57 protein-coding genes (2 of these 57 cut by a window edge) are annotated in these 55,631 nt (G+C 58.9%); 30 read left to right on the forward strand and 27 right to left on the reverse strand.

Annotation, left to right across the window (positions count from 1 at the left end; genetic code table 11):
- Positions 1–3,032, reverse strand: the 5' portion of a protein-coding gene (gene mfd, locus QLG03_RS02530; RefSeq protein ID WP_274578618.1) for a transcription-repair coupling factor. The gene continues 415 nt to the left of window position 1, outside the view; the window shows 3,032 of its 3,447 coding nt (coding positions 1–3,032); it begins with the start codon at positions 3,030–3,032; its stop codon lies off the left edge, out of view.
- A 39-nt stretch (positions 3,033–3,071) separates the two neighbouring features.
- On the opposite strand from mfd, the gene QLG03_RS02535 reads away from it, so the two are divergent.
- The 9 genes from QLG03_RS02535 (at position 3,072) to QLG03_RS02575 (ending at position 12,347) form a co-directional block, all read left to right on the forward strand.
- Positions 3,072–3,203: a hypothetical protein gene (locus QLG03_RS02535; protein WP_032428740.1), complete on the forward strand. Its 132-nt coding sequence runs from the start codon at positions 3,072–3,074 to the stop codon at positions 3,201–3,203.
- A 133-nt stretch (positions 3,204–3,336) separates the two neighbouring features.
- On the forward strand, positions 3,337–4,536 hold the full coding sequence (gene lolC / locus QLG03_RS02540; protein ID WP_023289151.1) for a lipoprotein-releasing ABC transporter permease subunit LolC: 1,200 nt from the start codon (positions 3,337–3,339) through the stop codon (positions 4,534–4,536).
- Positions 4,529–5,230: a lipoprotein-releasing ABC transporter ATP-binding protein LolD gene (lolD, locus tag QLG03_RS02545; RefSeq protein ID WP_032452447.1), complete on the forward strand. Its 702-nt coding sequence runs from the start codon at positions 4,529–4,531 to the stop codon at positions 5,228–5,230. Before lolC ends, lolD begins: the two co-directional genes overlap by 8 nt.
- Complete coding sequence (lolE, locus tag QLG03_RS02550) at positions 5,230–6,474, forward strand: lipoprotein-releasing ABC transporter permease subunit LolE (RefSeq protein ID WP_023289152.1); 1,245 nt, start codon at positions 5,230–5,232, stop codon at positions 6,472–6,474. The genes lolD and lolE overlap by 1 nt, the downstream gene beginning before the upstream one ends.
- A gap of 48 nt (positions 6,475–6,522) precedes the next feature.
- Positions 6,523–7,434 carry an N-acetylglucosamine kinase gene (nagK, locus tag QLG03_RS02555; protein WP_044522096.1) on the forward strand — a complete coding sequence of 304 codons (912 nt, stop codon included), beginning with the start codon at positions 6,523–6,525 and terminating at the stop codon, positions 7,432–7,434.
- Positions 7,435–7,448: 14 nt separating this feature from the next.
- The gene (gene cobB, locus QLG03_RS02560; protein WP_017898959.1) at positions 7,449–8,279 is read left to right on the forward strand and encodes a Sir2 family NAD+-dependent deacetylase; all 831 of its coding nucleotides are present in this window, start codon (positions 7,449–7,451) and stop codon (positions 8,277–8,279) included.
- Positions 8,280–8,369: 90 nt separating this feature from the next.
- Entirely contained in the window at positions 8,370–8,714 is a 345-nt protein-coding gene (locus QLG03_RS02565) for a hypothetical protein (protein ID WP_110237500.1), read from the forward strand.
- A 283-nt stretch (positions 8,715–8,997) separates the two neighbouring features.
- Positions 8,998–10,626, forward strand: a complete 1,629-nt coding sequence (locus tag QLG03_RS02570) for a long-chain fatty acid--CoA ligase (protein ID WP_110237501.1) — start codon at positions 8,998–9,000, stop codon at positions 10,624–10,626.
- A complete protein-coding gene (locus tag QLG03_RS02575; RefSeq protein WP_255987233.1) occupies positions 10,623–12,347 on the forward strand; it encodes an aldehyde dehydrogenase family protein in 1,725 nt (574 codons plus the stop codon). The genes QLG03_RS02570 and QLG03_RS02575 overlap by 4 nt, the downstream gene beginning before the upstream one ends.
- A 45-nt stretch (positions 12,348–12,392) precedes the next feature.
- On the opposite strand, the gene potD is transcribed toward QLG03_RS02575, so the two are convergent.
- The 4 genes from potD to potA are packed head-to-tail and all read right to left on the reverse strand — an operon-like array spanning position 12,393 to position 16,195.
- Entirely contained in the window at positions 12,393–13,439 is a 1,047-nt protein-coding gene (gene potD / locus QLG03_RS02580) for a spermidine/putrescine ABC transporter substrate-binding protein PotD (RefSeq protein ID WP_023289157.1), read from the reverse strand.
- On the reverse strand, positions 13,436–14,221 hold the full coding sequence (gene potC, locus QLG03_RS02585; RefSeq protein WP_004150813.1) for a spermidine/putrescine ABC transporter permease PotC: 786 nt from the start codon (positions 14,219–14,221) through the stop codon (positions 13,436–13,438). Before potC ends, potD begins: the two co-directional genes overlap by 4 nt.
- Entirely contained in the window at positions 14,218–15,075 is an 858-nt protein-coding gene (gene potB / locus QLG03_RS02590) for a spermidine/putrescine ABC transporter permease PotB (RefSeq protein WP_004150812.1), read from the reverse strand. The genes potC and potB overlap by 4 nt, the downstream gene beginning before the upstream one ends.
- On the reverse strand, positions 15,059–16,195 hold the full coding sequence (potA, locus tag QLG03_RS02595) for a spermidine/putrescine ABC transporter ATP-binding protein PotA (RefSeq protein WP_064154818.1): 1,137 nt from the start codon (positions 16,193–16,195) through the stop codon (positions 15,059–15,061). The genes potB and potA overlap by 17 nt, the downstream gene beginning before the upstream one ends.
- Positions 16,196–16,452: 257 nt before the next feature.
- On the opposite strand from potA, the gene pepT reads away from it, so the two are divergent.
- Positions 16,453–17,685 carry a peptidase T gene (gene pepT / locus QLG03_RS02600; RefSeq protein WP_130953054.1) on the forward strand — a complete coding sequence of 411 codons (1,233 nt, stop codon included), beginning with the start codon at positions 16,453–16,455 and terminating at the stop codon, positions 17,683–17,685.
- Positions 17,686–17,941: 256 nt separating this feature from the next.
- Here the strand turns inward: pepT and QLG03_RS02605 are convergent, their stop codons facing one another.
- From QLG03_RS02605 to QLG03_RS02620, 4 genes are all read right to left on the reverse strand, one after another.
- Positions 17,942–19,063, reverse strand: a complete 1,122-nt coding sequence (locus QLG03_RS02605; protein ID WP_004206634.1) for a cupin domain-containing protein — start codon at positions 19,061–19,063, stop codon at positions 17,942–17,944.
- Between the two features lie 85 nt (positions 19,064–19,148).
- On the reverse strand, positions 19,149–20,615 hold the full coding sequence (gene phoQ / locus QLG03_RS02610) for a two-component system sensor histidine kinase PhoQ (RefSeq protein ID WP_004206635.1): 1,467 nt from the start codon (positions 20,613–20,615) through the stop codon (positions 19,149–19,151).
- Positions 20,615–21,286 (reverse strand): two-component system response regulator PhoP, encoded by a 672-nt coding sequence (phoP, locus tag QLG03_RS02615; RefSeq protein ID WP_004206636.1) that lies wholly within the window; start codon positions 21,284–21,286, stop codon positions 20,615–20,617. The genes phoQ and phoP overlap by 1 nt, the downstream gene beginning before the upstream one ends.
- Positions 21,287–21,327: 41 nt before the next feature.
- Positions 21,328–21,546 (reverse strand): hypothetical protein, encoded by a 219-nt coding sequence (locus QLG03_RS02620; protein ID WP_123822730.1) that lies wholly within the window; start codon positions 21,544–21,546, stop codon positions 21,328–21,330.
- Between the two features lie 21 nt (positions 21,547–21,567).
- On the opposite strand from QLG03_RS02620, the gene QLG03_RS02625 reads away from it, so the two are divergent.
- Both QLG03_RS02625 and QLG03_RS02630 read left to right on the forward strand, forming a co-directional pair.
- A complete protein-coding gene (locus tag QLG03_RS02625; RefSeq protein ID WP_023289162.1) occupies positions 21,568–22,374 on the forward strand; it encodes an AraC family transcriptional regulator in 807 nt (268 codons plus the stop codon).
- An 83-nt stretch (positions 22,375–22,457) separates the two neighbouring features.
- A complete protein-coding gene (locus QLG03_RS02630; protein WP_060592455.1) occupies positions 22,458–22,820 on the forward strand; it encodes a cupin domain-containing protein in 363 nt (120 codons plus the stop codon).
- Positions 22,821–22,874: 54 nt separating this feature from the next.
- Here QLG03_RS02630 and purB read toward each other — a convergent pair whose 3' ends face one another.
- Genes purB through rluE form a run of 5 tightly spaced genes read right to left on the reverse strand, consistent with a single transcriptional unit; the run spans position 22,875 to position 27,233 of the window.
- A complete protein-coding gene (gene purB / locus QLG03_RS02635) occupies positions 22,875–24,245 on the reverse strand; it encodes an adenylosuccinate lyase (protein ID WP_004176557.1) in 1,371 nt (456 codons plus the stop codon).
- A gap of 3 nt (positions 24,246–24,248) precedes the next feature.
- Positions 24,249–24,890: a high frequency lysogenization protein HflD gene (gene hflD, locus QLG03_RS02640; protein ID WP_004140557.1), complete on the reverse strand. Its 642-nt coding sequence runs from the start codon at positions 24,888–24,890 to the stop codon at positions 24,249–24,251.
- Positions 24,891–24,944: 54 nt separating this feature from the next.
- Positions 24,945–26,051 (reverse strand): tRNA 2-thiouridine(34) synthase MnmA, encoded by a 1,107-nt coding sequence (gene mnmA / locus QLG03_RS02645; protein WP_012542211.1) that lies wholly within the window; start codon positions 26,049–26,051, stop codon positions 24,945–24,947.
- Between the two features lie 56 nt (positions 26,052–26,107).
- On the reverse strand, positions 26,108–26,566 hold the full coding sequence (locus QLG03_RS02650; protein ID WP_004150802.1) for an NUDIX hydrolase: 459 nt from the start codon (positions 26,564–26,566) through the stop codon (positions 26,108–26,110).
- Between the two features lie 16 nt (positions 26,567–26,582).
- On the reverse strand, positions 26,583–27,233 hold the full coding sequence (gene rluE / locus QLG03_RS02655; RefSeq protein ID WP_032452457.1) for a 23S rRNA pseudouridine(2457) synthase RluE: 651 nt from the start codon (positions 27,231–27,233) through the stop codon (positions 26,583–26,585).
- 240 nt (positions 27,234–27,473) lie between these two features.
- Between rluE and icd the strand changes: the two genes are divergently transcribed.
- Complete coding sequence (gene icd, locus QLG03_RS02660; RefSeq protein ID WP_023289166.1) at positions 27,474–28,724, forward strand: NADP-dependent isocitrate dehydrogenase; 1,251 nt, start codon at positions 27,474–27,476, stop codon at positions 28,722–28,724.
- A 273-nt stretch (positions 28,725–28,997) separates the two neighbouring features.
- Here icd and QLG03_RS02665 read toward each other — a convergent pair whose 3' ends face one another.
- The 4 genes from QLG03_RS02665 to QLG03_RS02680 form a co-directional block, all read right to left on the reverse strand.
- Complete coding sequence (locus tag QLG03_RS02665) at positions 28,998–29,711, reverse strand: winged helix-turn-helix domain-containing protein (RefSeq protein WP_087827276.1); 714 nt, start codon at positions 29,709–29,711, stop codon at positions 28,998–29,000.
- Positions 29,708–30,100, reverse strand: a complete 393-nt coding sequence (locus tag QLG03_RS02670; protein WP_255987234.1) for an amino acid-binding protein — start codon at positions 30,098–30,100, stop codon at positions 29,708–29,710. The genes QLG03_RS02665 and QLG03_RS02670 overlap by 4 nt, the downstream gene beginning before the upstream one ends.
- The gene (locus QLG03_RS02675) at positions 30,093–30,416 is read right to left on the reverse strand and encodes an antibiotic biosynthesis monooxygenase (RefSeq protein WP_004203706.1); all 324 of its coding nucleotides are present in this window, start codon (positions 30,414–30,416) and stop codon (positions 30,093–30,095) included. Before QLG03_RS02675 ends, QLG03_RS02670 begins: the two co-directional genes overlap by 8 nt.
- Positions 30,417–30,552: 136 nt before the next feature.
- Positions 30,553–31,026, reverse strand: a complete 474-nt coding sequence (locus tag QLG03_RS02680) for an OsmC family protein (RefSeq protein WP_228958918.1) — start codon at positions 31,024–31,026, stop codon at positions 30,553–30,555.
- A 157-nt stretch (positions 31,027–31,183) separates the two neighbouring features.
- Here QLG03_RS02680 and QLG03_RS02685 point away from each other — a divergent pair, with 157 nt between their 5' ends.
- A complete protein-coding gene (locus QLG03_RS02685) occupies positions 31,184–31,825 on the forward strand; it encodes a GntR family transcriptional regulator (protein ID WP_044522232.1) in 642 nt (213 codons plus the stop codon).
- Between the two features lie 290 nt (positions 31,826–32,115).
- Positions 32,116–32,661 (forward strand): cysteine hydrolase family protein, encoded by a 546-nt coding sequence (locus QLG03_RS02690; protein WP_023289210.1) that lies wholly within the window; start codon positions 32,116–32,118, stop codon positions 32,659–32,661.
- Positions 32,662–32,715: 54 nt separating this feature from the next.
- Here the strand turns inward: QLG03_RS02690 and QLG03_RS02695 are convergent, their stop codons facing one another.
- Together QLG03_RS02695 and QLG03_RS02700 are read right to left on the reverse strand one after the other, a co-directional pair.
- Positions 32,716–32,943 (reverse strand): DUF1272 domain-containing protein, encoded by a 228-nt coding sequence (locus QLG03_RS02695; protein WP_044522234.1) that lies wholly within the window; start codon positions 32,941–32,943, stop codon positions 32,716–32,718.
- Positions 32,944–33,054: 111 nt separating this feature from the next.
- Positions 33,055–34,248 carry a zinc-dependent alcohol dehydrogenase gene (locus QLG03_RS02700; RefSeq protein WP_023289212.1) on the reverse strand — a complete coding sequence of 398 codons (1,194 nt, stop codon included), beginning with the start codon at positions 34,246–34,248 and terminating at the stop codon, positions 33,055–33,057.
- Between the two features lie 610 nt (positions 34,249–34,858).
- Between QLG03_RS02700 and QLG03_RS02705 the strand changes: the two genes are divergently transcribed.
- The 6 genes from QLG03_RS02705 (at position 34,859) to cydB (ending at position 39,534) form a co-directional block, all read left to right on the forward strand.
- A complete protein-coding gene (locus QLG03_RS02705; protein ID WP_004150795.1) occupies positions 34,859–35,044 on the forward strand; it encodes a general stress protein in 186 nt (61 codons plus the stop codon).
- A gap of 90 nt (positions 35,045–35,134) precedes the next feature.
- Positions 35,135–35,629 (forward strand): ferritin-like domain-containing protein, encoded by a 495-nt coding sequence (locus QLG03_RS02710; protein ID WP_023289213.1) that lies wholly within the window; start codon positions 35,135–35,137, stop codon positions 35,627–35,629.
- Between the two features lie 26 nt (positions 35,630–35,655).
- Complete coding sequence (locus tag QLG03_RS02715; protein ID WP_023289214.1) at positions 35,656–36,162, forward strand: ferritin-like domain-containing protein; 507 nt, start codon at positions 35,656–35,658, stop codon at positions 36,160–36,162.
- A gap of 15 nt (positions 36,163–36,177) precedes the next feature.
- A complete protein-coding gene (locus QLG03_RS02720; RefSeq protein WP_023289215.1) occupies positions 36,178–37,065 on the forward strand; it encodes a manganese catalase family protein in 888 nt (295 codons plus the stop codon).
- A gap of 55 nt (positions 37,066–37,120) precedes the next feature.
- Positions 37,121–38,527, forward strand: a complete 1,407-nt coding sequence (locus QLG03_RS02725) for a cytochrome ubiquinol oxidase subunit I (RefSeq protein ID WP_023289216.1) — start codon at positions 37,121–37,123, stop codon at positions 38,525–38,527.
- Complete coding sequence (cydB, locus tag QLG03_RS02730) at positions 38,524–39,534, forward strand: cytochrome d ubiquinol oxidase subunit II (protein WP_023289217.1); 1,011 nt, start codon at positions 38,524–38,526, stop codon at positions 39,532–39,534. The genes QLG03_RS02725 and cydB overlap by 4 nt, the downstream gene beginning before the upstream one ends.
- On the opposite strand, the gene QLG03_RS02735 is transcribed toward cydB, so the two are convergent.
- The 3 genes from QLG03_RS02735 to QLG03_RS02745 are packed head-to-tail and all read right to left on the reverse strand — an operon-like array spanning position 39,528 to position 42,707.
- The gene (locus QLG03_RS02735) at positions 39,528–40,448 is read right to left on the reverse strand and encodes an HlyD family secretion protein (protein WP_255987236.1); all 921 of its coding nucleotides are present in this window, start codon (positions 40,446–40,448) and stop codon (positions 39,528–39,530) included. The genes cydB and QLG03_RS02735 overlap by 7 nt on opposite strands.
- Entirely contained in the window at positions 40,445–40,657 is a 213-nt protein-coding gene (locus QLG03_RS02740) for a DUF1656 domain-containing protein (RefSeq protein WP_049014926.1), read from the reverse strand. The genes QLG03_RS02735 and QLG03_RS02740 overlap by 4 nt, the downstream gene beginning before the upstream one ends.
- Positions 40,650–42,707, reverse strand: a complete 2,058-nt coding sequence (locus tag QLG03_RS02745; protein ID WP_255987237.1) for an FUSC family protein — start codon at positions 42,705–42,707, stop codon at positions 40,650–40,652. The genes QLG03_RS02740 and QLG03_RS02745 overlap by 8 nt, the downstream gene beginning before the upstream one ends.
- Before the next feature lie 77 nt (positions 42,708–42,784).
- Between QLG03_RS02745 and QLG03_RS02750 the strand changes: the two genes are divergently transcribed.
- Entirely contained in the window at positions 42,785–43,579 is a 795-nt protein-coding gene (locus tag QLG03_RS02750; RefSeq protein ID WP_032452468.1) for a helix-turn-helix transcriptional regulator, read from the forward strand.
- A 59-nt stretch (positions 43,580–43,638) separates the two neighbouring features.
- Here QLG03_RS02750 and QLG03_RS02755 read toward each other — a convergent pair whose 3' ends face one another.
- Entirely contained in the window at positions 43,639–43,836 is a 198-nt protein-coding gene (locus QLG03_RS02755) for a hypothetical protein (protein WP_023289222.1), read from the reverse strand.
- A 568-nt stretch (positions 43,837–44,404) separates the two neighbouring features.
- Between QLG03_RS02755 and QLG03_RS02760 the strand changes: the two genes are divergently transcribed.
- The 4 genes from QLG03_RS02760 to QLG03_RS02775 all read left to right on the forward strand — a co-directional run bounded on the left by QLG03_RS02760 (position 44,405) and on the right by QLG03_RS02775 (position 46,899).
- A complete protein-coding gene (locus QLG03_RS02760; protein ID WP_023289223.1) occupies positions 44,405–45,037 on the forward strand; it encodes a helix-turn-helix domain-containing protein in 633 nt (210 codons plus the stop codon).
- A 45-nt stretch (positions 45,038–45,082) separates the two neighbouring features.
- Positions 45,083–45,238, forward strand: coding sequence for a hypothetical protein (locus tag QLG03_RS02765; RefSeq protein WP_032429125.1), 156 nt, complete (start codon positions 45,083–45,085; stop codon positions 45,236–45,238).
- Between the two features lie 428 nt (positions 45,239–45,666).
- Positions 45,667–46,353 carry an EAL domain-containing protein gene (locus tag QLG03_RS02770; protein WP_050533960.1) on the forward strand — a complete coding sequence of 229 codons (687 nt, stop codon included), beginning with the start codon at positions 45,667–45,669 and terminating at the stop codon, positions 46,351–46,353.
- 135 nt (positions 46,354–46,488) lie between these two features.
- Complete coding sequence (locus tag QLG03_RS02775) at positions 46,489–46,899, forward strand: Spy/CpxP family protein refolding chaperone (protein ID WP_023289225.1); 411 nt, start codon at positions 46,489–46,491, stop codon at positions 46,897–46,899.
- Between the two features lie 84 nt (positions 46,900–46,983).
- On the opposite strand, the gene QLG03_RS02780 is transcribed toward QLG03_RS02775, so the two are convergent.
- Entirely contained in the window at positions 46,984–48,486 is a 1,503-nt protein-coding gene (locus QLG03_RS02780) for a UbiD family decarboxylase (protein ID WP_023289226.1), read from the reverse strand.
- 119 nt (positions 48,487–48,605) lie between these two features.
- On the opposite strand from QLG03_RS02780, the gene QLG03_RS02785 reads away from it, so the two are divergent.
- A complete protein-coding gene (locus tag QLG03_RS02785) occupies positions 48,606–49,505 on the forward strand; it encodes a LysR substrate-binding domain-containing protein (protein WP_023289227.1) in 900 nt (299 codons plus the stop codon).
- Here the strand turns inward: QLG03_RS02785 and QLG03_RS02790 are convergent.
- Both QLG03_RS02790 and QLG03_RS02795 read right to left on the reverse strand, forming a co-directional pair.
- Positions 49,502–51,286, reverse strand: a complete 1,785-nt coding sequence (locus tag QLG03_RS02790) for a diguanylate cyclase (RefSeq protein ID WP_023289228.1) — start codon at positions 51,284–51,286, stop codon at positions 49,502–49,504. The two genes, QLG03_RS02785 and QLG03_RS02790, sit on opposite strands and share 4 nt — an antisense overlap.
- 72 nt (positions 51,287–51,358) lie before the next feature.
- Positions 51,359–52,567: an HD domain-containing phosphohydrolase gene (locus tag QLG03_RS02795; protein ID WP_023289229.1), complete on the reverse strand. Its 1,209-nt coding sequence runs from the start codon at positions 52,565–52,567 to the stop codon at positions 51,359–51,361.
- A 303-nt stretch (positions 52,568–52,870) separates the two neighbouring features.
- Between QLG03_RS02795 and fraE the strand changes: the two genes are divergently transcribed.
- From fraE to leuE, 3 genes are all read left to right on the forward strand, one after another.
- Positions 52,871–53,914 carry a fructose-asparagine asparaginase gene (gene fraE / locus QLG03_RS02800; protein WP_044522254.1) on the forward strand — a complete coding sequence of 348 codons (1,044 nt, stop codon included), beginning with the start codon at positions 52,871–52,873 and terminating at the stop codon, positions 53,912–53,914.
- A gap of 673 nt (positions 53,915–54,587) precedes the next feature.
- Positions 54,588–55,502, forward strand: a complete 915-nt coding sequence (lpxP, locus tag QLG03_RS02805; protein ID WP_023289231.1) for a kdo(2)-lipid IV(A) palmitoleoyltransferase — start codon at positions 54,588–54,590, stop codon at positions 55,500–55,502.
- Positions 55,503–55,591: 89 nt separating this feature from the next.
- Positions 55,592–55,631, forward strand: the beginning of a protein-coding gene (leuE, locus tag QLG03_RS02810) for a leucine efflux protein LeuE (RefSeq protein ID WP_004203730.1). The gene runs 599 nt beyond the window's last position; 40 of the gene's 639 nt are visible here — the first part of the coding sequence; the start codon lies at positions 55,592–55,594; its stop codon lies beyond the right edge, outside the window.

The following is a 55,631-nucleotide window of genomic DNA, read 5'->3' on the forward strand; positions in this document are numbered from 1 at the left end:
AGGGAAGGCATGCGCAGTTCGACTTCTGTCTGCTGGCTGGTGAGATCTTCCAGCGACGGCTCGCGCCCGGCTTTCAGGGCATCTACCGCATTCTCCAGCAGCTCCATATACAGGGAGAAGCCGATGGTCTCCATCTGACCGCTCTGATCTTCGCCCAGCAGCTCCCCGGCGCCGCGGATCTCCAGATCGTGGGTCGCCAGCGCAAAGCCGGCGCCAAGATCTTCCAGCGAGGCAATGGCTTCGAGGCGCTTTTGCGCATCGGTGGTCATCGCCTTCGGATGCGGCGTCAGCAGCCAGGCATAGGCCTGGTGATGGGAGCGGCCAACGCGGCCGCGCAGCTGGTGCAGCTGGGCGAGGCCAAAGTGGTCGGCGCGTTCGATAATGATGGTGTTGGCGGTGGGAATGTCGATCCCGGTTTCGATGATGGTGGTGCACACCAGCACATTGAAGCGCTGGTGATGGAAGTCATTCATCACCCGCTCCAGCTCGCGCTCCCGCATCTGACCGTGGCCGATGGCGATCCGCGCCTCAGGCACCAGCTCCGCCAGCTTGTCGGCGGCTTTCTGGATGTTCTCGACGTCATTAAACAGGTAGTAAACCTGGCCGCCGCGCAGCGTTTCACGCAGGATCGCCTCGCGCACGACCAGCGCATCGTATTCGCGAACGAAGGTCTTTACCGCCAGGCGGCGCGCCGGCGGCGTGGCGATGATCGACAGATCCCGCATCCCGCTCATCGCCATGTTCAGCGTTCGCGGGATCGGCGTGGCGGTGAGGGTCAGGATATCGACATCGGCGCGCATCGCTTTGATGCGCTCTTTATGCCGCACGCCAAACCGGTGCTCTTCGTCGACGATCAGCAGCCCCAGATCGCGCAGCTTCACCTCGCTCTGCAGCAGCTTATGGGTGCCGATCAAGATATCAATTTTGCCTTCCGCGGCCTGCTCGAGGATCTGCGCCTGCTCTTTAGCGCTGCGGAAGCGGGAGAGCATTTCGATGCGTACCGGCCAGTTGGCGAAACGATCGCGGAAGTTGTCATAGTGCTGCTGAGCCAGCAGGGTGGTCGGCACCAGTACCGCCACCTGTTTGTGGTTCTCCACGGCGAGGAAGGCGGCGCGCATGGCCACTTCGGTCTTGCCGAAGCCCACATCGCCACACACCAGGCGGTCCATGGCTAGCGGCTGGCACATATCGCTGAGGACGGCGTTGATCGCCTGCGCCTGATCCGGCGTGGTTTCAAACGGGAAACCGTCGCAGAACAGCTGATACTGTTCGCGGTCGTGTTTAAAGGCAAACCCGGCTTTCGCCGCGCGCTGGGCGTAGATATCCAGCAGTTCGGCCGCTACGTCGCGTACCTTCTCGGCCGCTTTTTGCCGCGCCCGGGTCCAGGCATCGCCGCCCAGCTTGTGCAGGGGCGCGTTCTCTTCCGCTCCGCCGGCGTAGCGACTGATAAGATGCAGCGAGGAGACCGGAACGTATAATTTGGCATCGTTGGCGTAGGTCAGCATCAGGTATTCGCCGGTGATGCCGCCCGCCTCCAGGGTGGTCATCCCCGCATAGCGGCCCACGCCGTGTTCCAGGTGAACGACCGGCTGGCCGATATGCAGTTCGGCAAGGTTGCGAATTAGCGTGTCAGGGTTAATGGTGCGACGGGAATCCTGACGACGGCGCGCTACGCGCTCGCCGAGCAGGTCGCTCTCGCAAATCAGCGCCAGGCCGCGCTGGCTGTCGATAAACCCGTGCTCGGCGGCGCCAATCATCAGATAGCGCCCGTTGCCGGTGGCTTCCTCCAGGCGCAGCAGGTGTTTCGGCGCAATTTTGATCCGCGCCAGCATTTCGCTCAGCGCTTCCCGGCGACCCTCGCTTTCAACGGAGAAAATCACCGGGCCGGCAAACGCGTCGAGGAAGCGGCGCAGATTATCCAGCGGCGCTTTGTTTTGCGCCTGGACGGCGAGGTCCGGCAGCGTCTGGTAGCCCAGGTTGGTATTCGCTGCTTTTTCCGCCAGGCGCTCGGTTTTCAGCTGAACGCGCGGCCACTTTTTCAGTTCGCTGAATAGCTCATCGCTGCGCAGCCACAGCAGTTCCGGCGGCAGGAGCGGGCGCATCGGATCGACGCCGCGGTTTTCAAAGCGGGCGCGGGCTTCATTCTGGAAACGCTCCGCGCTGGCCTCGAGATCGCCGGTGTTGACGATCAGCGTGCTGGCCGGGAAATAGCTAAATAACGGCGGCAGCGGCTCGCTGAAGAACAGCGGCTGCCAGTATTCGATACCGGCAGGCAGCGTCCCTTTACTGACCTGCTGATAGATATGCTCGGCATCGCGTTTCACCTCAAAGCGGTCGCGCCACTGACTGCGGAACAGCTCGATGGCGGTCTGGTCGGTGGGGAATTCGTGCGCTGGCAGCAGGTTAATGGCCGCCACTTCCTCCAGCGTGCGCTGGCTGTCGACGTCGAACAGGCGCAGGCTGTCGATTTCATCGTCAAAGAAATCGAGGCGGTAGGGCTGGTCGCTGCCCATCGGGAACAGGTCGAGCAGCGCGCCGCGGGTGGCGTATTCGCCATGCTCCATCACCTGATCGACATGGCGGTAGCCGGCCCCCTCGAGCTGATCGCGCAGCGCATCGCGCGACAGGCGCTGACCCTTTTTCATCACCAACGCGTGGCCGTGAAGGAAGCTGTGCGGACAGACGCGCTGCATCAGCGTGCTGACCGGGACGATCAGCACGCCGCGCCGCATAGTGGGTAACTGGTAAAGGGTGGCAAGACGGGAGGAGATGATGTCCTGATGCGGCGAGAAGCTGTCGTAAGGGAGCGTTTCCCAGTCCGCCAGCCCCATCACCAGGCTGTCGGTGAACTGCCTGATCTCGTCGTTCAGACGCAGCGCGTTTTGCATGTCAGGCGCCACCAGCACCACCGGACCCTTGTGGCGTTCGGCCATCTCCGCCACCAGGGTGGCGCAGGCTGCGCCGGTCAACTCGCCAAGCTGGCGCTGGTCACCGGCTTTCACCGGCAATGAGTATCGATATTGTTCAGGCATAGACGGTTTCATGGTCTCTTAGGGATTCGCTCTGCCGATATGGAGGGCAACTCGCTGATATTCAATAGTGAGATTATCCGCGATTGGTCTGGATTCGCCAACCCGAATTGCCATCGCGTGTTGAGTGAAGAAAGGTCAGCGCTGTCGATAAGCGTAAAGATTAATAAGTAAGTACTTATCTATCCGTTTGTATTTGCTTGATTTTTAGGATTATTGCTAATAAAGTCGTCAGGTATCAGTCATTTACGCTGCCCCTAATCGCTTATATACTCGGGAATCGGCTATCAGCAACCAGATGGATGACATGTACCAACCTGCCGCACTCTTTATCGGCCTGCGCTATATGCGCGGGCGCGCAGCCGACCGCTTCGGTCGTTTCGTCTCCTGGCTTTCCACCATCGGTATTACCCTCGGCGTCATGGCGCTGGTGACGGTCCTGTCGGTGATGAACGGCTTTGAACGCGAACTGCAAAACAACATCCTGGGGCTGATGCCCCAGGCCATTCTTAGCGCCAAACAGGGTTCGGTGAATCCCCAACAGCTGCCGGAGCGCGAGGCGAAACTCCAGGGCGTCACCCGCGTGGCGCCGATCACCACCGGCGACGTGGTGCTGCAGAGCGCGCGCAGCGTGGCGGTCGGCGTGATGCTGGGCATCGACCCGGCGCAGAACGATCCCCTGACACCGTACCTGGTGAACGTCAAACAGAGCGATCTGCAGGCGGGCAAATATAACGTGATTCTCGGCGAGCAGCTGGCGGGCCAGCTGGGGGTGAATCGCGGCGATAAAATTCGCGTGATGGTCCCCTCCGCCAGCCAGTTTACGCCGATGGGGCGCGTGCCGAGCCAGCGTCTGTTTACAGTCATCGGCACCTTCGCCGCCAACAGCGAAGTCGATGGTTATCAGATGCTGACCAACATCGACGATGCTTCCCGTTTAATGCGCTACCCGCTGGGGAATATCACCGGCTGGCGCCTGTGGCTGGATAAACCGCTGCAAGTGGATACCCTCAGCCAGCAGACGCTGCCGTCGGGCACCCAGTGGCAGGACTGGCGCGAGCGCAAGGGCGAACTGTTCCAGGCGGTGCGTATGGAGAAAAATATGATGGGCCTGCTGCTCAGCCTGATCGTCGCCGTCGCGGCCTTCAATATTATTACCTCGCTGGGGATGATGGTGATGGAGAAGCAGGGCGAAGTGGCGATCCTGCAGACCCAGGGGCTGACGCCGCGACAGATTATGGCCGTCTTTATGGTGCAGGGCGCCAGCGCCGGGATCGTCGGCGCGCTGCTGGGAGCCGTGCTTGGCGCGCTGCTGGCCAGCCAGTTGAATAATTTAATGCCGATCATCGGCGCCTTCCTTGACGGCGCGGCGCTGCCGGTGGCGATTGAGCCGCTGCAGGTCGTCGTGATCGCCCTGGTGGCGATGGCGCTGGCATTGTTGTCTACGTTGTACCCTTCCTGGCGCGCTGCCGCCACTCAACCCGCTGAGGCTTTACGTTATGAATAAGATCCTGCTGCAATGCGACAACCTGTGCAAACGCTATCAGGAAGGCAATGTGCAAACCGATGTCCTGCACAATGTCAGCTTCAGCATTGATGAAGGCGAGATGATGGCCATCGTCGGCACCTCCGGCTCCGGTAAAAGTACCCTGCTGCATCTGCTGGGCGGCCTCGATACGCCCACCTCTGGCGACGTGATTTTCTCCGGCCAGCCGATGAGCAAGCTCTCTACCGCCGCGCGCGCCGACCTGCGCAACCGCGAGCTGGGCTTTATCTATCAGTTCCACCATCTGCTGCCGGACTTTAGCGCGCTGGAAAACGTGGCGATGCCGCTGCTGATTGGCAAAAAGAAGCCGGCGGACATTGAACGTCAGGCGAAAGCGATGCTGCATGCGGTCGGGCTTGAACACCGCAGCCATCACCGTCCGTCGGAGCTCTCCGGCGGCGAACGCCAGCGGGTGGCGATTGCCCGCGCGCTGGTGAACAAACCGCGGCTGGTATTGGCGGATGAGCCGACCGGTAACCTCGACGCCCGCAACGCGGACAGCATCTTCCAGCTGCTGGGCGAACTGAACCTCGCGCAGCGCACCGCGTTTCTGGTGGTGACCCACGACCTGCAGCTGGCGAAGCGGATGAGCCGCCAGCTGGAGATGCGCGATGGCCGCCTGACCGCCGACCTGACCCTGATGGGGGCCGAGTAATGGCCTCTCCGTTATCGTTATTAATTGCATTGCGTTTCAGCCGCGGCCGGCGGCGCGGCGGCATGGTGTCGCTGATCTCGGTGATCTCCACCATCGGCATTGCGCTGGGGGTGGCGGTGCTGATCGTCGGTCTCAGCGCGATGAACGGCTTTGAGCGCGAGCTGAACCACCGCGTGCTGGCGGTGGTGCCGCACGGTGAAATCGAACCCGTGAACCAGCCGTGGAATAACTGGCAGGAGGCGCTGGCAAAGGTGCAGAAGGTGAAGGGGATTGTCGCGGCGGCGCCCTATATTAACTTCACCGGCCTGGTGGAGAGCGGCAGCAATATGCGCGCCATCCAGGTGAAAGGGGTCGACCCGCAGCAGGAAACCCGGCTCAGCGCGCTGCCCACCTTTGTGCAGAATAACGCGTGGGCCGGCTTCAAGGCCGGCGAACAGCAGGTGATTCTGGGTAAAGGCGTCGCCGATGCCCTGCACGTGAAGCAGGGGGACTGGGTGTCGATCATGATCCCTAACGCCGACGCCGACCATCAACTGCTGCAGCCGAAACGCGTCAGGCTGCATGTGACCGGTATTTTACAGCTGAGCGGCCAGCTCGATCATAGTTTTGCCATGATCCCGATGCAGGATGCGCAGCAGTACCTGGAGATGGGCGGCAGCGTGACCGGCATCGCCATCAAGGTCACCGACGTTTTCCATGCTAACAAGCTGGTGCGCGACGCCGGCGAGGTGACCAACAGCTACGTCTACATCAAGAGCTGGATTGGCACCTACGGCTATATGTATCGCGATATCCAGATGATCCGCGCCATTATGTACCTGGCGATGGTGCTGGTGATCGGCGTGGCCTGCTTCAACATCGTCTCGACGCTGGTGATGGCGGTCAAAGACAAAAGCGGCGATATTGCGGTGCTGCGCACGCTTGGCGCAAAAGACGGCTTAATTCGCGCGATTTTCGTGTGGTATGGTTTATTAGCCGGATCGGTAGGCAGCCTGTTCGGGGTGGTGATCGGCGTGATCTGCGCGTTGAATCTGACGTCAATCATCAACGGCATCGAATACCTGATTGGGCATAAATTCCTCTCCGGCGACATCTATTTTATTGACTTCCTGCCGTCTGAACTGCACTGGCTGGACGTCTTTTATGTGCTGGTGACAGCACTGTTGCTGAGTTTGCTGGCCAGCTGGTATCCCGCCCGCCGCGCCAGCCGTATCGACCCGGCGAGGGTGCTGAGTGGCCAGTAATTTATCGTCATCGTCGGCCTGGCTGACGACACAAGAGGAATTGCTGAAATGTACTATGGATTTGACATTGGCGGCAGCAAGATAGCGCTGGGCGTATTTAATCAGGAGCGGCGGCTGCAGTGGGAAAAACGCGTCGCCACGCCGAAAAGCAGTTATGAGGATTTTCTCCAGGCGGTGGAGGCGCTGGTCCGCGAGGCCGATGCGCGCTTCGACCGGCAGGGGACGGTTGGGATCGGTATCCCGGGGATGCCGGAAACGGCGGACGGCACGCTGTATGCCGCTAACGTGCCTGCCGCCAGCGGCCGGCCGCTGCGCGCCGACCTCAGCGCGCGACTGGGGCGCGATGTGCGCCTCGATAATGACGCCAACTGCTTCGCGCTGTCGGAAGCGTGGGACGATGAGTTTACGCAATACCCGCTGGTGATGGGGCTGATCCTCGGCACCGGCGTGGGCGGCGGCCTGGTGTTGAACGGTAAATCGATTACCGGACATAGCTATATCACCGGCGAGTTTGGTCATATTCGTCTGCCGGTGGATGCCCTGGAGGTGGTCGGGCGTGATTTTCCGCTGCTTCGCTGCGGCTGCGGCCAGCTGGGCTGCATTGAAAATTATCTCTCCGGCCGCGGTTTCGCCTGGCTGTATGAACATTTTTATCAGCAACCGCTTACCTCGCCGGAGATTGTGGCGCAGTGGCAGCAGCACGATCCCCGCGCCCAGGCGCACGTCGAGCGCTATCTCGATCTGCTGGCGGTGTGTCTGGGAAATATACTGACCATTGTCGACCCGGATTTGCTGGTGCTCGGCGGTGGATTATCTAACTTTACGGCCATTAGCGAAGGGCTGGCGCAGCGATTGCCGCGCCATCTTCTGCCGGTCGCCAGGGTACCGCGCATTGAGCGCGCGCGCCACGGCGATGCCGGGGGAATGCGCGGTGCGGCCTTCCTTCATCTGAGCCATTAACCACAGAGGTAGCTATGCAGTCGCGCCGTTTACATCGATTGAGCCGTTTTCGTCGCAATAAACGTCAGTTGCGTGACCGTCTGCGTCAGCGGATTTTCTTTAGGGAGGACAGGATGAAGCCTGAAGCGATGGCCAAACCGAGAGTGGTGGTGTTAACCGGCGCGGGCATATCGGCGGAGTCGGGGATCAAAACTTTCCGCGCGGCCGATGGCCTGTGGGAAGAGCATCGGGTGGAAGATGTGGCGACGCCGGAAGGCTTCGCCCGCGACCCGGCGCTGGTGCAGGCGTTCTACAACGCCCGCCGTCGTCAGCTGCAGAGTCCGGAGATCGCGCCGAACGCGGCGCATCTGGCGCTGGCGCGTCTGGAGGATCTGCTGGGCGACCATTTTCTGCTGGTCACCCAGAATATCGATAATCTGCATGAACGCGCCGGCAACCGCCGGGTGATCCATATGCACGGCGAGCTGCTGAAGGTGCGCTGTTCGTGGAGCGGCCAGGTGCTGGAGTGGACCGGGGACGTCACCGCAGAGGACAAATGCCACTGCTGCCAGTTCCCGGCGGCGCTGCGTCCGCACGTGGTCTGGTTTGGCGAAATGCCGCTTGGGATGGACGAGATCTACAGCGCGCTGGCCGAAGCGGATATCTTTATCGCCATCGGCACCTCCGGCCACGTCTATCCGGCGGCCGGCTTTGTGCACGAGGCGCGACTGCACGGCGCCCATACTGTTGAACTGAACCTCGAGCCCAGCCAGGTGGGCAGCGAGTTTGCCGAAAAGCACTACGGGCTGGCAAGCGAAGTGGTACCCGCCTTTATCGATAAGCTGCTGCAGGAAAACGCGCTGTAAACTGAATCAGCCTGCCGGGGGTCAGGGCGACGCCCACCGCTTCCGGCAGCGCTGTTGACAAGGATGTCACGTCATGACAGGAGTCAGACCATGCATCATCCCCTGGTCATTGCATCGATCGCCTTGATCGCGGCCATTATCATTGGCGTCTGGAGCCAGCGTGCGCTACCTGAATACGCCGATAGCCGACCGATCCTCTTCCTGCTGTGCCTGTTGATCGGCACCGGCAGCGCGTTGTGCCTGCTGCTGGATGGCTTAGCCCTGCTGTTCACCGGTCAGGTCGCGACGGGCGGTGTGCGGGTATACGGCCCCATGCTGCTGCTGGTGGTGCTGTGGAAACCCCTCAACGGGCTCTTCGGCATCATTGAAGATTTTGTGCAACGGCGAGCCGAAAAAGGGAAGGACAAGGGCCAGCGCGACGGCGGGCGACGCTGAGCCGCTTTCCTCTGAGGCGCGCATCACGTACTCCAGGCTATCGTCAGTCCCCGGCGGTCGCTCTGGCGATATCGCCCGGACCGGCGCCGGGCAATGCCCTTCATCATATCATTCTCGGCTTCTCCTTTCTGAGCGATTACCCGCGATAATTTTGTGCGTGACCGCTGATTTCCGTACGTTTTTTTGTGCAGACCGGCAAATGTAGACCAGATTCAATAGGCGTCCGCACGTTCGCGCCGCGACCCTGTTCCCCCGCCCGGAAGTCTGTAAAGGAGACCCCGCCATGCCGTCACCGATGATTTATCAGGATCTCACTACCACCGCGCTGCTCAGCCATGCGGCGCAATACCACAGCGAGACGGAGATTGTCTCGGTGGGCGCCGGCAGTGAGAAGGAGCGCAGCAGCTGGGGGGAAGTGGCCAGCCGCGCTCAGCGGCTGGCATCGGCGCTGGCGTCGCTGGGGCTGCCGCCGGGCGCCCGCTGCGCCACCCTCGCATGGAACAATCGCCGCCACCTGGAGATCTATTTTGCCGTCGCCTCCGGCGGCTGGGTGACGCACACCGTCAATCCGCGGCTGTCGGTTGACCATCTGCGGTATATCCTCAACGACGCTGCCGACGAGGTGCTGTTCTTTGACCAGACCTTTTTGCCGCTGGTGGCGCAGCTCCTGCCGCAGCTGCCGACGGTGAAACACGTCGTGCTGATGGCGCCCCGCAGCGAAGCGGCGCTCAGCCAGCTGCCCTCGTTGCTGTTTTTTGACGAACTGTTGCAGCAGGGGATGGCAGACTATCGCTGGCCGCCGCTCAATGAACTGACGCCGGCCTCGCTCTGCTACACCTCGGGGACCACCGGCCGACCGAAAGGGGTGTTGAATACCCATCGTTCGCTGGTCCTGCATGCCCTGAGCGGCAATCAGCCGGACGCCGCCGGGATCTCGGCCAGGGATAGCCTGTTGCCGGTGGTGCCGATGTTCCATGTCAACGCGTGGGGGACGCCGTTTATCGCCGCCATGGTCGGCGCGCGGCTGGTGCTGCCGGGGCCGCACCTCGATGGCGACAGCCTGCTGCAGCTGCTGGCCGCCGAGAAGGTGACGGTGGCGTTCGGCGTGCCGGTGATCTGGGCCGGTCTGTTGGCGGCGATGCGACGGTCGGACATGCGGCTGCCTGATTTTAAACGTGCGTTTGTCGGGGGCTCCGCGCTGCCGCCGTCGATGATGGAGGCCTTTCAGCACGATTACGGCATTACGCTGATCCACGCCTGGGGAATGACCGAAACATCGCCCATCGGCACCATTAACACGCTGTTGAGCAAACATGACGCACTCCCGGCGCCGGAGCAGCAAAAACAGCGTACCGGTCAGGGGCGGCCTATTTTTGGCATCGAGCTACAGGTGGTGGACGTCGAGGGCGACCCACTGCCGATGGACGGTCAAAGTCAGGGATATCTGCAGGTCAGAGGGCACTGGGTGGTGGAGCAGTACTATGGCCAGGACGAAAGCGCCCTGACCGCGGCAGGCTGGTTTGATACCGGCGATATCGGTACGCTCGACGCCAATGGTTATCTGGTGATCAGCGATCGGGCAAAGGATATCATCAAGTCCGGCGGCGAGTGGATCTCCACCGTTGAGCTGGAGAATATCGCCATCGCGCATCAGGCGGTGCGCAGCGCGGCGGCCATCGCCGCCCGCCACCCGCGCTGGGACGAGCGGCCGGTGCTGCTGTGCGTTCGCGTGGAAGGGGGCGAAGTGGAAGAGAGCGATCTGCTGGCCTGGTTTGAGAAACGGGTGCCCAAATGGCAGATCCCGGACCGGGTGATATTTGTCGATGCGCTACCGGTCAGCGCCACGGGCAAGGTGCTCAAGAATCAGCTGCGCCAGGCCTATGGAGAGATTTTAATGAGTGAGGGAAAATGAGCCACGCGCGACCCGGTCTGACGACCTGCTCTCAGTATGACGCAGCGCTGCACGCCTTGTCGGCGGCGCGCCAGCGCTGGGCGGAGACCTCAGTGAATCGTCGTCTGGCGCTCCTGCGCCAGATCAAGGATGCCCTGGCTTCAATTGCTCCTGCGTGGGTGGAGGCGGCGGCGAGGGCCAAAGGGCTACCGCCAGGCGATCTGCTGACGGGCGAAGAGTGGCTGGCAGGCCCCTGCGCGCTGATGGTCGGCTGCAACGGGCTTATCGCCACCCTGGAGCAGCTGGAGGAGAAAACCTTTCTCCGGCGGATCCCGCTGCGGACGCTGGCGGACGGCCGCCTTGCGCTGCGGGTGGTGCCCGGCACGCTCTGGGATCGACTGTTGCTGTCTGGTGTTCGCGCTGAAATTTGGATGCAGCCGGGGGTCACCCGGGCCAATCTCGATCGCTGCGCGGCAGCCGCATACGATATCCCGCCGGCCGCGCGGCAGGGCAAGCTGGCGCTGGTGCTCGGCGCCGGGAATGTGGCCTCTATCGCGCCGCTGGACGTATTACACAAACTGTTTATTGAAAATCAGGTCTGCCTGCTGAAGCTCAACCCGGTGAATGATTATCTGCACGATCTGTTGGCTCAGGCTCTGGCGCCGCTGATCGCCATGGATGCGCTCCGCATCGTCACCGGCGACGCCCAGGCGGGGGCGTGGCTGACCACCCATCCCGCTGTCGATGAGATCCATATCACCGGCTCGCGGGAGAGCCATGACGCTATCGTCTGGGGCGATGGTGAGGCGGCTCGCCAGCGTCGGGCCGCCGGGACGCCGCTGAACCCGCGTCGGGTGACCTCGGAGCTGGGCGGCGTCAGCCCTACCATTATCGTCCCCGGTCCGTGGAGCGAGGCGGATATCGCTTTTCAGGCGCAGCAGCTGGCGACGCAGAAGATGAACAATGGCGGGTTTAACTGCGTGGCCAGCCAGGTGCTGATCCTGCAGCAGGGCTGGGAGCCGGCGTCGGCCCTGCTTAATCAGCTGTACCGGCTGATCGCCGCCAATACCCGTCCGGACTATTACCCCGGCGCGGAAAACCGGCTGACTGACTTTCGCCTGCGCGCCCGTCAGCCGCTGGAGATAGCCCGCGGCGACGCGCTGCCGTTGATTGTGGCGAACACCGAGGATGATCCGGACTTCTGCCAGCAGGAGGTCTTTGGCCCGGGGCTGTCGATCACCCGCCTTGAGGCCGACAGCGCGGAAAGCTTTTTGCGCCAGGCGATCGGCTATGCCAATCAGCGGCTGCAGGGCACGCTGGGGGCCAATATTGTGATCCACCCGCGCACCCGCAAGGCGATTGGGCGTAAGCGTTTTAACGCGCTGATCGCCGAGCTGCGCTATGGCACGGTGGCGATCAACTGCTGGAGCGGGGTGGCCTTCCTGTTAGCTCCCTGCCCGTGGGGGGCGTTTCCCGGCCACAGGCTCGACGATATTCAGAGCGGGCGGGGCAAGGTGCATAACAGCTTTATGCTGGAGAAAACCGAGCGCACGGTGATTGAGGCGCCGTTTCGGCCGTTTCCGCGCAGTCTGTGGCATGGCGAACTGACGCTGATGCCCCTGCCGCCCTGGTTTATTACTCACCGGGGGCAGGAAGCGGTGGCGCAGCGGCTAGTGGATTTTTACCATCGGCCGCGCTGGCGCAAGCTGCCGGCGATCCTCTGGCGCGCGCTGAGGGGCTAAAGTGAGAGCAAAAAAAGGGCGGAACCGCGGTTCCGCCCGGCGGGATTAGCGGCCCGCTTTCAGCTTCTGGTAATACTCTTCATAAATAGCGCTGGCGCTGCCGACGTCATTTTGCCATTCGCCTTTCTCGATGGTGGCGGCGTCCGGATAGAGCGATTTATCGTTGGCCACGGCCGGGCTGAGCATTTTGCGCGCCGCCAGGTTTGGCGTGGGGTAGCCGATGGTTTCCGCGACCTGCTTGGCGACATCCGGGCGTAGCAGGAAGTTAATCAGCTTCAGCGCGCCGTCGACGTTTTTCGCATTTGCCGGGATCGACAGGCTGTCCATCCAGAAGATGCCGCCTTCTTTCGGCCAGATCACTTCCAGCGGCGTACCAGCCTGGCGGGCGACGTAAGCCGAACCGTTCCATACCATGCCGAGGTTCACTTCGCCTTCCATATACGGGTTCGCCGGGTTATCGGAGTTAAACGCCGCGACGTTGGGCATCAGTTTTTTCAGCTCGTTATAGGCGGCTTCAATCTCTTTCGGGTCGGTAGTGTTGCCGGAATAGCCCAGCTTACGCAGCGCTATCTGGAACACTTCGCGCGCGTCGTCGGTCAGCAGCAGGCTGCTTTTGTATTCCGGCTTCCACAGGTCGGCCCAGCTGGTGACGGTTTTCGGATCGATAGCGTCGCTGTTGACGCCGATGGCCGTCGCCCCCCAGATGTAGGGGATGGAGTAGTCGTTATTCGGGTCGAACGGTTTGTTCAGCATCTGCGGATCGAGGTTGCTGAAGTTAGTCAGCTTGCTCTTATCGATCTTCTGCAGCATGCCTTCTTTACGCATCTTGTCGACGAAGTAGGTCGACGGGACGACCAGGTCGTACGCCCCGTCTTTATAGGTCTTGAGCTTGGCGTACATGGTTTCGTTCGACTCGTAGGTCGAGTAGATAACCTTGATGCCGGTCTCTTTGGTGAACTGCTCCAGCAGGCCCGGCGGCACATATTCGGTCCAGTTGTAGAAGTAGAGCGTTTTGCTGTCGTCCGCGTGGGCGGCGCTCATGCCGATTGCCAGAGCGCCCGCCGCGAGCAGGTGGCGTGACCATTTTTTCATTTTAACGTCCCCTGAGTTTTATCACGTGCAATTAACTGACTGGCGATGACCATCACCAGCGACAGAACCAACAGTATCGTTGCCAGAGCGTTCACCTCTGGCGAAACGCCGACCTTGACCATCGAATAGATCTTCAGCGGCAGGATTTCATACCCCGGACCGGTGACGAACGAGGAGACCACCACGTCATCCATCGACAGCGTGAAGCTCAGCAGCCACCCGGCCGCCACCGCCGGCAGGGCCAGCGGCAGGATGATTTTGCGCAGGATGGTCATTTCGCTGGCGCCCAGATCTTTCGCCGCCTCCAGCATCCGCACATCAAAGCCTTTCAGCCGGGAGTAAACGGTGACCACCACAAACGGCAGGCAAAAGGTGATATGCGAAAACAGCAGCGACCAGAAGCCAAGCTGGACGCCAATCAGCATAAACAGCACCAGCAGGGAGATGGCCATGACAATATCGGGCGACATCATCACCACAAACAGCATGCCGCTAACGAACGGTTTGCCGCGAAAACGGTAGCGGTACAGCGCCACGGCGGTTAGCGAGCCGATAAGGGTGGCGAAGGTCGCCGACAGCACCGCCATGGTCAGCGAGTGCTGGGCGGCCTGCAGCAGGCTATCGTTGTTCATCAGCAGACTATACCAGTCGGTGGTGAACCCCTGCCAGTTGATGCCGAAACGCGACCGGTTAAACGAGTTAACGATCAGAATAATAATAGGGATGTAGAGATACGCGTAGATGGCGGTCATAAAGCCGCCGCGCAGCAGTCGACCGATCATTCCAGCTCCACCTTTTTATTCAGCAGGCGCGCCGCGCGCCAGTAAATCAACAGCATCAGGCCCATCACCAGGGTTAAGGTAATGCTGGTTGCCGCGCCGAACGGCCAGTCGCGAATATTGAGGAACTGGCTCTTGATCACATTGCCGATCAGCAGGTTCTTGGCGCCGCCCATCAGGTCGGAAACGTAGAACAGCCCCATCGCCGGCAACATGACCAGCAGGCAGCCGGCGATGATCCCCGGCATGGTCAGAGGAATGATGATGCGGATAAACGTCTGCAGCTTGCTGGCGCCGAGATCTTTCGCCGCTTCCAGCAGCGGCCGATCCAGTTTCTCAATGCTGGAGTAGAGCGGCATCACCATAAACGGCAGCAGGATGTACACCAGGCCGATAATCACCGCCGACGGGGTGAACATAATGCGTATCGGCGTGTCGATCACTCCCAGCCACAGGAGAAACTCGTTCAGGTAGCCTTTGGTGCTGAGGAAAATCTTCAGCCCGTAGATGCGGATCAACGAGTTGGTCCAGAAGGGAACGATCAGCAGGAACAGCAGCAGAGGCCGCACCTTCTGCGGCAGCCGGGCAAGGAACCACGCAAACGGGTAGCCCAGCGCCAGGCAGGCGAGGGTCGCCAGCAGCGCCATGTTCAGCGAATGCAGCAGCACGTCGTAATAGAGCGGATCCAGCAGCCGCGAGTAGTTGTCCAGCGTGAAGACCAGCTTGACGAAGTTAGCGTCGTCGCGGGTCAGGAAGCTGGTGGCGATGATCATCAGGTTGGGCAGAAAGACAAACAGCACCAGCCAACCGACGATGGTGGCGATCACCACATTCTGGAATTTACTGGTGTTCTTCATCGGCCAGCACCACCTCCCAGCTCTCCACCCAATTGATAGACATTTTCTGGTCAAGAGAGTGGTCGAAATCCGGGTCGTCTTCGTTAAAGAATTCGCTGACCATCACCATTTTGCCGTTTTCCAGCTCCACCACCGACTCGAGAGTCATGCCCTTATAGTTGCGCTCGCGCACATAGCCGATCAGGCCGTCGGCGTCGCTGTTGTGGTGGATCTCATCGACGCGCAGATCTTCCGGGCGCAGCAGGACATGCAGACGCTGGCCGGCCTCCACCGCAAAATTGACGGTGATGTTGCATTCACGCCCTTCCACGCTGGCCCGCACGCGCTGTTCGTCGAGGCGTTCAATGACCATGGCGTCGAAGATATTGATCTCGCCGATAAAGCTGGCGACGAACAGGTTTTTTGGCTCTTCGTAGATCTCGCGCGGGGTGCCGTCCTGTTCGATTTTGCCATCACGCATCACCACGATGCGATCGGACATGGTCAGGGCCTCTTCCTGGTCGTGCGTGACGAAGACGAAGGTGATGCCGAGCTTACGCTGCAGCGCTTTCAGTTCGTTCTGCATCTGCTTGCGCAGCTTGTAATCCAGCGCCGAAAGGGACTCATCGAGCAGCAGCAGGCGCGGTTTGTTGACCACCGCGCGGGCGATGGCCACGCGCTGCTGCTGGCCGCCGGAGAGCTGGTGCGGTTTGCGCTGGGCAAACGTCTCCAGCTGCACCATCTTTAAGGCATCCATCACCCGCGGAGTGATTTCCGCCGCCGGGGTTTTCTGCATGCGCAGGCCGAAGGCGACGTTCTCGAACACCGTCATATGCGGAAACAGGGCGTAGCTTTGGAATACGGTATTAACGTGGCGGTTTTCCGCCGGAACATGAGTGATATCGTGATCTTCGAGATGGATCCGTCCGCTGTCGACGTTTTCCAGGCCGGCGATAAGGCGCAGAACGGTGGTTTTACCGCAGCCAGAGGGGCCAAGCAGGGTGAGAAACTCACCATTGTTGATGGTCAGGTTAAGGTTATCGATGACCGTTTTACCATCAAAGCTTTTGCGAATTCCCGCCAGTTGCACCAGCGGCGAACGCGAACGCGGTTGTATATTCAATTTTTGACTCTGTCCCATGTAGACGCAACGGAAACTTCCGACCGCTGCGGGGTTTGTGATTAACCACCTTTGGGGTTGCACGTTTTTAATAAGGGCCAGCATTCTACGGCAAACGAGGGTAATCGCCAATCCTTGATACGCCTGCATAGTCTACCTTTACACCATAACGTCGGTTCCGTTATTAAATTTCGCTTTACGGGCTAAGAATGACCTGACGCAATATTTGTCTTTTCTGGCTTATCAATAATGTTGTCACAAAAGAAGAGGGTGGCTACATGGATAAATTGCTTGAGCGTTTTTTGCAGTACGTTTCTTTGGACACGCAGTCGAAGCCTGGCGTTCGTCAGGTCCCCAGCACGGAAGGGCAGTGGAAGCTGTTACGCCTGTTGCAGGCGCAGCTGGAAGAAATGGGACTGGTCAAGGTAACGCTGAGTGAAAAAGGGACGGTAATGGGAACCCTGCCTGCCAACGTCGAGGGCGATATCCCGGCCATCGGCTTTATCTCTCACGTCGACACCTCCCCGGATTTCAGCGGCAAAAACGTTAACCCGCAGATTGTCGAAAACTATCGCGGCGGCGATATTGCGCTGGGTATCGGCGATGAGGTGCTCTCCCCGGTGATGTTCCCGGTTCTGCATCAGCTTTTGGGTCAGACGCTGATCACCACCGACGGAAAAACGCTGCTGGGGGCGGACGACAAGGCCGGCATCGCCGAGGTCATGACCGCGCTGGCTACCCTGCAGGCGAAAAATATCCCCCACGGCGATATCCGCGTGGCCTTCACCCCCGATGAAGAGGTCGGAAAAGGGGCGAAACATTTCGACGTCGAGGCCTTTGACGCACGCTGGGCCTATACCGTTGACGGCGGCGGGGTCGGCGAACTGGAGTTTGAAAACTTCAATGCCGCCTCGGTGACCATTAAGATCGTCGGCAACAACGTGCACCCCGGCACCGCGAAAGGGGTGATGGTCAACGCGCTGTCGCTGGCCGCGCGGATTCATGCCGAAGTGCCGGCCGACGAGGCGCCGGAGACCACCGAAGGCTATGAAGGCTTTTATCATCTCACCAGCATCAAAGGCAGCGTCGATCGGGCCGAGATGCACTACATCATCCGCGATTTTGACCGTAAGCACTTCGAGGCGCGCAAGCGCAAGATGATGGAGATCGCCAAAAAGGTGGGCAAGGGGCTGCACCCGGACTGCTATATCGAGCTGGTGATCGAGGACAGTTATTACAACATGCATGAGCAGGTGATCGCCCATCCGCACGTGGTCGATATTGCCCGCCAGGCCATGGTGGACTGCGATATCGAACCGCAGATGAAGCCGATCCGCGGCGGTACCGACGGGGCGCAGCTCTCGTTTATGGGACTGCCATGCCCGAACCTGTTTACCGGCGGCTACAACTATCACGGCAAACATGAGTTTGTCACCCTGGAAGGGATGGAGAAAGCGGTGCAGGTGATCGTGCGTATCGCCGAGCTGACGGCGGCACGAAAAGGGCATTAATCTTCTCAGGCAGCCCGGTAGGGCCGCGAGTCGGATAAGACGCCGGATGGCGGCTGCGCCTTATCCGGCCTACGGCCCAACCGGTGGCCGCGGAACCCGTAGGCCCGGCAAGCGCAGCGCCGCCGGGCGGTCAACAGCAGAGCGGGTGCCTGTCTTCGTGCCGGATGGCGGCTGCGCCTTATCCGGCCTACGGTCCAACAGGTGACCGCAGAACCCGTAGGCCCGGCAAGCGCAGCGCCGCCGGGCAGGATGGCACTCAGTCGCCAAAGAACCAGTAGCCGCTGTTGACCAGCGCCGCCAGCATGGCGAGGAAAGAGGGATCTTCCAGCGCATCGCCAAAATGGTCGGCGCGCAGCGTCAGGTGGGTGGCTAAGGCGTCCAGCGCCGGGCGGTGCGGAGAGTTGATCTTCTCGCCATTGACGAACACCTCGCCGTCAATGCGCAGCACCCGCAGGCCGCCCAAGCGTTCCAGGGTATCGCCCTGCTGCAGGGCATCGTAAATTTCATCGGGCTGATACGGCGGCTCCGGCGGCGCGACGTCGAGCTCATGACGCGACTGAGTGATAAACTCGCCGAACCACTGCTTAAAGTGCTCCGGTTGGTTAATCAGCCCCAGCATCATCTCGCGCAGGCGGTCGAGTTCAGCCGGTAAAATATCCGCCGGATGGTCGCGGGAGGGCACGTCCGGATCGGCGTAGCGCTGGCTGCCCAGTTCGCGCTGGAGAACGTAGTCGGCAAAGCCGCTGAACAGCTCGCGGGCATTCGGCGCGCGATAGCCGACCGAATAGTTCAGCGAATTTTCCAGCGAATATCCCTCATGCGGGAATCCTGGCGGAATATAGAGAATATCGCCCGGCTCCATCTCTTCATCAATGATCGCCTCGAAGGGGTCAACCTGCAGCAGGTCCGGATGCGGGCAATGCTGTTTCATCGGCACTTTTTCCCCGACGCGCCAGCGCCGACGGCCAGTGCCCTGGATGATAAACACATCATACTGATCCAGATGCGGGCCGACGCCGCCGCCCGGTACAGAGAAGGAGATCATCAGGTCGTCGATACGCCAGTCCGGCAGGGCGCGGAACGGGTGCATCAGCGCCGCCGACGGCTCATGCCAGTGGTTGACCGCCTGTACCAGCAGGGACCAGTTGTTTTCGCTCAGGTGATCGTAGCTTTCGAAGGGACCGTGACTGACCTGCCATTTTCCATCCTGATGGCTGACAAGGCGGCTATCGACTTCGCTCTCCATGGCCAGTCCAGCCAGTTCGTCCGGGCTCAGCGGGTCGATAAAATTGGCGAAGCCGCGCTTCAGTACCACCGGCCGTTTTTGCCAGTAGCGTTCGATAAAGTCGGGCCAGTTAAGCGTTAATTGATAATCCATATTGATATTCCACTGCAGGTGTCTGACAGGGATTATAACGGATGCGGCGCCCCGGCGATGCAGGCGCCGTGAAAAAACTCAACGATTAACTCTCTTTATCTTCCATCAGCTGGCGGCCAAACACCACCTCCATGCAGGCGCCGCCGAGCAGGCTCTCGCCGGCGATGATCTCCCCGTCATATTGTTCGACGATTTCCCGGGCGACGGAGAGCCCCACCCCCTGGCCGGGACGCAGAGTATCCGCCCGCTGACCGCGGTCGAAGACCGCGCGGCGCTGGCTCGGCGGGATCCCCGGCCCATCGTCTTCCACCAGAATGTGCAGATGGCTGTCGGTGGTCTGGCGCACGGAAACCTCCACGAACTCCAGACAGTACTTACAGGCGTTATCGAGAACGTTACCCATCACTTCCATAAAATCGTTCTGCTCGCCGACAAAACTGATCTCCGGCGAGATGTCGAGCGAGATATTGACCCCCTTGCGCTGATAAACCTTATTGAGGGCGGAGGTCAGGCTGTCGAGCAGGGGGGCGATCGGGTGCAGCTCCCGGCTCAACAAGGTGCCGCCGCTGCGCATGCTGGCGCGATGCAGATAGTAACCAATCTGCTGCGAAATACGGCTGATCTGCTCCAGCATCACCGGCTCCGCCTCGTCGACGCTGATCTTCTCGCCGCGCAGCGAGCGCAACGTGCTCTGCATCACCGCCAGCGGCGTTTTCAGGCTGTGGGTGAGATCGGTGAGGGTGGTGCGGTATTTGTCATAGCGTTCACGCTCGCTGCGAACCAGCCGGTTAAGGTTGCTGACCAGCCGGGTCAGCTCGCGGGTGGTGTTGGGATTGAGCTTCTCGCGGTGATGTTCCTCCAGCTCGCGCACCTCTTTGGCCAGCGACTCGATGGGGCGCAGGCTCCACCAGGCGGCGACCCACAGGAGGGGGATCACCAGCAACAGGTTGGCGGCCAGCACGTAGATAAACCAGCTCCACACCATATAGCTGCGCTTGAGCTCCACCGGGATGGTGTCGACCACCACGATACTGAGCTGGGGCATTTTGCTGGTGGCCGGGTAGAAGTTGATCGCCACCGAGTGGGTCATCTCCGAATCGTCGCCCTGTTCGCGGATGGCGTCCAGCTGTTCCTGAACCTCATGGTTATTGCGCAACAGCATACTGCTGCTGTCGACATCGGCTTCAATTTCATGGAAGCCATTGCGTTTCAGCCAATCCGGTTGAATGCGTTTTGTCAGCCAGGGAACATCGCGCTGCGCCCACAGCAGTTTGCCCTTCTCATCGTAAATAAGGGTCACCGTCGGGCTTTCCATATTCAGATTTTCCGGGATATCGACGTCAATGGCGCCGTTCTCCCATTTGGCCAGCATATAAAAGAGATTGCTCTCGCCGCGCAGCAGACGGAAGGTGGTTTTATCGAAGCTGACGCTGTAGCCCACCAGCGCCACCATGCCATAAGCCAGGGAGAGCACCAGCACCACCCCGGCGGTCGCCAGCAGAAAGCGAACCCGTAACGACAGCGGGAAAATATGCCGCAACAGTCCCTTCATCAGCGCAGTTCGAACAGATAGCCCTGGCCGCGCACCGTAGTGATGACGTCCTGCGGGTATTCAGCCTGAATTTTCTTACGCAGCCGGCCCATCAGCACGTCGATGGTATGGCTTTCACGCAGTTCGGCATCCGGGTAAAGCTGGAGCATCAGCGAATCCTTACTGACCACTTTGCCGCGATTGCGGATCAGGGTTTCCATAATGGTGTACTCAAAAGCCGTCAGCTTGATCGGCTGGTCGTTCACCGACAGCTCGCGCCGGGAGAGGTCGACCTGGAACGGCGGCAGAGAGATCACCTGCGAGGCCAGGCCGCTATTGCGGCGCAGCAGCGCCTGCATGCGGGCGGCAACCTCTTCAATATGGAAAGGCTTGGTGACGTAATCATCCGCCCCGGCGCTCAGCACTTCGACTTTATCCTGCCAACCTTCGCGGGCGGTCAGCACCAGCACCGGCAGTGACACGTCGTGGCTGCGCCAGCGGCGGATCAACGATAATCCATCTTCGTCCGGCAGACCGAGATCGACGATGGCGATATCCGGGAGATGTTCGCCCAGATAGTAATCCGCTTCCTTGGCATCCTCTGCGGCATCGACCTGATGGCCCAGCTCCTGTAGCTGAACTTTGAGGTGGTGACGCAGCAGGGCATTATCCTCAACCACGAGTACGCGCATGGCTGTTCTCCCTTGCAATTTCGAAAGTAGTCTGACGCTTATTATATACGCAAAATATAAACAGCTGTTAAATAAAGCTTTTTATACAAACGGCGTGCAGCATCGCCGGGCAGGTCGGCGTTGGGCGGCGCCTTTTGCGCACGGGCATGGAACTCCTTCATTCTATGCGTAATTTCAGCAAACGCCCAGCGGCAGGGCGCGGGCAGCGGCGGGTTGGTGATGTTAATTTTTTGTGTAATAGTGCTGGAATTATCCCTCAATGACGCCGCAGGTTATCCATTATGTCTCAGCAGCAGAGCGCGGACTGGGTCAGGCTGGCGCAGTCGCCCAGTCGGACGGAGCGCATCGAAGCCTTCTTCGGCGGCCACGGCTATGAGCCGCACCGGCATGACACCTACGCCATCGGCCAGACGATCGCCGGCGTGCAGAGCTTTCACTATCGCGGCGGGCTACAGCACAGTCTGCCCGGCGGGACGATGGTCCTTCACCCGGACGAAATACACGATGGCGAGGCGGGCACCGAGGCGGGGTTTCACTACCGCATGGCCTATATCGAACCCGCGCTGATCCAGAAGATACTCGGCGGCAGACCATTGCCGTTTATCCCCGGCGGCCTGTCGGCGGATCCACGGCTACGTCGCGCCGCGCAACCGCTGTTGAAAGCGGTCACGGCTACCTTCGAGCCGCTGGAGGAAGAGGACGCCCTGTACGACCTGGCGCAGACCCTGGCCGTGGTCGGCGGGCAGCGTTCCCGTCGCCAGGCGTTTGATTATCAGGCGGCGGAGAGGGCCCGGGAGTATATCCATGCCTGTTTTATGCAGGATATGACCCTCGACATCCTGTCGCAGGTCAGCGGCCGGGACCGCTGGAGCCTGAGCCGCGATTTCAGAACGCTGTACGGCACCAGTCCGTGGCGATACGTCATGATGCGCCGGCTCGATTTTTGTCGCCAGCGGATGCGCGCCGGGGAGCGTCTGGTGGATATTGCCGCCGAGGCGGGCTTTGCCGACCAGAGCCACATGACGCGCCAGTTTATCAGCCGCTTTGGCCTCTCTCCGGGGCGCTGGCTGCGGGCGATCCGCGGCTAAGGCGGCGCAGGTTGCACAATCGTTCAAGCGTGACCGCGGCGCGGTGAACTATGCTGACTGCCTTTATCACAAGGAGACAGCCTATGTATCAACTCGTTAATTTTGCTCATAAATTTTCCCTGTTCAGCGAACAATGGCAGCCCAAAGTGGTGGCCGAAATGAACGACTATCAGTTCAAGATCGTGCGCATCGCCGGCGACTTTATCTGGCACAGCCATCCGGAAACTGATGAGACGCTGATGGTGGTGGAGGGGGTATTGCGCGTGGACTTCCGCGACGGACATGTGCTGGTGAAGGCCGGGGAGATGATCGTCGTGCCGCGCGGGGTGGAACATAAGACCTCGGCGGAGATGGAAGCGAAGCTGCTGCTGATTGAACCGCGCGGGGTGCTGAATACCGGCCACGAGGGCGGCGAGCGGACGGCGGTGAACGACGTCTGGATCTGATCGCCTTCCGGCGATAAAACGCCCCTCTTTCCGGCGGAAAGAGGGGCAGGGCGATTACTTCAGCTCGTCAACCATGGTGGTTGCCCGACCGATATAGTTGGCCGGGGTCATCGCTTTGAGACGCACTTTTTCCTCTTCCGGCAGGGCGAGGCTGTCAATAAACTGCTTCATCCCTTCCGCGTCAACGCGTTTGCCGCGGGTCAGCTCTTTCAGCTTCTCGTACGGTTTTTCGATACCGTAACGACGCATCACGGTCTGGATCGGCTCAGCCAGTACTTCCCAGTTGTGATCCAGTTCGTCCAGCAGGCGATCCTGGTTCAGCTCCAGCTTGCTGATCCCTTTGAGGGTGGACTGATAGGCGATCAGCGCATAGCCGATGCCCACGCCGAGATTACGCAGGACGGTGGAGTCGGTCAGGTCGCGCTGCCAGCGGGAAACCGGCAGTTTGCTGGCCAGGTGCTGCATGACCGCATTGGCCAGGCCGAGGTTGCCTTCGGAGTTTTCGAAGTCAATCGGGTTCACCTTGTGCGGCATGGTGGAGGAGCCGATTTCCCCGGCGATGGTCTTCTGTTTAAAGTGGTTGAGCGCGATGTAGCCCCACACGTCGCGATCGAAGTCGATCAGAATGGTGTTGAAGCGCGCGATGCAGTCAAACAGCTCAGCGATATAGTCATGCGGCTCGATCTGCGTGGTGTACGGGTTCCACTGAATGCCCAGCGAAGTGACAAACTCTTCGCTGAACTGATGCCAGTCGACTTCCGGGTAGGCGGCGATGTGGGCGTTGTAGTTACCCACCGCGCCGTTGATTTTACCGAGGATTTCCACCTGGTTCAGCTGACGGTACTGGCGCTCCATACGGTAGGCGACGTTCGCCATCTCTTTACCCATGGTGGACGGCGTCGCCGGCTGGCCGTGGGTACGGGAGAGCAGCGGTACATCGCGGTACTGGGTCGCCAGATCTTTTACCGCGTCAATCAGCTTGCGCCAGTAAGGCAGAACCACTTCGTCGCGGGCGGTTTTCAGCATCAGCGCGTGGGAGAGGTTATTGATATCTTCGGACGTACAGGCGAAGTGAATAAACTCCGACACGGCGTGCAGTTCGGCGACGTCAGCGACTTTTTCTTTCAGAAAGTACTCTACCGCTTTCACGTCGTGGTTAGTGGTGCGCTCGATGGTTTTGATGCGCTCGGCGTCTTCGACGCTGAAATCGGCGACGATTTTGTCAAGGAAACCGTTTGCGTCGGCAGCAAAAGCAGGAACTTCCTTGATCGCTGCGTGGGCGGCCAGTTTTTGCAGCCAACGTACTTCCACCTGAACGCGGAATTTCAGCAAACCGAATTCGCTGAAGATACCGCGCAGCGCGCTGACTTTATCGCCGTAGCGGCCGTCTACAGGGGAAACGGCGGTCAGTGAGGATAATTCCATAGATCACAACTCCGGGGTTAAATGAGCAAGAATTTGCTTTGCCTGGTTAACCAGACGATTACGGGAAAACATAAGCTGCAGACGTCCGCCGCCCACCTGATGCCAGAGCACCGCGGCGCGAATCCCCGCCAGCAGCGCTGAGCGAACTTTCGCCTGCACCTGCGGGCTTTGCAGCACGGCAGGGGAGCCGGTTACCTGAATACGCGGGCCCAGCGGGCTTATCACATCGACATAGATGCCCGCCATGGCGCTGAGCAGCGTTTCGGACTGCAGGTCAAAGTGCTCCAGCTGACGGTGCAGGCCGGCGATGCGGTTGCCGAGCGTGTCCATCGCCCCTTTACTGGCGGCGAGCTTGCGCTCCAGCACCATCAGGCTCAGGGTATAGCGGGTGAGTTCCGCATTGAGGCCCTGACGGCTGCTGGTATTGAGCACCCCGAGCAGCGTTTCAAGGCCGAGGCGAAGATTGGCTTCACTGCCACCGAACACCGCCAGCGTCGACTCGGGATCGAGGTCGATGATGCTGTTCAGCGACACATGCAGGGCATCGCTGTCGCAATGTCCCTGATGCGCCAGTTGCTGAACCAGTCGCGCCGCCTGGCAAACGCCAGCCAGCGCCAGGGTGATGTCATAGTAATTCTTCGCCACACATACTCCTTGTCAGCCGCCGGGGCGGTTCGTCCCGGCGGAAATAACGCGCGTTCAGGACTGCAGAGGCAGTCGTTGTTCAATAATTCCGCCGCCGAGGCACACTTCACCCAAATAGAACACCGCGGACTGGCCCGGGGTCACCGCCGCGACCGGCTCATCGAAGCGGACTTCGATACGGTCTTCATCCAGCGCGGTAACGGTGCAGGGGATATCGGTCTGGCGATAGCGGGTTTTCACCGTGCAGCGCAGGGTGCCCTGCAGCGGTTCACGGTCAACCCAGTGCAGCTGTTGGGCAATCAGGCCGACGGACATCAGGCGCGGGTGGTCATGGCCCTGGGCGACGATAAGAATATTATTCTCAACGTCTTTATCGACCACGTACCATGGGTCTTCGCTACCCTCTTTGGTGCCGCCGATACCCAGTCCTTTACGCTGGCCCAGGGTATGGTACATCAGCCCCTGATGGGTGCCGATCTCCTCGCCGTCGACGGTGAGGATTTTGCCCGGCTGCGCCGGCAGATAGCGGCCAAGGAAATCGCGGAATTTACGCTCGCCGATAAAGCAGATGCCGGTGGAATCTTTTTTCTTCGCGGTGATCAGATCCAGCTCTTCGGCGATCTTACGCACCTGCGGTTTTTCCAGCTCACCCACCGGGAACAGGCTCTGGGCAATCTGCTCGTGGCTGAGGGTATAAAGGAAGTAGCTCTGATCTTTGTTGCCGTCGAGACCGCGCAGCAGCTGGCTTTTACCGTCGACATCGGCGCGGCGCACATAGTGCCCGGTGGCGATGTAGTCGGCGCCGAGGTCTTCAGCGGCAAACTCGAGGAAGGCTTTAAATTTGATCTCTTTATTGCACAGAATATCCGGGTTCGGCGTGCGGCCGGCTTTGTACTCTTCCAGGAAGAGCTCAAAGACGTTATCCCAATATTCGGCGGCAAAGTTAACGGTGTGCAGTTCAATGCCCAGCTTATCGCAGACCGCTTGCGCATCGGCAAGGTCGGCGGCGGCGGTGCAGTATTCCTCGCCGTCGTCTTCCTCCCAGTTCTTCATGAACAGGCCTTCCACCTTATACCCTTGCTGCAGCAGCAGGTACGCGGAGACCGAGGAGTCGACGCCGCCGGACATGCCGACGATCACTTTTTTCTGGCTTTCTGACATGGAAATACTCGCTACATTGAACTTCGAGGCGGCGTATTCTAGCACGCGCTCACCGTTCATTCACCCCCTGTGAACGGCCAGTTAAATGCGCCAATCAGCGACAGCGGCTGGCGCGGGTCCTGCAGGTAGCAGCGAATGCTTTCGGCAACCAGCGGCGAGCGCAGGTTTGGCGCGTTAAGAATTTCCTCAGCACTGAGCCACAGGCAGCGATCGATATCGCTGTCGTGCGGTTCAGTGGCGCACAGATCGCTAAGTTCGATGGCGAACAGGAAGCGCAGAAACGGGGTGTTATCGGGGGCCAGCCACTGATGCATGCGGATGAAGTGCTGCGGCGTGGCGCGAATGCCGGTCTCTTCCCACAGTTCACGTTCGGCGGCCTGCAGCAGCGTTTCATTGGCCTCGAGATGGCCCGCCGGCTGGTTCCACAATGCTTTGCCGTTAATGGTCTCTTCGACGATGAGAAATTTATCCTGGGCGTGAACCACGCAGGCAACAGTGACATGAGGTTTAAACATCGCTTTTCCTTTTCGGTTATTCGGCTTTGCGCCAGTCGCCGTTGGCCAGCCCGTCGAGGGTGTAGCCGCCCATGGCGTAGCGGATCAGCCGCAGGGTAGGGAAGCCGACGTGGGCGGTCATCCGGCGCACCTGACGGTTGCGTCCCTCGTAGAGCGTGATCTTCAGCCAGCGGGTGGGGATCGATTTGCGCTCACGAATCGGCGGGTTGCGCGGCCACAGCCAGGCGGGCTCCTCCACAAGTTCTACGCCGGCAGGCAGGGTGGGGCCATCGTTGAGGGTGACGCCGTCGCGCAAAGCGGCCAGCGCCTCGGGGGTGGGTTCGCCTTCCACCTGGACGTAGTAGATCTTGCCGGTGCGTTTACCCGGCTGGGTCAGCTTCGCCTGCAGCGCGCCATCGTTGGTCAGCACCAGCAGCCCTTCGCTGTCGCGATCGAGTCGACCTGCGGCGTAGACGCCCGCCACGGGAATAAAATCTTTCAGCGTGCTGCGCCCGGCCTCGTCGGTAAATTGCGGCAACACATCATAGGGTTTATTGAACAAGATCACAGTTTTTGGCTGGCGTTCTTTACGTTGTCTGGTGACTTGTTGTGTGCTGAATCGCTCAACGCGATGTTTTCTAAATGAAGTTTTCTGCATGGTATTTTCAGGCTCTATCAATTGCCGCATTATAGCCTAATTACGAATGCCTTTCATGGACGCAAACATTCAGGTAGTATTGACATGCTCATTACAAATTATTAACAAAAAATTGCTCAAACCGATTCGCAACACAGGCAGGAAGGCGACACGGACGCGATAGCTCCGGTTAGCGGGAAGACCCGGTACTCCGAAGCTGGCCGACTCAGCCAACACCAGGCTCGCGTGAAGAGGGAAGAGCAGAACCAGAAGCGCTCGAAGGAGAGGTTAATGGAAAGCAAAGTAGTAGTTCCGGCGGAAGGTCAAAAAATCACCCTGCAAAACGGCAAACTGAACGTCCCTCATAATCCGATTATCCCGTTCATTGAAGGTGACGGTATCGGCGTTGACGTTACCCCAGCGATGCTGAAAGTGGTTGATGCCGCCGTTGAGAAAGCCTATAAGGGCGAGCGTAAAATTTCCTGGATGGAAGTTTACACCGGTGAGAAATCGACCCACGTCTATGGCCAGGATGTCTGGCTGCCAGCTGAAACCCTCGATCTGATTCGTGACTACCGCGTTGCTATCAAAGGTCCTCTGACGACCCCAGTCGGCGGCGGCATTCGTTCCCTGAACGTGGCGCTGCGTCAGGAGCTGGATCTCTACGTTTGCCTGCGTCCGGTACGTTACTACCAGGGCACTCCGAGCCCGGTTAAGCACCCGGAACTGACCGACATGGTTATCTTCCGTGAAAACTCCGAAGATATCTATGCCGGCATCGAGTGGAAAGCCGACTCTGCTGAAGCAGACAAAGTGATCAAATTCCTGCGCGATGAGATGGGCGTGAAGAAAATTCGCTTCCCGGAACATTGCGGCATCGGCATCAAGCCGTGCTCTGAAGAAGGCACCAAACGCCTGGTTCGTGCAGCCATTGAGTATGCGATCACCAACGATCGTGACTCTGTGACCATCGTTCACAAAGGCAACATCATGAAGTTCACCGAAGGCGCGTTCAAAGACTGGGGCTACCAGCTGGCTCGCGAAGAGTTCGGCGGCGAGCTGATCGACGGCGGCCCGTGGGTGAAAATCAAGAACCCGAACACCGGCAAAGAGATCGTGGTAAAAGACGTGATCGCCGATGCCTTCCTGCAGCAGATCCTGCTGCGTCCGGCGGAATACGACGTTATCGCCTGTATGAACCTCAACGGCGACTACATCTCTGACGCGCTGGCGGCACAGGTTGGCGGTATCGGTATCGCCCCGGGCGCCAACATCGGCGACGAGTGCGCGCTGTTCGAAGCGACTCACGGTACTGCGCCGAAGTATGCAGGCCAGGACAAAGTGAACCCGGGCTCCATCATCCTGTCCGCAGAGATGATGCTGCGCCATATGCAGTGGTTCGAAGCCGCAGACCTGATCGTCAAAGGCATGGAAGGCGCTATTGCCGCCAAGACCGTGACCTATGACTTCGAACGTCTGATGGAAGGCGCTAAGCTGCTGAAATGTTCAGAGTTTGGCGACGCGATTATCGCGAACATGTAATCCCGTTGGTGGATTAGGTAAAAGCGGGAGCCGATGGGCTCCCGTTTTTTTATCGCATGCAGGCTATTATTTTGCCGGGCGCTCGCTGCGCGGTGCCATCGCCGATTTCCCGCAACACAATGTCCATCAAAGCCATGCACCTCGTGACAGGGATAGCTCAGTTTACCGCGAGATCGCGAGTGGGAATGGATTGAACGCCAGGGGCCATACTGATGGCCCGACCGGCTTAAACCGGCGCCGTTCGGCGAAAATGTGATGTAGCCTAAACTTAGGCTATCCGTTCACCTTCAGATTAAACAGCCGGGACAGCGCCGCTCTGCCGCTATCCGTCACTTGCACTTCCCGATATCCCGGCGTGCGGGTGATCCATCCTTTCTGCTCAAACAGCGCCATCAGCGCCGATCCGGCGTCGCCTCCCAGATGAAAACGTCTTTCGCTCCAGTCAAGACAGGGGCAGCAAGGCTTACGTCGCGGTCGAGCGTTAAGTTCTGCGCCCAGGCTTTCAAGCTGGGTTTTACCGGCTGACGTCAGGGACTGCCCATCGGCCGTCAGCCATTTTTCCCGCAGCATAAACTCATAAATATTCACCGCCAGTTCGCCCGCCAGATGGTCGTAGCAGGTGCGGGCGTAGCGAAGCGTAACCGGCGTGCTGGTGGCCAGCGCCTTATGCGCCTGCGTTGAGACGCCCATCAGGTTTTCCAGCAGCCCGGCGATATGCGGGCCCGCCAGGCGGTAATAGCGGTGGCGCCCCTGCGCGAGACACACCACCAGCCCGTTGCTGAGCAGTCTGGCAAGATGTCCGCTGGTGGTGGAGGCGGAGACCTCGGCGACCGTGCTGAGCTCGGTCGCCGTCCATGCGCGCCCGTCCATCAGCGCGCAGAGAATACTGACCCTTGACGGGTCGGAGAGGGCTGAGGCCACCATCGCCATCGCGGTTTCCAGCGCCGCCTCTGGCTCACTGTCTTGCTGCGTTTTCAGGAGATTCATTCAGAAAGTATGGCCCATTTTTTGGTCACTTCCGCTGCCCGGGTGTCATCATCGGTAAGGAGAATGAGCCGGTTACGGTGGTCGCTGTACTGTACCAGAATATTAATACCGTTGCGGGCCAGGGTGTCGGCAATGTCCCCCAGCTCCCCGGGTCGTTCCTGGGGTAACTTGCGTATCAGAGGACGGCATACAGCGCTGACCGTAAATCCGGCCTCGGTCAGCACCCTGCGGGCTGTCTCACCGTCTTCTACCAGAAAATGCGCATGTCCGGCATCAGGCGTGGTGAATACCCCACCACCTTCGAGACCCACACCGTTGTTGCCCAGCGCTATACCCATTGCGCCAAGCGAGCCCGGCGTGTTGCTGAGAATGACGTGAATATCATACATCTGGCTGTGCTCCCCGATCCGATGAGTAATCCCGGAACACGCGGGCAACGCGTATTCTGTAATATGAAAAAATCGATGCTTTGCCTTCGCGCTGGGCAGCCAGATGCCGCTCATTTTGCTGCCAGTTGGCCACCGATGCTTCATCTTCCCACCAGGATAACGAAAGGATTTTGCCGGGTGAATTCAGGCTCTGAAAACGCTCGATGGCGATAAACCCCGGCGTGTCTGAAAGCAAAGGCGTCAGCCCGGCCGCCAGTTGAAGATATCTTTCCTGTGCTTCCGGTAAGGCGTCGGCCTCAAAAAGTACTGCAATCATAAGTCTGCTCCGTGGTGAATTTCCCTGCAGTCTAATGACGGCCAGAGCAGGATGCTTCGGTGTGCAGCGAAGTGTGGCTGAGGTTGGAAACTCCAGCCACATTTCCTGAGCGCCGGATGACCGCGCCAGAAACGAGTTACTCTGCGTTAAAGATAATAAATTCAGGCTGGTAGCTGACCGGGAAATTGACCGATCGGGCGATAAAACAGACGTGATGGATCTGCTGATGAAGGGCCGCGGCGGCGTCGAGATCGGTACCTGGTAATACGGTGATTTTCGGCCTGAGGGTAGCAGAAATAAAGCGACCCGCGCCCCCTTTTAATACTTCGCCCGTTGCCACCGGCGAGTCCTGATATTCCATGACCGTAATGCCGGCATCTGAGGCCAGATGTAAGTACCACAGCATGTGACAGGCAGAGAGAGAAGAGAGCAGGAGATCTTCCGGGTTCATTTTGCCGGGATCGCCGCCCAGTAATGGATCATTTGAACAATGAATAGGTTCTTTTCCCTTTATCGCGATATCCCAGGTTCGGGCATAAGCCTTGTAACCCGAGGTACCCGTGCCCTGATTGCCGGTCCATGTGATATGACTGGTATAAGCATGTTCCATTGGTTTGCCTTTCTCTATAGAGGGATGAATTTCTTCACTGCGGTATCGTCCAGGTGCATTGCCTGAACGAAGCCGCAGGTAGAATCGCAAGGTTGTCATGACGTTGGCTAGAATGGCATAATGGTATACCATTTATGAATGATGTAAAGAGAGCCAAATGAACGCTGCTACCCGTTCGACCGCCGACATCCTTGCCAGTGAGTTAAAAATCTTAATCAACAAGGGGGCATTGCGAGATGGCGACCGGCTTGTGGAGCGCGACCTGGCCTGCCAGTTTTCTGTCAGCCGTATCCCAATGAGAGAAGCGATACAGCAGCTTGAGCGCGAAGGTCTGGTTGAGATTTACAGAAATCGCGGCGCGGTGGTGAAAACGCTGACGGCCGCAGATGTCGATGAAATTTATCAGCTGCGGGCACTCCTGGAAGGTGAAGCCATTTTTCATAGCCTGAAGAATATGGACCCGGAAACGCTTGCCCGGGCAGAGCTGGTGCATCAGCTGCTGAGCAGCGCTTCTGAACCCGAGCAGCAGGGGAGGTATAACCGGGAGTTTCATGAACTGCTGTATCGGAAGTGTAACAATCAGCGCCTGTTGAAGATGATCGGTGAATTGCGCGAGCAGATTGAAAGATATGAGCTTTTTCAGAACAGACTGCTGTCGGATACGCTGAAATTCCAGGATGAGCATCAGCAGATCCTGATGGCCTGCCAGCAAAATAATCCACAGGAGGCTCGGGCATATACCGTGAAACATATTCTTTCAGCAGGTGAAATCCTTCGCGCCTATATTGTAAGCCGTTAATGGTTGCGTAAAGCGGCTGCGTTGTTCACGCATAAATTGCAATCCGTCTCAGCTCAATGCTATAAGAAAAGAGCCGTTTTAATGGCGCTTATGTTTTATCTGTAAAGAATAAGTGAAGGTCAGATAATGATTACGTCAGTGCAGCCAACCACCACCGTCACCACCACGACCGTAACCTGCGGTGGTGTGGGCGTATCTGTGACCGGCTCCTGACAAACAGATCCTCACTCCCCGCCAATGTGGACGGGGAGCGTCTTCTCCGTTCGTGACAGACTGAATGGAGACCCATCATGATTTCATCTGAACATGCCCTGTTAATTATCGATATGCAGCAGGGGCTTTTCCGTGGCCCGGTTTCCCCGTATCAGGCCGATGCGCTTCTGGCGAACGTTTGCCTACTGATTGAAAAAGCGAGACAGGCTGAGGTGCCGGTCTTCTTTGCCCGCCATACCGGACCTGACGACTCTCCGTTCTCCGCGCAAAGTCCATTAACCCAACTGCTGCCTGAGATGGGGGTTAACTGCGAGCGGGATATCGTTTTGATTAAAAAATACCCCTCCTGTTTCCAGCAAACTGACCTTGAGCATCAGCTCGCCCAGGCCGGAGTAAAACAGCTGGTTATTGCCGGGATGAAAACCGAATTCTGCGTGGACACGACCTGCCGAGCGGCATCGGCGCTGGGATTACGGACGGTGTTAATCTCGGATGCGCACTCAACCATGGATAACGAACGTTTATCAGCGCCTGACATCATTGGCCATCACAATGTCACCCTTGCGGGGCCCTTTGTGACGCTGTCGACCGCCGCAGAGTGGCGCTTTTCGGCAGAGAAATAAGGGTGAAGAAAGGGAGCCTGAGGGCTCCCGTTTGCGACGCCTGCTCATCCGGTTTTACTGCGTAGGGCGACGCAGGGTGGAGGCGGGGTGACGCCGGAGCGCCTCTTCGGGACGCACCGGGCGCCGCACCAGCTCGCCGCCGCAGTTCGGGCAATGGCCGTTCAGCCGGGCCGTCATGCAGTCCTGGCAAAAGGTACACTCGAACGAACAGATAAACGCTTCGGGTGAGTCTGGCGGCAGATCTTTATCACAGCATTCGCAATTCGGGCGTAACTCGAGCATGACCTTCTCCTGTGGTTAACGGCGGTATCCGCCACGGCGGGCCAGCGGATGCTGTTTTTATATCACGGCCCGCACTGGCCGCCGAAGGGTTTCGCTGCGTTAACCTGCGCCTCAAAGCGTTGCCTTTCCGGGCTGCATCCCCGGCACGAGGATCACTTTGCGGCATGCCTCTTCACGCTTCTCAAAGATCTGATAGCCGCGCGCGGCCTCCTCCAGCGGCATATGGTGCGTGATAATCTCCTCCGGGGTGAGCAACCCTTGCTCAATTAGCGCCAGCAGATCCGGCAACCAGGCATGGACGTGGGTTTGCCCCATTTTGAAGGTCAGCCCCTTATCAAAGGCATCGCCAAACATAAATCCGTGAATGAAACCGGCGTAAACCCCGGGCACGCTGACAATGCCGCCGCGGCGCACGGCGGCGATGCACTGGCGCAGCGCTTTCCCGCTGCTGCCTTCGATTTTCAGGGTGCTGAGAACGGTTTCCGTGAGGCTGCCTTTCGCCTCGAAGCCGACGGCGTCAATCACCGCGTCGACGCCGCGATGGCCGGCGGTGTTGTCGATAATCCACTGCGCCGGGTCGTCATGGTGGTCGAAGTTTATCGGGATCGCGCCATAGCGCTGCTGCGCGAAGTCGAGTCGGTAATCGTTATGATCAATGATGAATATCTGCTCTGCGCCATTGAGCCTGGCGCAGGAGGCGCACAGCAGGCCAACCGGGCCGGCGCCAAAAATAGCCACGCTGCTGCCGGGTTTGACCTCGGCGTTTTTTACCGCCTGCCAGGCGGTGGGCAGAATATCCGACAGAAACAGCACCTTTTCATCGGGTAAGGTGTCCGGTACTTTAAACGGGCCGGTATTGGCTTTGGGAACCCGCACATATTCCGCCTGGCCGCCGGGGATCCCGCCGTACAAATCACTATAGCCAAACAGCGCCGCGGGTGGCGAAATACCTTTGCGATTGAGCGTCGCCCCCTGGCCGCTATTGGTGCTTTCGCAGGCGGCATATTGCTGCAGGCGACAAAAGAAGCAGTCTCCGCAGGCAATGACAAACGGGATAACCACCCGATCGCCTTTACGAACCGCGGTGACGTCCGAACCGGCGTCCACTACTTCCCCCATAAATTCATGGCCGAAAATATCACCATGGTGCGTGCCGGGGATCTTTCCGCGGTAAAGGTGCAGATCGGAACCGCAGATCGCCGTCGCCGTGACGCGCAGAATAATATCGTCCGGCGCCTCAAGGGCCGGGTCGGGCATGGTGTCAACGCTGACATGATGGGGGCCATGATAAGTGAGTGCTTTCATAGAGTCTTCTCCTGGAGAGAATGGCTGATCGCATCAGGCGCAAAGGCAAAGTGACCTGACGCTATTGCCGCCGATAAACCACCGTGAAAATAAAGCGTAGAGTACTAATAATGGAACTGCGTGATATTCCAGTCGCTGAATATATGCCACGCTTCGCTTATTTATTGGCGTTATTTGCCTGTTTCCCCTGAATATGCCAGGCTTAATCGGGCATGATATTCGCTCCATTTTATTTTTCCAGCCGCTTCCCCAGCGGCTTTTTTTTGCCTTAAAAACAAGAAAAATTCCTAATTTCAGTCGGGCTACAGGCAATACTGCCGCTTCGTTATATAACCCAACGGGAGTAACCCGCCGGTATAAATAATTGTTTGCCGCACGGGGGGTCTCTACGCATTATTTCCCTGAACACAGGGGGTTAGCCGAAATGTGCCGTCTGGTTGTTTTTGATGTGTTTTATAGAATTATTCCGAATTGCTGCTAAAAGGTATCGGAAACACCGGATAATAATTTGACTAACTAGCATTGCCCGCTAGATTTAAATATCGAACGACGAGTGATACGGAATATTTTCGTATCGTACTGACATAACCGATATACATGAGGTGAAAATATGGCAGAGCATCGTGGTGGTTCCGGTAATTTTGCTGAAGATCGTGAAAAAGCTTCTGAAGCAGGTCGTAAAGGTGGTCAGCACAGCGGCGGGAACTTTAAAAATGATCCGCAGCGTGCGTCCGAAGCGGGTAAAAAAGGCGGACAAAACAGCCACGGCGGTGGCCGCAAGTCTGATAATTCCTGATTATCCTTTTCCTTGCACCCTGAAGTGAAAGTATCTCCTGCGAGTCTGTCACAGACTCGCAGTTATTTTCTGACTCCCGAAGGTATTTCTATGAATATGAAAAGCATTGAAGATGTATTTATTCACCTGCTCTCAGATACCTACAGCGCAGAGAAACAATTAACCCGCGGGCTGGCTAAACTGGCCAGAGCGGCGTCCAGTGAAAAACTCAGCGCGGCGTTCAATGCTCATCTTGAAGAAACCCAGGGCCAGATTGAACGTATCGACCAGATCGTTGAGCAGGAATCCGGTCTGAAAATCAAACGCATGAAATGCGTGGCCATGGAAGGATTAATTGAAGAGGCCAATGAAGTCGTTGAGAGCACGGAAAAAAATGAAGTACGTGATGCCGCGTTAATTGCCGCTGCGCAAAAGGTCGAGCATTACGAAATTGCCAGTTACGGTACCCTGGTGACCCTGGCGGAACAGCTGGGTTATAAAAAAGCGGTCAAACTGCTGGCCGAAACCCTGGAAGAAGAAAAACAAACCGATGTGAAATTAACCGACCTGGCGGTAGGTAATATTAATAAAAAAGCAGAAAAATAAACGCTCCCTGACACGAGGAAATCACGATGAATCACATTGAACATTATCATGACTGGCTACGAGATGCGCATGCCATGGAAAAACAGGCAGAATCCATGCTGGAATCAATGGCTGGCCGTATCGATAATTATCCGGATCTCCGTGCCAGAATCGAACAGCATATTAATGAGACCAAACGGCAAATTACCGTGCTGGAAGAGATCCTCGACCGCAACGAGATTTCGCGCTCGGTGATTAAAGATTCAATGAGTAAAATGGCGGCTCTCGGCCAGTCCATCGGCGGGATGTTTCCCTCCGATGAAATAGTCAAAGGCTCGATCAGCGGGTACGTCTTCGAGCAGTTTGAGATTGCCTGCTATACCTCTCTGCTGGCGGCGGCTGAAAAAGCGGGCGATACCGCTTCCATTCCGGCCATTGAGGCCATCCTGGCGGAAGAGCAGGCCATGGCCGACTGGCTGATCAAACATATTCCTCAGACCACGGAGCAATTTCTCCTGCGTTCAGATGCTGACGGCGTAGAAGCGAAAAAATAACCAGGAGGCAGGCCTATGTTTCGTCATGTGAAACAACTGCAGTATACCGTGCGCGTTGCTGAACCCAATCCGGGGCTCGCGAATTTACTGCTCGAACAGTTTGGCGGCCCTCAGGGCGAGCTGGCCGCCGCGTGTCGTTATTTCACTCAGGGATTAAGCGATGACGATCCCGGCCGCAAAGACATGCTGATGGATATCGCGACAGAGGAGCTGAGCCATCTGGAGATCATTGGCACCCTGGTCGGCATGCTAAATAAAGGCGCCAAAGGGGCGCTGGCGGAGGGCACCGAAAGCGAGGCGGAACTCTATCGTTCGCTCACCGCCAACGGCAACGACAGCCATATTACGTCGTTACTGTACGGCGGCGGTACCCCGCTGACCAATTCGGCGGGCGTGCCGTGGACGGCGGCCTACATTGATACTATCGGCGAACCCACCGCCGACCTGCGGTCGAACGTCGCGGCGGAGGCGAGGGCGAAGATCGTCTATGAACGGTTGATCAACGTGACCGACGATCCCGGCGTAAAAGACGCGCTGGCGTTCCTGATGACCCGCGAAGCGGCGCATCAGCTCTCTTTTGAGAAGGCGCTGCAGTCAATTCGCAACAACTATCCGCCGGGCAAACTGCCGCCCATTAGCGAGTACGCGAACACCTACTACAATATGTCTGAAGGTGGAGAAGTACGCGGCAGCTGGAACAGTGACAAACACTTCGATTATGTCAAGGATCCGCAGCCGGCCGTGGATGGCGGAGATGGCAGCGCCTCTGTCGGCCTGACGCCGGAGCAGGAAGCGCTGTGCAAAGCGATGCTGAAGCGAACAGAGTCTGACCCGCAGGGTGATCCTTTGACCGGCGCTGAACTGGGCGCCGGTAAGCAAAACACCTCATCATCGGCTAAGTGATGTTCGCATAAGCCCCGGCTGCGGCCGGGGCGTTTCATAATGATGGGTGCGGATTATGTTTGAATTTGACGCGTTTCATCTGGCCCGACTGCAATTTGCCTTTACCGTTTCCTTCCATATTCTGTTTCCGGCCATCACCATCGGCCTTGCCAGCTACCTTGTGGTGCTGGAAGGGATGTGGCTGCGAACCCGGGATAACGTCTGGCGCTCACTCTACAACTTCTGGCTGAAAATTTTCGCCGTCAATTTTGGCATGGGCGTGGTTTCCGGATTAGTCATGTCCTATCAGTTCGGCACCAACTGGAGCGGATTCTCCCAGTTTGCCGGCAGTATTACCGGCCCGCTGCTGCTGTATGAAGTGCTGACCGCCTTCTTCCTCGAAGCGGGATTCCTCGGCGTGATGCTGTTCGGCTGGAGCAAGGTGCCGCCGGCGCTGCATTTTTTTACCACCTGCATGGTAGCCCTTGGCACCCTGGTCTCCACCTTCTGGATCCTCGCCTCCAATAGCTGGATGCAGACGCCGCAGGGTTTTACCCTCGAAAATGGCCACCTCATCCCGCAGGACTGGCTGGCGATTATCTTTAACCCCTCATTCCCGTATCGCTTGTTCCATATGGCGATCGCCGCGTTTCTCAGCAGCGCCATGTTCGTCGGGGCCTCCGCCGCCTGGCATCTGCTGCGCGGCAACGACTCGCCGGCCATCCGCAAAATGCTGTCGATGGCGATGTGGATGGCGCTGCTGGTGGCGCCCATCCAGGCGGTGGTGGGGGATATGCATGGCCTTAACACCCTTGAGCATCAGCCGGCGAAGATTGCGGCGATTGAAGGACACTGGGAAAACCGGCCGGGCGAGGCCACCCCGCTGCTGCTGTTTGGCCTGCCGGATATGGAAGAGGAGCGGACCCGCTATGGCCTGGAGATCCCGGCGCTGGGCAGCCTGATCCTCACCCACAGCCTGCATAAGCAGGTGCCGGCCCTGAAAGATTTCCCGAAAGAGGACCGGCCCTATTCGCCCGCCGTGTTCTGGTCGTTCCGTATCATGGTTGGGATGGGCGTGTTGATGATCGCCTTAGGGATCTGCAGCGCCTGGCTGCGCTATCGGCGGCGGCTGTACCATTCGCGTCCCTTCCAGTGGTTTGCGCTCTGTATGGGGCCCGCCGGTCTTATTGCGCTGGTCGCCGGGTGGGTGACCACCGAGATGGGCCGTCAGCCGTGGGTGATCTACGGTTTGCTGCGCACCCGGGACGCGGTGTCGTTGCACAGTACGCTGCAGATGGCTATCAGCCTGCTGGTGTTTATCGTGGTCTACTGCGCGGTGTTTGGCGTGGGGTATTACTATATCTTCCGGCTTATCAAAAAAGGGCCGCAGCCGGTGACGGAGCTGACCTCGCAAACCGCAGGCACCCCGGCGCGTCCGCTCTCGGCGGCAGAGCCGGTGCGGGATGAGGAGAACGCATCATGAGCATCGATATCTCGGTGATTTGGTTTGTCATCATTGTCTTCGCCACGTTGATGTATATCGTGATGGATGGTTTCGATCTAGGCATCGGGATGCTGTTCAGCGTGGTGCATGACGCCGAAGAGCGCGATGTGATGGTTAACAGCGTGGCGCCCGTCTGGGATGGTAACGAAACCTGGCTGGTGCTCGGCGGGGCAGGGCTGTTCGGCGCGTTTCCGCTGGCTTACGCGGTGATCACCGATGCGCTGGTTATCCCGCTGACGGCGATGCTCATCGGCCTGATTTTCCGCGGCGTGGCGTTTGAGTTTCGTTTTAAAGCGGTTCCCTCGCATCGCACCTTCTGGGACTATGCCTTCGCCGGCGGCTCGCTGCTGGCGACCTTCAGCCAGGGGATTGTCGTCGGCGCCTTTATCAACGGCTTTGCGGTAGCCGACCGCCGCTTCGCCGGCTCGACGCTGGACTGGCTTACCCCCTTTAACCTGTTCTGCGGTCTGGGGCTGGTGGTGGCCTATCTGCTGTTGGGCACCACCTGGCTCATCATGAAAAGCGAAGGCGCGCTGCAGCAGCGGATGCGCGAGCTGACCCGCAAGGTGCTGCTGGCGCTGATGGTGGTGATCGCGGTGGTCAGCGTCTGGACGCCGTTGGGCTGGCGCTACGTGGCGGAACGCTGGTTTACGCTGCCCAATTTCTTCTGGTTCGTGCCGGTGCCGATCCTGGTGCTGACCTTGAGCCTGTGGATCTGGCGCCTGAGCGCGCGCCCCGCCAGCCACGCTCGTCCCTTTATCCTGACGCTGGGCCTGATATTCCTCGGCTTCAGCGGGCTGGGGATCAGCGTCTGGCCGAACATTATTCCGCCGCACATCTCCCTGTGGGATGCCGCCGCGCCGCCCTCCAGTCAGGTGTTTATGCTGCCGGGGGCGCTGCTGATCATCCCGGTGATCCTGATGTATACCGCCTGGAGCTATTACGTCTTTCGCGGCAAAGTGTCCGGCAGCGAAGGCTATCACTGAGAGGACAGCAAGTCGGCTATTGATGATTGACCGGCGTGCCGCGCCGTCCGGTCAGGGATGACCGAAATGGTCGCGGACAGACCGGCGACCCGCTCCACCCCTGCGGGCAGGGTATCGATATGGATACGCACCGGCACACGCTGCGCCAGCCGCACCCAGCTGAACGTTGGCTCGACCTGCGGCAGGCCCAGGGCGCCGGTTTCATCATTGGTATCGCCGATCCCGTGCCCGATGCTCTCCACATGGCCGGTAATAACCGGGTCATAGCCCATCAGCATGATGTGCGCGGTATCGCCAATGTGGATGTGGCGCAGACGGGTCTCTTCAAAATACCCCACCACCCAGAAGCTCTGACCATCGATAATGGCGACTGTCGTCACCCCGGCGGTGGCATAGTCGCCGGGGCGCAGCCGGAGATGGGTCACGTAACCGGATACCGGCGCCCGCACGGTGGCGTGCGCTACATTCAGCTGCGCCAGCGCCAGTGCCGCCAGCGCGCCCTGGTAGTTAGCGGCCGCGACGCTGGCCGCGCTGTTGGTCTGTTTCAGATCTTCGCTGGAGATGACGCCCTGGATCTGCGCCCGACGTCTGGCGGCATCCTGGCGCATCGCCATCTCCTGGCGTCGGGCTTCCACCTCCGCCTGGGCGCTGCTGACCGCCAGCTTCAGCCAGCGCGGATCGATGGTATAGAGTACCTCTCCCCGATTGACCCACTGGTTGTCTTTCACCGCCACGCTGGCCACCGGCCCCGAGACATTGGGGGCGATCTGCACCACGTCGGCCCGCATCCGGCCATCGCGGGTCCAGGGCGTCTGCGCCTCCTGTTTCCAGAAAATGAAAGCCAGTAGCGCGGCGGCGGCGACGGCGCCTAAGGTCAGGGCATAGCGGCCCAGAAGTGTCAGATACAGTGTCATACGGATAACCCCAGCGAGTGAACGCCCTGCAGGAGCAGGAAGAAAAGCGCGATAAAAAGGGACAGTCCCCACAGCGGCCGGCACGGCAGGCGACCCGGGCCGCGGGCGGAGAAGATAAGCGGTTGCAGCAACAGCGTAGCGAGCAGGGCGATAAGGCCGACAATCAGCAGGCCGGGGAAAAATACCCCGCCCAGCGCGAGGTCACGCATGGTTCTGGCTCTCCTCAGGCAGGTGTAAGGCGCAATACAGCGCGATGAGCGCTTCCGCGCGTTCGCGCGAGGCGGCATCGGTCGCCGGTAAAGCCTGGGCCAGCAGCGCATTGACCGGTTGCTCCAGGGCCGTCATGTCCGGCTGCGAGTTCAGCGCGTCCAGGAGCGCTTGCACTGCGTCCGCCGACGCACTGTCCGCCTGCTGATAGCGACGGCGCAGATGGATCACGGCGAGACCGGTACGAATATCGCGCAGCATCTTGTCAAGCAACTGACCGGCTGCCGGTCCGCTCTGCGGCAGGCGGGGCAGCAGTAATGCGGTGCGGTCGATCATCAGGTTGGTCCAGCGGTGGGCATTGTGCGCCAGCCGGCCGCGAGCGGCGCGGCGGATATCGCGCTGGCACAGCGTCAGCAGACGACGGATAGCGGTTTCCGCCTGCACGGTTTGCAGCAGGCGCATACCAAACGCCGCATAACCGACGGCGATAAACAGCGCGAGCGCGGTATTGATCGCCGTCGCGAAGTCGCCACGGTAGCTGGCCCCCAGCTCGCACAATATCGGCAGCGTCAGGGTGATGCCCATCGCCATAAAGGTGGTGGCTGGCCGCGCCTGCAGCGAGCCGGCCAGCAGATAGACCGGGGCGAGCACCGCCGCCAGCAGCGCAAATTCGTTCACCTGCGGCAGCAGGACGAAGCTGTAGAGCAGGCTGAACAGCACGCCCCACACGCAGCCGATCAGGTATTTCACCAGATGCGCCGCCGGCGCGTCGAAGCTGGCGAACAGGCTACAGCAGACCCCGAGGATCGAGACCGCGGTGCCGCCATCGGGCCAGGCGGATCCTATCCAGATCAGGCAGCCGCTAAGGATGATGACGAAGGCGCCGAAGGAAGTCCGCAGGGCGCTGAGCGGATCGCGATGGAAAACATAACCCTTCGCCGCGCCGGCGTCGGGGGGCAGGGCAGGCGACCGCCGGCGATAAACCGCCTTCGCCAGCCGCTCGCTCTCCTGCAGGAGGCGGATGGCTTCCGCCAGATGGCGCGCCAGGCTGAGCCGCAGCGCCTCGTCCATGGTCTGCGCGTCAGCAGCGTACCGGGCGATGAGCCGCTCGCAGCGGGAGAGAAGTCCGTCTGCCGAGGGCGCCGACCTGGCGGCTTGCGGGCCTGTCAGCCAGGCCTCTGCCTCCGCCAGCAGCGCCTGCAGGTCGTCAGGTGGCGGCCCGCTCCGCTGTAAACGGTCATACAATTCGCCATTGACGATCAACAGTCGCGCCAGCCGGTCGTGGATCGCTTTTCTCGCCTGGCGGTGAGGGACAGACAGGCCGTCATCCCAGGGCAGGTGGTGGTTAATGCCCTGGAGAAACTGCAGGCTCAGCGCCAGCCGCAGCGTTTCCGTCGCCACCGGCTTGCCCGCCAGCGTATCGGCGATCCGCTGGCGGGCGGTTGCCAGCGTCTGTGCCAGCGTGCTGTTAAACCGCCCGGCGATGCGCACCGGCAGCACGAAGCGATGGATCAGGCCGGCGCATAAGATACCGATGACGATCTCTTCCACCCGGGTGACGGCGAGGTCAAAAATCGTCCCGGGCGCGGAGACGGCGGGAAAGCCAATCAGGCTCGCGGTGTAGCCCGCCAGCAGGAAGGCGTACCCGCGCGGCGTGCGTTCAAGCAGGGACAGGCAGAGGCTACCCGCGATCCACAGGGCCAGCACGACGCTGCACAGGATCGGCTGGTTGACGAAGGTGGGCACGATGATCACGGTGGCCGCCGCGCCGACGACGGTCCCGACCAGCCGATAGACGCTACGGCTCAACGAGGCGCCCGCCGAGGTCTGCGAGACGATATAGACGGTGATGATGGCCCAGGAAGGCCGCTGCAGACCGATGGAGAGCGCGAGATAGTAAGCCAGCATCGCCGCGGCGAAACTATTCGCGGCATAGATCACCGCCTGGCCATCGCTGCGCAGCGCGGCTGAGGGTATTTGCGGCATGAAACGGCGCGCGACGGCGCCTGCGGCCCGCAGCCAGCGGGCCTGACGAAAGAGGATGATGTTCATGCCGCCGATTATTGCCGGCTTGCGCTTGCGGAGAAATACTCTATTCTGTCAAAAAATACCTGAATCTTGCCAACCGTATGCCATCACCTTTTGCCAATACGCTGTACGATCCGGACGCGTCTTCCTGCCCGGCCGTCGCGCGTCATCTTGATTTTGTCGAGTATGAAGCCGAAGTGCCGGTGCATAGCCATCGTAAAGGACAACTGATTATCGTGCTGTATGGCGCGGTGCGTTGTCGGGCGGAAAATAACCTGTGGATCGTGCCGCCTCGCTGCGCGGTATGGATCCCGGGCGGTATTGCCCACAGTGTGACCGCCACCTGGAACGCGCGCCTCAACTACCTGTTTATTGAACCCGGGGCGGCGGCGCTGCCCGACAGCTGCTGCGCGCTGGCGCTCTCTTCCCTGATCCATGAGCTGGTGGGGCGGCTCACCCGCGAAGGGGCGGACTACGCGGCGGATAGCCATGCCGGGAGACTGACCCGGGTGACCCTCGACGAGCTGGCGACCATGCCGGCGCAGCGCCTGAATCTGCCCGTCTCAGCGCACCCCAAAATACGCGCCATGGCCGACAGGCTGGTGAGTCATCCAGACGATCGCAGTACCCTGCCGGTGTGGGCGAAACGTCTGGCGCTGAGTGAACGCTCCCTGGCGCGCCTGATGCGGCGGGAGACCGGCCTCACCTTCGGACGCTGGCGCCAGCAGCTGCATCTGATTATTGCCCTGCAGGAGCTGGCCAGCGGCGTTTCGGTACAAAACGTGGCGGCTAAGCTGGGGTATGAGTCGGTGAATGCTTTCATTACCCTGTTTAAAAAAACGATGGGGACGACGCCGGCGCACTATTTTGCCGAACGGCAGACCGGCACTCGTTAAGAAAAAGGGACGGGCGACGACCGCTGGCCTGACGCCCGCCAGAGAGGGCGGGCAGGGGCTTAGGCTTTCGGCGACTTGATCTTAATAATAAATCGCTCATTCAGCCGGGTGATCCTCGCGCCAATGTCGCCAAACTCGGTGGCGATTTTAAAAAAATCGTCCGCGGCGACGTCGAAATCGAGTTCAATTTTCTGATGTTGTCCTGTCGCCAGTAATTCATAGAAATGGTCAAGGCTGCGGGCTTTTTCGCTGGGCATCGTATTTCTCCATGGTCAACCAATCAGCAGGGCGTTTATGACTTATCGCGCTTTCCGGATTATTCAGCAGAATGGCAATGGGGCCTGATATAAGATTATGCAATGACAGTAAGAGTGGGGTAGGGCGATATTATTCCGTGTTGTTAAACCGCGCGGTCGCGCGTTTGCCGGCGATACCATGACGGCAGGAACAATCCTGTGGCGTCGGCTGATGATACACATTGTTTGATGACAATTTGATGTCAGTAAAATGAACCTGCAAGGGCTCGGGATTTCATATCGCTAAATAATTTTTATTCTGTGGCTGTTAAGGTAGTTCTTAACTACTTTATGGTGATGGGGCTTTATATTTTATGGCCAACGGCGAGGGAACAACGATGCAATTACTTGATTTATTCGCAGGCTTATTGTGGTTAAGCAGCGTTATTTTCCTGCTGTTTGTTCTTGATGTGGTCATCACCCGTTATCTTTATCGTAAATAACCGACAGCGGCGACGGCGCTCGGCGTAGGGTACAGCGCCGGAGGATGATAGTATAACGCCGGGACTGATTCAGGAAGGAATGCGCGGTGGCCGGGAGAGTTGATTACGATATTGAAAAATACCAGTTTACCGAAGCCGGTGAAACGTCGCGGCTGCGGGAGCAGTGGCGCGAAGTCTATCAGGAGTGCCGTCAGCTGCAGGCCGGGGCAGAGGAGCGCCTGCGCATTGCGTTACTGAACGTCGACTATGTCACCAGCTTCGAGCTGCCTTTTCGCCTGCTGCTGGTGCGCGCGCCGCAGCTGATCGCCGACGTCCGCGAGACGCTGCAGCTCAGCCGTAAAGCCGCCGTTTTCAACGGCAAACGTTACGGCTGCGTCTACAGTTTGAAGCAGGATTTACAGGCTGTACCGGAGAGCTTTCATTACCACCTGACAAACCGCATTCGTCGCGTCGAAGCGACGGGCCTGACGGCGGCGCCGTACCAGCAGATCGCCCGGGAGATTAAACCTGCCCGGGATCGACTCCGCCAGGCATTAATCGCCGGCCTGCCGGTTACTGCGCTTGATGCCCTGTTCTGGTTCGGCAGTCAGCGGGTGGCGGCGGACATTGCCCAGTTGCGCCGGTCCGGGATGGCTATTGTCACTGAGGAGGTGGAGGTCAGCGACAATCTGTTCAATACCACCCGGCGGGTACCGGTTTATCGTCTGACCAGCGCGTGAGCGGGCCTCGCTTCGCCCAGCCGCTGCCTCTGCAGGCAGTCGACCATTGCGCCATCAAACCAGACGCACAGCCCTCTGGCAGCATGCCGCGGAGCCGGTTCCCGCCACGCGCTGACGCTGAGCATGATCAGCATCAGCGCCAGCGGAACCACGTATATTCTTTTCACTACCCTTTTCCCGCTTCGCCTTTTCTGCCAGTAAGGTAGCGGGAAAATATGACGTTTCGTTGACCCGGCTGCCTGATTTATCGCCCGCAGAAGGCATGGCCGGCGGGGCGTGCCGGGTGATGCGTTATTCATCTTCGGCATAACAATATGACAAAAACTGGCGGCTTGTTTTTTTCGTTTTTATTACATCATGCTTTTTATCCTGCAGGGAAAAAGCATGAAGTCGCCATGCCTGGCGGCGGGGTTATCTTGTAACTGGCTGGTTTGAAACGATATTTTAATTGTGATTTACGTGGGTCTGACAGCGAGGGCAAATTTATATTAATTCACTTTACCGATCAATAAATTATATCTTGATAGCTTTTAGCTATCGAATGTTTCTTATCGATCATTTTAAACTATTTTTGTTAGCGGGAAATATATGACATGCTTTAACCCTTTCTTATTTCTGGTATTTTTTAAATGGTTAAAGAAAACGTGAAAAATACCTCTTATCGCTTCGTTCTGGAGCCCGCTATTAGCGATGGTGGCGGCTACCACTCGTGGGAATTGCTCACTAAAGACATTATAGCACCCGCACAAAATAACACCTCAGCGCCCACGTTTTCTTTCTCTACGCTCACCGAAAGCGATAAGCTTGCACTATTTACCCGACAAATCGAGTTGCTTTCCGTATTTGATTTTTCCCAGGTCGATAATAAGCCGATCTCTCTGAATATTGATGATTTATTAAGCCATTTTATTCTGACCGACCGCTATCTCTGTGATTTTCTGCGCTCCTGTAAATACATTGCTCTGGAAATAAATGAGAATTTTCATGAATTTATCGCCGGTCGTGAACTGACGGCGCTGAGCACGCTGGCTGCGCTTTGCCCGGTCTGGCTGGATGACTTTGGTCGCGGACGAACGACGTTCCGGCTGCTGGAGCGATTTCGCTTTGATTGCGTCAAAGTGGATAAAGACTATTTCTGGGACAAAGAAAACGATCCCGCTTTGCCCGGGCTGTTACAGGCTATTCATACCCTGACCGGGCATGTGATTGTGGAGGGGATCGAAACCGAAAAGCAAAAACGGCTCATCACTGCGGCCGGGGATATCATTGGTCAGGGCCGTTACTGGAAGGATGAATATATCTTTCTTTGCTGCTGAGCGCCCGCCGGGGCCAGGTTTCGGCTACCTGCCATTCTTTTCTTATCCAGTTTTAAACGAATGCTTTGTTACAGATAGTCTTTATTCCCGCGATGATAATCCAGTCTCTTTTACTTGCCTGAAGGATAACTCATTGTGAATACACGCTTGCGTAACACCCTGATCGCCATTGCGCTGACCACCTGCTTCACCGCCGCCAGCCAGGCGTCGACCTCGGCTGACGTGCCGTCTGTCTCGCAGGACCCGGTCGTCCAGCACCTGAAGCTGAGTGAGGATCAGGTCGCCAAAATCCAGGCGCTGCGTCAGGGCTTCGAAAACAGTGTGAGCCAGATTAAAATCAGCGGCTATCAGGACGGCGCCCTGGCCGACGTGATTCACTCCGGGAAATGGGATGAAGCCAAAGTCAAACAGCAGCTGGCTGCCTTTAGCCAACTGGATCAGCAGGTGCGCTATTATCGCGTGAAATACTACTTCGACGTCAGCCAGGTGCTGACCGCCGAGCAGCGTGAGCAGGTGAAAAAAGACCTCGCCGCGGCGATCAACTAACCCGCCTTCGCCATCCGCTCCGGATGGCGCTGCATCGGACGACAGACGCCGCGTGTCCGGCGCCTGTCGCCCCGCTTGACTGACTTACTGGCCGTGGCCGTTTTCCAGACGGGCAAAATACTCCGGGGCAAACGGACGCGGGTCGACATCGGCAAACGGCGCACGCTCAAAGTGCGCTTTCAGCGCCCAGGGAACTGTGCAGTCAAAAATCGTCTTGCAGCTGATACCTTCCCCGCGGATCGACGGACTGTATTCCGGCGTCTGGGAAGGATCGAGCTGGTGACCGCGGATACCGGGGAGGGTGGTGATGCTGACATCCCCCTGCATACGGGTGGTCATCGCCCACAGGATATCGTCGCTGTCAAAGATATCGACATCCTCATCAACCAGAATGATGTTTTTTAGTTCGGAATAGGTCGCCAGCGCCAGCAGCGCAGCCTGTCCCTGACGTCCTTCGTCGGCGGGCTGACGTTTTTTCACCTGCAGGATCCCCAGAAATTTACCGCCGCCCGCGGTGTGGGCGTAGACGTTTTGTAAAAAGCCCGGGATGGCGGCCTCGACGGCATTCCAGATACTGGCTTCGGTCGGCAGCCCGGCGAGGGTGGTATGTTCTTCCCCCGGTCCCACCAGCGTCTGCAGGATGGCATTGTGCCGCATGGTTACCGCTTTGACTTTGATCACCGGCAGCGACGGGTTGGCGCCGCCGCAGTAGCCGGGAAATTCCGGCATCGCGTGGCCGCTGTTGGTGTGTTGATCTTCTCTGACGCGCACGCCGGGCAGCAGTTCGCCTTCAATGACGATCTCGGCGCGGGCGATGGCTTTCTCCGGGACGCTGACGCCCTGCACCAGCTCCACCGGGCGCTGACGCAGCGCGCCGGCGACGCCCAGTTCGTTATAGCCAAACGGCGTGGTAGGGGCTTCGAAGCAGGCGCCAATATAGATGGCCGGATCGAGACCCATATTGATGGTTATCGGCAGCGGTTTGCCGGCAGCCTCGGCTTTCTGGCGAAACACTTCGATATGGCGGCCGGCGGCAAGAAACATCGACAGCTCATCCCGGCCCTGCACGCACAAGCGGTGGATGGTGACGTCGGTGAGCGAGGCGTCGTCAGGATCGCTGGCCAGCGCCAGGCCCAGGCAGAAGAAGGGGCCGGCGTCGATCGGGGTGTTGGTGGGCGCCGGGAGCAGGGTGCGCAAATCAAAGTCCGGATCGTCGGCCAGAAAAACCTGCTCCTGACAGGGGGCGCTGCCGGCCGGAACCACCACCGGCGCAACCGGTGTTTTCACCGCTTTACCCACCTCCAGCGCCAGCTGCGAAGCTTCGCAGCCCAGCAGCAGCGCCGCCCGCTGGCGGCTGGCGTGCATGCCCACCAGAATGCGTGAATGCGGATAGCCTTTAATATTGTTAAACATCATCGCCGGGCCAATGCGGGTGGGGCGCTTCACGGTGCCGCCGGCGCCGATATGACGATAGACGCCGGCCAGCTCGGCGTTAGGGTCCACCGGATGATTGGTTTCGAGGTATTGATTGTCATGCTGTTGCAGCAGCGCGATGGCGTCGCGCAGATCCTGAATCGGTGCGGTCATGATGTTCTCCTTAGCGTGTCGATGCGCACAGTATGCTTCGCAGGCTAATGGTTATCAATTGCATCATTCATGCGTTATTGATAAGATTTTTGTTATCAATAAAACCTATGGAGTCCGGCATGTCCTTGCGAGCGTTACGCCATTTTGTGGTCGTTGCCGAAGAGTTACATATGCACCGGGCGGCGGAGCGGTTACATATCGCCCAGCCCGCCCTCAGCCAGCAGATTAAACAGCTCGAGCAGCGTCTGGGGGTGGTGCTCTTCTCCCGCGCCAACCGCCGTCTGACCCTGACCGCCGCGGGCGAGGCCTTTTGGCAGAAGACGCGGCTGGCGCTGGAGATGGTCGACCAGGCGGCACTGGACGCCCAGCGCACCGCGCGGGGCGAGCAGGGAAGGCTGCATCTGGGGTATGTCTCCAGCGCGATGTACGACAGTAAACTGCCGGGGCTGCTGCGCGAGCTGCGCGCCGACTGGCCGGGGATTGAGCTGTCGCTGGTGCATGGCGATGTGCAAATGCTCTACGAAGCGCTGCTGGATCTGCGCCTGGATATCGCCATCATCCGCGCGCCGCTGGCCTCGCCGCCGGAGGCGCTGGTGGTCAGGCCGTTTGTGCGGGAAAAGCTCTGCCTGGCGCTCTATCAACAGCATCCGCTGGCGGGCGTGGGGGCGCTCAATCTGGCCTCATTGCGCGCGGATAACTGGATCTCGCTTGACGATCCGCAGGGCACCGGGCTGGAGCAGGTGTTTATTGACGCCTGCCGCGTCGCGGGCTTTACGCCGCAGGTGGCGCAGCGGATTAACGACGTCACCTCGATGATTAGCCTGGTCTCCGCCGGGGTCGGGGTGGCCCTGGTTCCGGTCTCGGCGCGGGCCTTACGCCTCGATAACGTGGTGTATATCGATCTTCAGGACCGGCTGGCGGAGAGTGAGCTGAGCATGGTTTACCACCGCCATATCCGTTCGGCGGTGGTGCGGAAAGTTATCTCGCTGCTCAATGCGACCGAGCAATCACCCGGTTAGCTGGTCTTCAGGCGGCCAAAGCTGACAATCCTTGAGCGGCCCAGCTCTTTCGCCCGGTACAGCGCGGCGTCCGCCGCGCGCAGCAGGCTGTCGCTTTGGGTGTGCTGCGGGTAGCTGGCGATGCCAATCGACACATCCACCTGGCCTATCTCGGTCAGACCATCTCGCAGCGTCATCGCGTGCACCTGGGTATAGATCTCGCTGGCGCACTGGTGCGCCTCGGCTTCGTCAAGGCCGGGGAGCAGCACCAGAAACTCTTCGCCGCCGTAGCGGAAAGCCGTGCCGATATCGCGCACCGCGCGCTGCACGATGGTGGCGACGCTCTTAATCACCAGATCCCCGGCCTCGTGGCCGTAGCGGTCATTGATGGCTTTAAAATGATCGATGTCGATCATCAGACAGCTCAGCGGGGTGTGGGTATGGACCGCCAGCGCCATCTGTGAATGCAGCGCTTCGTCCAGATGATGGCGATTACGCAGGCCGGTCAGGGAATCGAACAGCGCTTTTTCCAGCAGGGCGCTGCGTAAGCGCTGATTGGCCAGCGCCAGGCCCAGCGCTTCCGCCATCAGCTCAAGGTAGGCCCGGGAAGGAGCGTCACTGGCGGTAACGTTCTGAAAGGTCAGCAGCCCGATGGCTTCGCCCTGGGCGATGAGCGGTACGCAGAGCGACTGGCCGGCATACGCCTCCGGCAGATGATAGCAGGTGATATCGGGTTCGCCCTGCACCGGCGGATGGCTGAGTCCCCGACGTATCGCCCAACAGTCGTCGGGTGAAAAGGGCGTCGTCTCCCCGGCGGGCGCCAGCCACTGCGCCACGCAGCGCATCTGCCAGGGATCGGTATCCAGAATATACAGTTTCCCGGGGATCGTCGGGGCGATATTCGGCGCAAACAGTTCCGCCACCTTAATCACATCCTCAATGGTTTCACAGCCCTGCAGACGCTGGGTCATGCGCGCCAGCAGTTCGCGGATCGCCCAGTCAGCGTCGCGCTGCTGCTCCAACTGCTGGCGGGCCAGGCCGTTCTCGCGAAAAATGCGGATGGCCTGGGCCATATCGCCAATCTCATCCACCTGAGTAAACTGCGGCGTCTCCACCGCATAGTCCTGGGAGGCGAGACGCTGCACCACGTCGCTCAGGCGAACCACCGGGTAGAGCACCCGCCGCTTGAGAATAAAGCCGAGGACGAACAAAAACATCAGCGCGGTCAGGCCGACCATGATTTCCGACAGGGTGCGCCAGATCCGCGAGCGTTCGGTGGCCTGGTCAATGGCGACGGCGGCGCGATTTTCGAGCATCTGGCGGAAGCGATCGATCTGAGTCTGCATGCGTTCCAGCTCGGTCTCGTATGCATTACCGTACAGCACGGCGATGGCCGCTGGCGCATCGCCGTGGGCGACATGCGCCAGGGCGGCCTGTTGTTCATCCTGCAGTTCAGCGGCAATCTGCAGGCCATCGTGCAGCAGCGCCAGCTCCTCGCGGCTGGCGCCGTTATCTTTCAATCTGGCCAGCCGCAGCTCAATACTTTTGTCGGTCCGCTGCAGCTGCTGGTACTGCTCCAGCGTCTCCGGCGAGGGCTTAACCACGTATAGCCGGGCGAGGTCTGACAGCGCCCAGGCGTCGTTTTCCACCTCGTCGGAGAGGGTATCAAAGACCTGGCGCTGCTGTACCGCCTGGCGTTCGACGCGGTCTGCGCTGGAGGCCATGAGCATGGCGCTCCCGGAGGCCAGCGTCAGGCCGACGGTGATCCCGTAGGCCCAGTTGGTGATGGTGGCGATTCTCACCCTGTGTTTCCTTGCATGCAGATGAAGCTGTTTTAATTATAGAACCCGTCCCCGTCACGACGGCGGTCCGCTTCAGGGACGGTGCTCGCTGCGGGGGTGTTCGAGGGTCTGAAGAATGATGGCGTGTAGCGTTTCCGCATGGTGGCGCAAAACGAGAAAGACATCGCGATCCAGAGCGCCATTTATAACATCCGTTTCCATAATCTGTAAGGCCTCCTGCCAGGCCATCCCTTTACGATAAGGGCGATCTTCGGTCAGGGCGGTGAAAATATCGGCGATGGAGATAATGCGGTCGGCGAGGGTCAGGTGATCCTTTTCGAGATGCAGAGGGTAGCCGCTGCCGTCCAGTTTTTCATGATGATTCGAGGCCCAGTTGATAATGTCGCCAAGCTCGCTGTAGTCGCTAAGGAGATCCCCGGTCATGTAGCTGTGCTCGCGTACCTGGCTCAGCTCGTCGTCATCCAGCTCCCCCTCTTTTTCCAGAATAGAAAGAGGGATATAAACCTTACCAATGTCGTGCAGATAGCCGGCAACCTGTATTTGCTGGCAGATGGGCTCCGGCAGCTGCATCCAATGGGCAAGCTGGCGGGCGATTTCCCCCACCATAATACTGTGGCTGGCGGTAAAGCTGCTGTAGGTGTCGACAATTTTGGCAATCAGCAGGCAGACATCTTTCAGACCGTCAATATCCAGATACAGCGTGTTGATGGGGGCAATAATTTCCAGCAGCCGTTGAATATGCCCGGGATGCAGGTGCTGCCAGAAGCTCGCATTTTCAGCGACCTCGCACAGGGTATCGCAGAGTAACGGATCGATCTCCCGGTGCAGGGTGACGAACTGCTCCACCACTGCCCGCGTGGGCCACGCGGTCACGCGGCTATCCGCCGGCAGCAGCCGTTCAAAGGCATCGGCGAAATAGACAATATGCTGTTCGCGGCTACCGCGGTGCTCCGGGCTAAAGTGGTGGTCGCGAATAAAGGGGACGATGGGCCGGAAGGTTGCTAACCCCTCGAGCATCGCCGCCCCCTGGCGCTGATGCGGATCGTGGATATTATCGATGGCATCCAGCGAATGAATGGTGCGTCTATCACCCAGTACGCCGATATCGTGCAGCAGCGCGGCGCAAAAGATGGTCTGCTGCCGCTCGGCAGGCAAGCCCAGCCTTTGCGCCAGCGTCAGGGCGATTAAGGCCGTTCGTTGCATATGCCGGTGCAGATCAGGGTTAATGATCTGAATGACGTTGGTGGTCAGCATCAGGGCCGACTTCAGGGCAATACGCATTTCTGTTCTCCGTTCGCGTCACCCGGCGGGCATAAATGACCTCGAGGGTGACGGAAGTGTCGATAATCTGATCCCAATGCGTGTTGTGTGTTGCTGAAAGGGTAAAAACTCATAATGTATGGGTTCATGGCGCTTGCCCGGTTCAGATCCAGTCATGCACCAGATTTGGGCGATGTTGATGCGAGAACCTTATTATTGTCTGATAGTTAACCATTTACCCCCCGTAAAAGATATCAATTCTGGCAAGCCCTTTGCATTAAGCAAGCGTAAGTTTGATTAATGTCTATGAAGGGAGTGACTTGTATGAATTTTAGAGCATTACTTGCCATTGCGTTACTGACGATGAGCAGCCTGGCGTTTAGCGAGACGCGCTTACCGCATATTGTCATTTTAGCCACCGGTGGGACGATTGCCGGCTCGGCGGCCAGCAATACCCAGACGACGGGCTATAAAGCCGGGGCGATTGGCGTGCAGACGCTGATTAACGCCGTGCCGGAAATAAGTAAAATCGCCCACGTCGAAGGTGAGCAGGTGGCGAATATCGGCAGTGAGAATATGACCAGCGATATTATTCTGCAGCTCTCGAAGCGGGTGAATGCGTTATTAGCCCGGGATGATGTCGATGGCGTGGTGATCACTCATGGCACCGACACCCTCGATGAAACCCCTTATTTCCTCAATCTGACGGTGAAAAGCAATAAACCGGTGGTCTTTACCGCCGCGATGCGTCCGGCGACGGCGATCAGCGCCGACGGGCCGATGAACCTGCTGGAAGCCGTCACCGTCGCCGCCGACCCGGATGCCCGCGGGCGCGGGGTCATGGTGGTGCTTAACGACCGCATCGGCGCGGCGCGCTTCGTCACCAAAACCAATGCCACCTCGCTGGATACTTTCCGGGCGCCGGAGGAGGGTTATCTTGGCGTCGTGGTGGGGGGAAAACCCCAGTTTGAAACGCGGGTGGATAAAATTCATACCCTGCGCTCGGTCTTCGATGTGCGTCAGCTGAAGGCTCTGCCGAAAGTGGTGATCATCTATGGTTACCAGGACGACCCGGAGTATATGTACGATGCGGCGATCGCCCATCATGCCGACGGTATTATTTACGCCGGCACGGGGGCGGGTTCTGTATCGGTACGTAGCGCCGCTGGTATTAAAAAAGCGCAGCAGGCGGGTATCGTGGTGGTGCGCGCCTCCCGCACCGGCAGCGGCGTGGTGCCCCCGGACGACAGCCAGCCAGGGCTGGTGGCCGATTCCCTCAACCCGGCGAAAGCGCGTATTCTGCTGATGACGGCGCTGACGCAGACGAAAAATCCGCAGCTGATCCAGCAATACTTCCACACCTATTGATCCTCTACGGCCAGGGCGTGGTTCGCGCCCTGGCCGCGTTGTTCTCTCAATCACCCGACGCGAGTGCAAACCGGCGGCGGATCATTGTCCGTCATTCACCCCGCCTGTTTTTATGCGCGAGGCGTAAAGAAATATTTTTTTAGCAGCCGGCTAGGGCGCCATTAAAATGCCTCCGCAGGAAAAGACGAGTATTTTTAAAGCAGGCTTAAATAAGCCTATTCTTAATTATTGTCTTAAGGCGAATTTAATCTTCCTTATGCTGATAGATTAAACATGATACATTCCACGGCGCGCGCGCTTTAATTATCACGCCCACAAATGACGATGCGACGCGATGCGCCACGCCGCTGGCCGCGCGGCTTAGAGGACGACATCTCCCCGCAGGCAGGGCGCCCCCGGTGAAGAATTCGGTTTTTTCTGCTAGTAACGCGGATGATTAGCGTGAAAATGATATACATGATGAATATATTAAAAGGGCCGCAAGATTTAAGTTTACATTTAGTAACATTTGTGCCGCAATTATGTTTTTTTGTCAGCACGCAGTTTTTTACTTGCCGGAAGGAATTTCGCCGGATTAGTATTGTCGAACTTGCTGTACGTACCGCCTAATGATGATAAATGGACTCTGTTTTCCTTAAGCGTTACCACATAATTAATGTTTACAGGAAAAATCATGGCCTGCGTATTTCATAAACAACTTTTACACCCGCGCAACTGGCTGACCTGGTTCGGGCTCGGCATTCTCTGGTTGATCGTGCAACTGCCTTATCCGCTGCTGCATTTTATCGGCACCAGCGCGGGTCGTCTTTCCCGACGCTTTCTCAAACGCCGCGAACATATCGCCCGGCGCAATATTGAGCTCTGCTTCCCGGAGATGTCGCCGGCGGCGCGCGAGACCCTCATCGATCAAAACTTTATGTCGCTGGGAATGGGACTGATCGAAACCGGCATGGCCTGGTTCTGGAGCGATGAGCGGGTTAAAAAATGGTTTGATGTCGAGGGCTTTGCCAACCTTAATCATGCGCTTAGCGGCGGGAAAGGGGTGATGGTCGTCGGCGTACACTTTATGTCGCTGGAGCTGGGCGGGCGCGCCATGGGGCTGTGTCGTCCAATGATGGCCACCTATCGTCCGCACAACAGTCCGCTGATGGAGTGGGTGCAAACCCGCGGTCGCCTGCGCTCGAACAAAGCGATGATCGATCGCAACAATCTGACTGGCCTGGTACATGCCTTAAAATCAGGCGAAGCGGTATGGTTTGCTCCGGACCAGGATTACGGCCCCAAGGGCAGCGTGTTTGCGCCGTTTTTCTCCGTCCCGCAGGCGGCTACCACCAACGGCACCTATGTGCTTTCCCGTTTATCGGGGGCGAAAATGCTGAGCATCAGCATGGTGCGCAAGCTGGATCGCCAGGGTTACAGCCTGCACATTAGCGAAGTGATGAATGACTATCCGGGTGAGGATAAGCAGATCGCCGCCGGCTATATCAACAAGGTGATTGAGCGCGAGATCCTGCGCGCCCCCGAGCAGTATCTGTGGGTGCATCGCCGTTTTAAAACCCGCCCGCTGGGTGAACCCTCCGTCTATTAACCTTCCCGCACAGGCTGCGCTTTCAAAATCCCGACAGTTGGGGTAACGTGAGCCGGATCATGTTTTAGTCGTGCGCGAAGGAGTGCAGAGTGTTCGCTGAGTTTGGTGTTCTGAATTATTTGACCTACC

The sequence above is a fragment of the Klebsiella sp. V115_8 genome, from assembly GCF_029967715.1.
Classification (GTDB): domain Bacteria; phylum Pseudomonadota; class Gammaproteobacteria; order Enterobacterales; family Enterobacteriaceae; genus Klebsiella; species Klebsiella quasipneumoniae.

Coding starts and splice junctions, on each gene's coding strand:
- QLG03_RS02535 (WP_032428740.1), top strand. CDS start 3,072: ATGGAGGGCAACTCGCTGATATTCAATAGTGAGATTATCCGCGATTGG.
- lolC (WP_023289151.1), top strand. CDS start 3,337: ATGTACCAACCTGCCGCACTCTTTATCGGCCTGCGCTATATGCGCGGG.
- lolD (WP_032452447.1), top strand. CDS start 4,529: ATGAATAAGATCCTGCTGCAATGCGACAACCTGTGCAAACGCTATCAG.
- lolE (WP_023289152.1), top strand. CDS start 5,230: ATGGCCTCTCCGTTATCGTTATTAATTGCATTGCGTTTCAGCCGCGGC.
- nagK (WP_044522096.1), top strand. CDS start 6,523: ATGTACTATGGATTTGACATTGGCGGCAGCAAGATAGCGCTGGGCGTA.
- cobB (WP_017898959.1), top strand. CDS start 7,449: ATGCAGTCGCGCCGTTTACATCGATTGAGCCGTTTTCGTCGCAATAAA.
- QLG03_RS02565 (WP_110237500.1), top strand. CDS start 8,370: ATGCATCATCCCCTGGTCATTGCATCGATCGCCTTGATCGCGGCCATT.
- QLG03_RS02570 (WP_110237501.1), top strand. CDS start 8,998: ATGCCGTCACCGATGATTTATCAGGATCTCACTACCACCGCGCTGCTC.
- QLG03_RS02575 (WP_255987233.1), top strand. CDS start 10,623: ATGAGCCACGCGCGACCCGGTCTGACGACCTGCTCTCAGTATGACGCA.
- potD (WP_023289157.1), bottom strand. CDS start 13,439: ATGAAAAAATGGTCACGCCACCTGCTCGCGGCGGGCGCTCTGGCAATC.
- potC (WP_004150813.1), bottom strand. CDS start 14,221: ATGATCGGTCGACTGCTGCGCGGCGGCTTTATGACCGCCATCTACGCG.
- potB (WP_004150812.1), bottom strand. CDS start 15,075: ATGAAGAACACCAGTAAATTCCAGAATGTGGTGATCGCCACCATCGTC.
- potA (WP_064154818.1), bottom strand. CDS start 16,195: ATGGGACAGAGTCAAAAATTGAATATACAACCGCGTTCGCGTTCGCCG.
- pepT (WP_130953054.1), top strand. CDS start 16,453: ATGGATAAATTGCTTGAGCGTTTTTTGCAGTACGTTTCTTTGGACACG.
- QLG03_RS02605 (WP_004206634.1), bottom strand. CDS start 19,063: ATGGATTATCAATTAACGCTTAACTGGCCCGACTTTATCGAACGCTAC.
- phoQ (WP_004206635.1), bottom strand. CDS start 20,615: ATGAAGGGACTGTTGCGGCATATTTTCCCGCTGTCGTTACGGGTTCGC.
- phoP (WP_004206636.1), bottom strand. CDS start 21,286: ATGCGCGTACTCGTGGTTGAGGATAATGCCCTGCTGCGTCACCACCTC.
- QLG03_RS02625 (WP_023289162.1), top strand. CDS start 21,568: ATGTCTCAGCAGCAGAGCGCGGACTGGGTCAGGCTGGCGCAGTCGCCC.
- QLG03_RS02630 (WP_060592455.1), top strand. CDS start 22,458: ATGTATCAACTCGTTAATTTTGCTCATAAATTTTCCCTGTTCAGCGAA.
- purB (WP_004176557.1), bottom strand. CDS start 24,245: ATGGAATTATCCTCACTGACCGCCGTTTCCCCTGTAGACGGCCGCTAC.
- mnmA (WP_012542211.1), bottom strand. CDS start 26,051: ATGTCAGAAAGCCAGAAAAAAGTGATCGTCGGCATGTCCGGCGGCGTC.
- QLG03_RS02650 (WP_004150802.1), bottom strand. CDS start 26,566: ATGTTTAAACCTCATGTCACTGTTGCCTGCGTGGTTCACGCCCAGGAT.
- rluE (WP_032452457.1), bottom strand. CDS start 27,233: ATGCGGCAATTGATAGAGCCTGAAAATACCATGCAGAAAACTTCATTT.
- icd (WP_023289166.1), top strand. CDS start 27,474: ATGGAAAGCAAAGTAGTAGTTCCGGCGGAAGGTCAAAAAATCACCCTG.
- QLG03_RS02665 (WP_087827276.1), bottom strand. CDS start 29,711: ATGAATCTCCTGAAAACGCAGCAAGACAGTGAGCCAGAGGCGGCGCTG.
- QLG03_RS02670 (WP_255987234.1), bottom strand. CDS start 30,100: ATGTATGATATTCACGTCATTCTCAGCAACACGCCGGGCTCGCTTGGC.
- QLG03_RS02675 (WP_004203706.1), bottom strand. CDS start 30,416: ATGATTGCAGTACTTTTTGAGGCCGACGCCTTACCGGAAGCACAGGAA.
- QLG03_RS02680 (WP_228958918.1), bottom strand. CDS start 31,026: ATGGAACATGCTTATACCAGTCATATCACATGGACCGGCAATCAGGGC.
- QLG03_RS02685 (WP_044522232.1), top strand. CDS start 31,184: ATGAACGCTGCTACCCGTTCGACCGCCGACATCCTTGCCAGTGAGTTA.
- QLG03_RS02690 (WP_023289210.1), top strand. CDS start 32,116: ATGATTTCATCTGAACATGCCCTGTTAATTATCGATATGCAGCAGGGG.
- QLG03_RS02695 (WP_044522234.1), bottom strand. CDS start 32,943: ATGCTCGAGTTACGCCCGAATTGCGAATGCTGTGATAAAGATCTGCCG.
- QLG03_RS02700 (WP_023289212.1), bottom strand. CDS start 34,248: ATGAAAGCACTCACTTATCATGGCCCCCATCATGTCAGCGTTGACACC.
- QLG03_RS02705 (WP_004150795.1), top strand. CDS start 34,859: ATGGCAGAGCATCGTGGTGGTTCCGGTAATTTTGCTGAAGATCGTGAA.
- QLG03_RS02710 (WP_023289213.1), top strand. CDS start 35,135: ATGAATATGAAAAGCATTGAAGATGTATTTATTCACCTGCTCTCAGAT.
- QLG03_RS02715 (WP_023289214.1), top strand. CDS start 35,656: ATGAATCACATTGAACATTATCATGACTGGCTACGAGATGCGCATGCC.
- QLG03_RS02720 (WP_023289215.1), top strand. CDS start 36,178: ATGTTTCGTCATGTGAAACAACTGCAGTATACCGTGCGCGTTGCTGAA.
- QLG03_RS02725 (WP_023289216.1), top strand. CDS start 37,121: ATGTTTGAATTTGACGCGTTTCATCTGGCCCGACTGCAATTTGCCTTT.
- cydB (WP_023289217.1), top strand. CDS start 38,524: ATGAGCATCGATATCTCGGTGATTTGGTTTGTCATCATTGTCTTCGCC.
- QLG03_RS02735 (WP_255987236.1), bottom strand. CDS start 40,448: ATGACACTGTATCTGACACTTCTGGGCCGCTATGCCCTGACCTTAGGC.
- QLG03_RS02740 (WP_049014926.1), bottom strand. CDS start 40,657: ATGCGTGACCTCGCGCTGGGCGGGGTATTTTTCCCCGGCCTGCTGATT.
- QLG03_RS02745 (WP_255987237.1), bottom strand. CDS start 42,707: ATGAACATCATCCTCTTTCGTCAGGCCCGCTGGCTGCGGGCCGCAGGC.
- QLG03_RS02750 (WP_032452468.1), top strand. CDS start 42,785: ATGCCATCACCTTTTGCCAATACGCTGTACGATCCGGACGCGTCTTCC.
- QLG03_RS02755 (WP_023289222.1), bottom strand. CDS start 43,836: ATGCCCAGCGAAAAAGCCCGCAGCCTTGACCATTTCTATGAATTACTG.
- QLG03_RS02770 (WP_050533960.1), top strand. CDS start 45,667: ATGGTTAAAGAAAACGTGAAAAATACCTCTTATCGCTTCGTTCTGGAG.
- QLG03_RS02780 (WP_023289226.1), bottom strand. CDS start 48,486: ATGACCGCACCGATTCAGGATCTGCGCGACGCCATCGCGCTGCTGCAA.
- QLG03_RS02785 (WP_023289227.1), top strand. CDS start 48,606: ATGTCCTTGCGAGCGTTACGCCATTTTGTGGTCGTTGCCGAAGAGTTA.
- QLG03_RS02795 (WP_023289229.1), bottom strand. CDS start 52,567: ATGCGTATTGCCCTGAAGTCGGCCCTGATGCTGACCACCAACGTCATT.
- fraE (WP_044522254.1), top strand. CDS start 52,871: ATGAATTTTAGAGCATTACTTGCCATTGCGTTACTGACGATGAGCAGC.
- lpxP (WP_023289231.1), top strand. CDS start 54,588: ATGGCCTGCGTATTTCATAAACAACTTTTACACCCGCGCAACTGGCTG.